The following is a 57417-nucleotide window of genomic DNA, read 5'->3' as shown; positions in this document are numbered from 1 at the left end:
GTGGTTTAGGCGAAGCCCCGACCGTTGAAGGTCTGATTGGCAGTATTAAGGTCATGCTCGAAGCGTACGATGAAGGACGTCTCGACCGGCTTTACGTGGTGCACAACGAGTTTGTTAACACCATGACCCAAAAGCCAGTGGTTCGTCAGCTTCTTCCGCTGTCGCCTGATATGGGCGCAGACGCTGAGCAAGACGACGAAAACGCCCGTCCCGGAAGCTGGGACTACCTGTATGAACCGGATGCCAAGGCGTTGCTCGATAGCCTGCTGGTTCGTTTCATCGAATCGCAGGTGTATCAGGCGGTAGTGGAAAACGGCGCTTGCGAACAAGCCGCCCGAATGATCGCTATGAAAAGTGCCACTGACAACGCAGGCGGCCTTATCGACGATCTGGAGATGGTCTACAACAAGGCCCGTCAGGCCGCCATCACCCAGGAAATTTCTGAGATCGTCGGCGGCGCTGCTGCCGTATAACGCCTAGGGAGTCGACTATTTAAGCGACTCCCGGCAGACAGGTTTCATTTGCAGGTTTTAGAGAGGAACCAAGATGAGCGGACGTATCGTACAAATCATCGGCGCGGTGATTGACGTAGAGTTTCCGCGGGACTCTGTGCCCAAGGTCTACGACGCGCTGAAGGTCTCCGATGTTGAGACCATCCTCGAAGTCCAGCAGCAGCTGGGCGACGGCGTGGTGCGCACCATCGCCATGGGCTCCACTGAGGGCTTGAAGCGTGGTATGGACGTGACCAGCACAGGTGCCGCCATTTCCGTACCGGTAGGTAAGGAAACGCTGGGCCGTATTATGAACGTACTCGGCGAACCGATCGACGAAGCGGGACCGATCGGTGAGCAAGAGCGTATGCCGATCCACCGTAAAGCACCGAGCTATGCCGACCAAGCAGCTTCTAACGAGCTGCTGGAAACCGGTATCAAGGTTATCGACTTGGTCTGCCCGTTCGCTAAGGGTGGTAAAGTTGGCCTATTCGGCGGCGCCGGTGTCGGTAAGACCGTTAACATGATGGAGCTTATCCGCAACATCGCCACCGAGCACAGTGGCTACTCTGTATTCGCCGGTGTTGGTGAGCGTACGCGTGAGGGTAACGACTTCTATCACGAAATGACTGAATCCAACGTTATCGATAAGGTATCGCTGGTTTATGGTCAGATGAACGAGCCTCCGGGTAACCGTCTGCGCGTAGCGTTGACCGGCCTGACCATTGCCGAGAAATTCCGTGATGAAGGCCGCGACGTTCTACTGTTCGTCGATAACATCTACCGTTACACCCTGGCGGGTACCGAAGTATCGGCACTGTTGGGTCGTATGCCATCAGCGGTAGGTTATCAGCCTACGCTGGCTGAAGAGATGGGCGTTCTGCAGGAGCGTATTACCTCGACGAAAACCGGCTCAATCACCTCCGTACAGGCCGTTTACGTACCTGCGGATGACTTGACCGACCCGTCGCCGGCGACCACCTTCTCGCACCTGGATGCTACCGTGGTATTGGCACGTTCTATCGCCGAGCTGGGTATCTATCCGGCGATCGATCCGTTGGACTCCACCTCACGTCAGTTGGATCCGCTGGTCGTCGGTGAAGAGCACTACGCCACCGCTCGTGGTGTGCAGAACGTTCTTCAACGCTACAAAGAGCTTAAGGATATTATCGCCATTCTGGGTATGGACGAGCTGTCTGACGAAGACAAGTTGGCCGTTTCCCGGGCGCGTAAAATCCAGCGCTTCTTGTCGCAGCCGTTCTTCGTGGCCGAAGTATTTACCGGTTCACCAGGTAAGTATGTCTCACTGAAAGACACCATCAGTGGCTTCCAGGGCATTCTTGCTGGCGAATACGACGATATGCCGGAACAGGCCTTCTATATGGTCGGCTCCATCGACGAAGCCGTCGAGAAAGCCAACCAGATGAAGAAGTAATCCCGTCCATTAGGGGGATTCGCTATGGCGAATAGCTTTACTTGCAATATCGTCAGCGCTGAAGCATCGATCTTCTCAGGTACCGTTGAGCAGGTGATTGCTTCCGGGATTATGGGTGACCTGGGTGTTTTGCCGGGTCACGCCCCGCTGCTGACCGAGCTTCAGCCGGGTCCGGTACGCGTGATTCACGATGGCGGCAAGGAAGAGAACTTCTTTGTCTCGGGGGGCTTCATGGAAGTCCAGCCGAATGTCGTGACGATTCTGGCCGACTCTGCATCACGTGCCAGCGACCTCAACGAGGCTGCTGCCGAAGAAGCGCGTCAGCAGGCGCTGAGAGCCTTTAATGAGAAGTCATCGGAGCTCGATTATACTCGTGCTGCCGCTGAACTTGCCGAAGCCGTTGCACAGCTGCGAACGATTCAGCAGCTGCGTAAAAAGGCGGGTAAAGGCTAATACTCACGCACTTGGCGTGTGTCCAACGCCCCTTAAACCCGCTACCAGGGTTTAAGGGGCGTTTTTTTGTTTGGCAGTCAAATAAGTAAGTATGATGAGTTTGGTCAGTAGAATGGGCTGGGTGATGGATTAGCTCGGCAGCACGACGCTTGTAAGCGCAAGAGGGGAGAATCATGGCACTGAATGATGAAAGCCTACAGGAATTAAAAGCCGAGCTGCTCGACGAGTTGGGCAAGGAAGTGCCCAGTAAATCGGTGCTCTCTTTGCGTTTGGCCGAAACCCGCTCCGCGGATATCGGTGAAGTGCTTGAAGAGATGATCGAGGATGACGAAGAGCTGCCTGCGGCGCTCGCCCTTCTGGATATTCTTTCTGCGGAACGGGCAGCCAATGTGCTGGGCTATTTGCCTGGGGAGAGCCAGCTCGAGGTGGTAGGAAAGCTGGATGACAGCCAGGTTCTCAAGCTGCTCGAAGAAATGGGGTCGGACGAACGTGCCGATCTGTTCAATCTTCTCAACGAAGACCGTCGTGAGGCACTGCTGCGTCGCATGGCTCACCGCGAGCGAGAAGACCTGAAGCGGCTTGCCAGCTACGAAGAGGGTACCGCCGGCGCCATCATGACCTCTGACTATGTCTCCATAGCCAGTGGCATGACGGTGTCGCAGGCGATGATGAGGGTACGCCAGACCGCTCCCGACGCGGAAACGGTCTATCAGCTGTATATCCTGGATAGCGACGGACAACTGATCGGTACCATGTCGCTGCGTCAGCTTATGGTGGCACGCCCCGGCGCCATTGTTGATGACATTATGATCAAGGATGTCATCAGTACACGGGTTGATAGTGCCCAGGAAGATGTCGCCCGTATTGTGGCGAAGTATGACTTGTTGGCGCTGCCAGTGATCGATGCCGATGAACGCATGGTCGGTATAGTGACCCACGATGACGCGATGGATGTCGCTGAATCCGAGGCGACAGAGGATTTCCACAAGGGGATGTCGATCGGCCAACTGGAAGATGGCGTAAGCCGTGTGAAGCTCTGGAGCCTCTACCGTAAGCGCGTGTTCTGGCTGGTACTGCTGGTCTTTGCCAATCTGTTTTCGGGGGCCGGGATTGCCTATTTTGAAGAGACCATTGCCGCCCAGGTAGCGCTGGTATTCTTTTTACCGTTATTGATCGGTAGTGGCGGTAACGCCGGGGCTCAGGCAGCCACGTTGATGGTGCGCGGCATGGCGACCGGTGACGTTGGCGTCAAAGATTGGGGCAAACTACTGGGCCGCGAGCTACTTGTCGCCGGGTCACTGGGTATCACCATGGCCATCGCGGTAACGCCTATTGGCATTATGCGCGGGGGAGAAGAGCTGGCAATGGTGGTCGCCTTGAGCATGGTGACCATCGTGCTGTTTGGCAGCCTGTTGGGGATGTGCCTGCCGTTCGTACTCGAGCGCTTTAAGGTCGACCCTGCCACGGCATCGGCACCGCTGGTGACCACGCTTATTGATGCTTCCGGGGTGGTGATCTACTTCAGCATCGCCACACTGCTGTTGACAGGGTTATAAGAGGAAACAACCAGCGGGTAGAGGCTCTAGCGCATCGAGCTACTGGCGGCGCGGGTGATAAACAGCACCTCGACGTGGCCGAGCCACTCGATATCGCTAGCCAGCGCTTTTAGTTGGCTAGCGAGGCACTGGGGCGGCTGATGCACTGCGTCATCAATGATCAATGATACCGACACCTTATCGTCCAAGTAGTGCAACTGGAGCTCGTTCAGGGTGCGCCACACAGGGTGCTTGTACCAGCGTGCATCCAGGGCAGCCTCTACTTCAGGGCGGAGTGGAAGGCCGGGAAGGCGGCTAGGATCACCCGCTCCGGCGTCGTCTTCGGGGTCAACGTGGAATATCACGTCGGTGAGTGCGGGAAACTCATGGCGTAGGCGACGGCTGACTTCATTACCTATTTCGTGGGCTTCCGACACGGTAATTTTCGGCCCGACCACCACGTGTAGGTCGACCATTACCCAGCCGGCGGATTGCCTGGTACGCAGATCGTGAACACTATCCACACCCGGAACGCTGCAGGCAACATCGTGCATCTGATCCTGTACGTCCTCTGGTAGCGCGGTATCCACCAATTCCCGCGCCGACTCCCACAGCAAGTCCAAACCTACCTTGCCGACTAATAAACCCACAATGATGGCGGCCACGGCATCCAGCCAACCCAAACCAAACTGGGCGCCCACCAAGGCTACTAACACCACGGCAGTGGATAATGCATCACTGCGCGAGTGCCAGGCGTTGGCTTCGAGTAACTTTGACTTTACCCGCTTGGCAACCCGCATGGTGTAGCGAAAAATCCACTCTTTGCTAAACAGCGCGATGACAGTAATCACGATTGCCAGCGCGCCAGGGGCGTTAACGTCGGCGCCGCTAAACAGGCGATCCAGGCTCGACCAGGCAATCGCGCCAGCCACGAAAATCAGTACGCTTCCCAGCAGCAGGGTCGTCAGGGTTTCGATACGGCCGTGGCCGTAGTGGTGGTCTTTATCGGGCTCCTGACGCCCATAGTGAATGGCCGCCAGGACAAAGCCGTCGGTGACTAAGTCTGATAGGGAGTGAATGCCGTCGGCAATCAACGCCGCTGAGCCGACCATAAAACCGATCGCGACTTTGACGATGCTCAACAGGGCATCCAGCCATGCTCCGATGTAGGTAACGCGCTTGGCCTCTTGGCTAAGTCGCGCTTGGTCGTGAACCACTGGCGTATCGATGGTCTGAGTCATGGGTACCTTGCAAGGACGCACGCATTCAATAGACGCCTATTGTAGCGCACTCCTTATATCCTCTATAGCCTCCACTGCTTTCAGGCTGTGAAACGATACCTTTGTGTGTCAGTGGTGGCTAGTCTCAGCAAAGGCAATGGCGGACAACGAATAGGTGGATGTGTATCCTTAAGCGCCATTGCAACCATTAAATTGTTTCTATGCACAGGATTTTTTTATGGATTGGCTCCAGGTGGTGGTGTTAGCGGTTGTTCAGGGAGTGTCAGAATTTTTACCCGTTTCAAGCTCTGCCCACCTAATCTTGGTGCCTGTGCTGACAGAGTGGCAAGATCAAGGCCTAGCCTTTGATGTTGCCCTACATTTAGGCAGCCTCTCCGCGGTGATTATCTATTTCCGGCAGGAAATTTGGCAGATGGTCATTAGCAGCTTGGCTGCGCTCAGCGGCAAAGGAGTGAACGAAGACGCACGACTGGCTTTATGGGTGACGTTAGCGACCATCCCGGTGGGGCTTATTGGTTTACTACTGCACGATGTTATTTCTCATTTTATGCGCTCTACGCTGATTATCGGCTTCAGTTTAATTGGTTTCGGGCTATTGTTGGGGTATGCCGATTGGCGTAAAGAGGGTACGCGCAGCGAGTACCAACTGCGTTTGAAGGATGTGCTGATTATTGGTGGTGCCCAGGCGCTAGCACTCATCCCAGGAACCTCGCGCTCGGGGATTACCATTACCGCGGCGCTGATGGTGGGCATGAACCGAGAAGGCGCCTCGCGCTTCTCTTTCTTATTATCAATCCCGGTGATTGTGCTGGCAGGTGGCCTAGAAGCAGTAGGGCTGTTTAGCGTTCCACAGTCGATTGATTGGATCGCGATGTTGGCGGGCACCCTGTTATCGGGAATAAGCGCGTATTTGTGTATTCACTACTTTCTGGTGGTTATAAAAAAATTGGGAATGCAGCCCTTTGTGATTTATCGCGTGCTGTTCGGCGTCTGGCTGCTGTGGTTCTTTTATTTTTAGGATAAAGCAACGATGAAAAAGGCTGTTGAACGCACAGCAAGGTGGGGACGTGCACTGATCGTAACGGGCTCACTGCTGGGCTTGGGGTTAGGCGTGGCAGGCTGCTCAGAGAGTGATCGACCGCTGGAACCACCGGTACGCTTTGATGGCAATATTTTCGGCACCTTCTACCAGGTGACCATTATGGATCCGCTTACTCAGGGCGAGTCTCTTGAATTGGAAGAGGGCTTTAAAGCAGAGTTGGAGAGCGTTGATCAGGCGATGTCGACCTACCGGGATGACTCGGAGCTGATCGCCTTCAACGAAGCGCCTTTAGATGAGTGGCAGCCGCTCTCCAATGAGCTTATTGACGTGCTTGCGATTAGCCAATCCGTCGCTGAAGCCAGCCACGGCGCTTTTGATATTACTGTAGGCGACCTGGTCAATTTATGGAGCTTTGGCCCCGGTGCACGGCCTGAAACCGTCCCTTCCGACGATGCCCTGTCCGAGGAGCTTGCCCAGGTAGGCATTGATGCGCTAGAAATCGACACCCAAAATATGCAGGCGCGGCGTACCCGCGATGTGTTTGTCGACCTTTCCGGCGTGGCCAAAGGCCATGGAACTGACCGCGTAGCTGCTTACCTGGAACAGCAGGGGCTGGAGCACTACTTAGTCAATATTGGCGGAGAACTGATCGCCCGCGGCCTGCGCGATGAGGAAGAACAAACGCCCTGGCAGATTGGCATTGAGGTGCCTGAAGATGTTCAGCAGCGTGCTCAGCATATTATCCCGCTAGAGAGTATGTCGGTGGCCACCTCGGGTGATTACCGCAACTATTTTGAAGTGAATGGCCAGCGCTTTTCCCACACCATTGATCCGCGCACGGGGCGGCCGGTGACCCACCAGCTTGCCTCGGTGTCTGTTTTCCATCCCTCCAATGCCTGGGCAGATGCCTGGGCGACGGCGCTACTGGTGGTTGGCGAGCAGGAGGCGATGCAACTGGCCATTGAGAATAACCTTAAAGTGCTTTTGCTCGTGCGTGATGGCGAGCAGTGGCGCAGCATTGCTAGCCCGGAATTTGTTAATTATTTTGGGGAAACGCTGGTTAATGAGTTGGGCATTGAACAACGACGAACCCCAGCGACCAACAGTCCCGCCACAGACAGCCCGGCGCCCGCTGACCCATCAGTAATAGGTGAATAGTATGCAAGAACTGGATATTGTCATTCTCGCCGCGGGTAAAGGCACGCGGATGCGTTCACAAATTCCTAAAGTGTTGCATCCCTTGGCCGGCAAGCCAATGGTGCAGCACGTGCTGGATACCGCTTCAGGGTTGCAGCCGGATCGCACCCATGTCGTTATTGGTCATGGCGCTGACCAACTGCGCGAAGTGCTGGCAGAAAAGCCTGTAAAGTTTGCCGTTCAGGCCGAGCAGAAGGGCACCGGACACGCGGTGGCGCAAGCGCTCGAGCAGTTAGGGAGCGGTAAGGTGTTAATCCTTTACGGCGATGTACCGCTGCTGCAGCGGGAATCCCTGAGCGAGCTGTTGGCCCATGTGGATGAGCAGCACATGGGGCTGTTGACGGTAACGCTAGCTGACCCCACGGGCTATGGGCGAATTGTGCGTGACGACGCAGGCGAAGCAGTGGCGATTGTTGAGCAAAAAGATGCCAGCAGCGCCGAGCTTGCGATTACCGAATGCAATACCGGTATTATGGCCATGACGAGTGCCCAGCTTAAACGCTGGTTACCGCAGCTCTCCGCAGAAAATGCCCAGGGTGAGTACTATCTGACCGATGTAATTGCCATGGCCGCAGCGGAAGGCATCAAGGTATGTACTGCCCAACCGGCCTCCGCCGTTGAAGTGGAAGGGGTTAATAATCGAGCGCAAATGGCCCGCTTGGAGCGCGTTTATCAACGCCAGTTTGCCGATAAGTTAATGGCACAAGGAGTGGCACTTGCCGACCCCGAACGGCTCGATGTGCGCGGACGTTTGACCTGCGGTCACGATGTGTTTATCGATGTGGGTTGTGTATTTGAAGGCGAAGTTGAACTAGGCGAGGGCGTGCGCATAGGCCCCTACTGCGTGATCAAAAACAGCACCATTGGTGCAGAGAGCGTGATAGAGCCCCACAGCGTGATAGACGGCACCGTGGCAGCTGGCCTGAACCAGGTTGGCCCCTTTGCGCGACTTCGCCCAGGGACGCGGCTAGCAGTAAAAGCCAAGGTGGGAAATTTCGTTGAAACCAAAAACGCCGATGTGGGTGAGGGCAGTAAGATCAATCACTTAAGCTATGTCGGTGATGCCCGATTGGGGCGTGACGTGAACGTGGGGGCAGGCACGATCACCTGTAACTATGACGGCGCTAACAAGCACCACACCGATATTGGTGATAACGCCTTCATCGGTTCGAACACCGCCTTGGTCGCACCTGTTTCGGTAGGCAAAGGCGCTACCATAGGGGCTGGATCTACGATTGCTAAAGATGTCACCGACTACGCGTTGGCCGTTACGCGAGGCCGTCAGCTAGAAAAAATTGATTGGCTGCGTCCTAGTAAAGTGACAAAGCCATAGGGCGAGAAGGAAGCAATTAAAGAGGGCTCTTGAGTCAGTCTTTAAAACAGCACTTAAAATCGTTTTTAAAATGGTGCTAAGAATCATTAAAAAGACGTATTCATAATCAATGGCCGTCGTTCTACCGTTCAGCGGGTTGGTCGAGTAGCGTTTGTGAAGAACTCTGGTTAATAAACTAGGAGAGTGATTATGTGTGGCATTGTGGCCGCCGTTGCCCAGCGCAACGTCCAAGAAATTCTATTAGAAGGACTAAAACGCCTGGAATATCGCGGCTACGATTCAGCCGGTATGACGGTGTTCAACGACGGCGTATTAACCCGCCATCGTGCGCTTGGAAAAGTGGCGGCGCTTACCGCTCAATTGGATAAGGCCGCGCTACCGGGTTTTTCGGGTATCGCGCATACCCGCTGGGCAACCCACGGTAAACCCTCTGAGGCCAATGCGCACCCGCACCACAGTAGCGATCAGGTTGCCGTTGTGCATAACGGTATCATTGAGAACTACGAGGCTATAAAAGAGAGCCTCCAGCGCAGTGGCTATGCGTTTAGCTCAGAAACCGATACCGAAGTAATTGCTCACTTACTCTTCGAAAAGCTGGCTGATGGGCTCAGCCTGTTTGATGCTACCCAGCAGATCGTTAACGGCTTAGGCGGCGCCTACGCACTGGGCGTAATGTGTGCTCAAGAACCTGGCGTGGTGGTTGGCGCGCGCCAGGGTAGTCCGCTGGTGGTCGGTGTGGGGATTAATGAGGCCTTTTTAGCCTCTGACCCGCTGGCGCTGCTGCCGGTCACAGATCGTTTTATTTACCTTGAAGAGGGCGATTTGGTCGAGCTGCGCGAGCAGGGTGCCATTCGCATTGTGGATCGCCACGGTAACGACGTCGAGCGCCCTATCCATACCTTTGAGCACGGCGATGGCGCGGCCAGTAAGGGCAATTATCGCCACTATATGCTCAAAGAGATTTTCGAGCAGCCAACGGTGATTGAGGCGGCACTAGAGGGGCGGCTGAGCGCTCAAAGCGTGTTAATAGAGAGCTTTGGCCCCGATGCGCTGGCGCTTTTCCAGCGCACTCGCCACGTGCATATCATTGCCTGCGGCACCAGCTACCATGCGGGGCTGGTGGCGCGCTATTGGCTGGAGCGCTATGCGGGGGTGCCGGTGCAGGTCGAGGTGGCCTCTGAATATCGCTACCGCCACCCGGTCGTGCCCGAAGGCACGCTGTTTGTCACCCTCTCCCAGTCCGGCGAAACCGCCGATACCCTGGCCGCGTTACGCTTTGCTAAAACCCTCAACTATGTGGGTTCGCTGGCGATTTGTAACGTGCCCGGTAGTTCGCTGGTGCGGGAGTCGGATATGTCTCTCATGACCCGCGCGGGCCCTGAAATTGGCGTGGCCTCTACCAAAGCCTTTACTACCCAGTTAGTGGCGTTAATGCTGCTGACGCTTTCGGTCAGTAAAGCCAAAAATCAGGTTGAGTATCCGGGTATTATCGCTGCGCTGCGCACGTTGCCGGAGGTGTGTCAGCGGGTGTTGGCGTTGGATAGCCAGATCGAAATACTTTCCCAAGCGTTTGCAGAGAAACATCATGCGCTCTTCTTGGGGCGCGGAGCTCACTATCCGATTGCCCTTGAAGGGGCGTTAAAGCTCAAAGAGATTTCCTATATTCATGCCGAGGCGTATCCCGCAGGGGAGTTAAAGCATGGCCCGCTGGCGCTAGTGGATAGCGAAATGCCAGTGATATCGGTCGCCCCCAACGATGATCTGCTTGAAAAGCTAAAATCCAACCTTCAGGAAGTCCGTGCCCGCGGCGGCAAACTGTTTGTGTTCGCCGATGAAAGCGTGGGTATCGACGTCCAGGAAGATATTCGTGTGCTGACCCTGCCACACGTGCACGAAGCGCTGGCGCCGCTGCTGTATACCCTGCCGCTACAGCTATTGAGTTACCACGTGGCCGTGCTCAAAGGTACCGATGTTGACCAGCCGCGTAATCTGGCCAAGAGTGTGACGGTGGAGTGACGACGACGCCAAACCTTGTGAGTAGTTGAACTAATAAAAATGCTTTACGAGATGCGGCAATAAGTCGCATCTTATGCGCAACCGTTGCGTTGCAGCATGTCATTAGGGTGCTTATGATCGTGGCGGTCTTTTTCCCTTCTGATTGGATAACATCGCCATGAAACCACCAAACGTCCACGTAACCCGGCATTATGCTAGCCGGGTCGCTTGGTTGTTGCTCGCCTGCACGCTTTTTGTCTTTCCTTCCCTCTCTTATGCCGCCGCTGGGCCCCTTGATCTTACTCTTTCACTTGCCGGTATCTCTTCTGTCGTGATCTTCGTGCTCGCCTATGCGTTGGTGATGAGTGAAGAGCTACTGCATATGCGTAAGTCTAAGCCGGTGCTGGTTGCGGCAGGGCTTATCTGGGCGCTAGTGGCCTGGGTCTATGTACAAGCGGGGATGCCGGAAGAGGCGGAAACCGCCTTCCGTGAAACACTGCTTGAATACGCTGAGCTACTGCTGTTTTTGCTGGTGGCAATGACCTATATCAACGCCATGGAAGAGCGTCGGGTATTTGATGCGCTACGTTCTTGGCTAGTGCGTAAAGGCTTCAGCTATCGCTCCTTGTTCTGGATTACCGGTGTCATGGCATTCGGTATTTCGGCGATTGCCAACAATATGACCACCGCCATGCTGATGTGCGCCGTGGTACTCAAAGTGGCCGAGGGTGATAATAAGTTTATCGGCCTTTGCTGTGTCAATGTGGTGGTAGCTTCTAACGCGGGTGGTGCTTTTAGCCCATTTGGCGATATCACCACGCTGATGGTGTGGCAGGCGGGCCAAGTACCATTTGAAGGCTTCTTCGCGCTGCTGCTTCCGGCGGTGGTTAATTTCATGGTGCCTGCGGTTATCATGAATTTCTTTATCGTCAATCGTCAGCCTGCTTCGCTTAAAGAGAATGTCTGGCTCAAGCGCGGCGCACGGCGAATTATCGTACTGTTTTTGATTACCGTGGCCATCTCGGTACTGTGCCATTCTATCCTCTACTTACCGCCTGCCATGGGCATGATGTTTGGTTTAGGCCTGCTGCAGTTCTTTGGTTACTACCTACGCCGCAGCCTGCCGCGTTCGCTTGAACGCAAGCGTGAGCGCTACTCCCGCCGGGGCGATTGGAAGAAGCTGGAGCAGCTAGGTAGCGTGGTTCCCTTCGATATTTTCAGCCGTATCGCTCGTTCCGAGTGGGATACGCTGCTGTTCTTCTACGGGGTTGTAATGTGTGTGGGTGGCCTTGGCTTTATGGGCTACCTCAGCCTGCTTTCCGAAACGCTCTACGGCAGTTGGAACCCGGTGTGGGCGAACGTGGTGCTGGGGCTTATCTCGGCAGTCGTGGACAACATCCCGGTGATGTTCGCAGTACTTTCCATGGCCCCGGATATGACGGAGGGTAACTGGCTGTTGATTACCTTAACCGCAGGCGTGGGGGGTAGTTTGCTCTCTATGGGCTCAGCCGCGGGGGTTGCCCTTATGGGGCAGGCGCGAGGTATTTATACCTTTGCCGTACACCTTCGCTGGGTACCGGCAATATTGCTGGGCTATGCCGCCAGCATTGCGACGCATCTTTGGATTAACGGCGCGTTGTTTTAAACGCTGTATAGCAAACTGAAAACGCCCCTCACTGAGTAACCAGTGAGGGGCGTTTCTAGATGTAAATTAAATGGGTTAACGATCAGTCGTTATAGATCGTGGCCAGTTATGACTTGGCAAATATCAGCGAAGCTTTTCGCCATAGGCACCGGGTTGATTTCTTTACCTACCGCGCTCTGTATATCACTGGCTGAGATAATGCCGCGAATTCTAAGTTCGTGGTTATCGTTTTGCTCTGTGATTAACAGGTGTTGATCGGTCACGGCTTCCATCGACAGCACCAGATCCTCAATGGTCAGCGATGCCAGCTGGGTGATGGTCATGGCGCTAAGCTTGTGCCACGGGGTCATGATCATTTCAGCGGTCACTTCTTCGCGGCTGAGGTTACGCTGCTGCATGGCGATGTTGATACGCCGCGTACCAATCACTTCTTTTGAGTTAATAATTCCGATGCAGTGCGCTTGGTGATCCATCACGAACAGCAGTCTTACACCGCTATAACGCATCTTGAGATGCGCCTCGTCGATAGGCGTGTCGGCATCAACGGATTGAGGCATGACTTGGGAAAAGTCGGTCAGTACCGTCATCGCTGGGCTAGTAGGCAGTAGCCGCCGCGCAGTTGGCTTGGCTAGCAGTGGTGCTGAGCCTAGTTGAATTAAGGGTTTAGGTGAAAAAGTCACTTGGTTCATCAGGGTACCTCCATGTGGAGAAAAGAGGGAGCCGTGGGTGTCTGGCTCGCCTTGTACCTCCACAGTTGCACGCAATTCTTATCGCAACCTTAAGAGACTCATAAAACTCAGTTTAGCAAGAAAAGAGGGTGCTACTCCTCTTTTAGGCGCTGTAAAACAATACGCACACGCAATCCCCCACTGGGGGCATCATCAAGCTGAAGGGTTCCGCCATGGCGTGTGACCAGCCGCTCAACGATGGAAAGTCCTAATCCTGAACCAGCACTGGGGCCCGAGCGTTGAAAGCGCTCAACCACTTTTTTGCGTTCATTGATTGGTATCCCCGGGCCTTGGTCATCCACCGTTAATTGAAAGCTTTGTGGCGTCGTCGCTAGGGTGATGCTGATGACACTATGGTTAGGCGAGTGTTGGATAGCATTACCGACTAGATTCTGTACCAGGGTTTCAATGGCACCGGGCTCTTCTAATATCGACCAATCTGCCTGCTCATCTGCATTTAACAGCAGTTGCTGTTCGCGCTCAGCGGCCAGCGGCGAAAGCTTAGCAAGGGTCTCACGCACTTCACTAAGCAACTGGCTAGTGCGGTATTCAGGCTGCGACTCCTCTTCAGGCTCCAGGCGAGCCAGCGTTAAGAGTTGGGTAACCAAGCGCGTGGCCCGTGCAACGCCGCCGCGAAGGTGACTGAGTGCCTCCTGACGATCTTCAAGATTGTCGGCAGTCAGGGCATTCTGGGCGTGTAGATCAAGCACTGCTAACGGGGTACGTAATTCATGGGCGGCATCGGCAATAAAGCGCTTTTCACGCACGCGCATTATGCGGATTCGCTCTAACAGCCGGTTGAGCGCACCGGCGATAGTATCTAGTTCCTGGGGCAGTGGGCTGAGGGTGAGGGGCTGTAAATTATGCGGATCACGATTGCGAATTTGCTCGGCCATGCGCAACAGTGGTACCAAGCCCCAGCCAATCGACCACCACAGCAGGGCGGTGAGTAGCGGCAGGCCAATCAGGTCGGGCAGTAACGTGCGCAATGCTACCGCCCTGATCAGCTCCCCGCGAACGTCTTCGCGCTCGCTAACCACAATCCGCTGTATGGAGTTGGGGATGTCGAGTACATAAATGCGCCATTGGATCTCATCAATAGACTGACTAGTGAAACCCAAAGGGAGATCGGCCAACGGCGACTCAGGGGCATTAGCTGAGCGCAACAGGAGGCGGTTCCGTTCCCATAGCTGAAAGCCCAGCTGGCTATCCGCCCGGTAACCTGCAAAGCGTCGATCAGATCTCGCCGTTTTGCCTAGAGCGCTTTCTAGGCTGTTGAGCAGTACTCCCCGGGCCTCATCTGGCAGCGGTGCTTGCAACAAGCCTTCTAATAAGCGCGCATTTTGCTCAAGACTGGCGTCGTACAATGCTTCAATTTCATGGGCAGCGTAGCGATAGCTGATAAAGCCAATCACCAGCATGCTAATGCCAAACACCAGCAGCGCTAGCCCCAGAGTGCGTTGGCGGATAGAGGTCATGAGTGCTGATCCTGGTCCGTTTTATCCATTACGTAACCAATGCCGCGTAGTGTGCGAATCAGGTGAGGAAAGAATTTTCGCCGAAGGTGGTGCACATGTACTTCAATGGCATTGCTTTCTACATCTTCATCCCAGCCATAGACCAAGCGCGTTAGGGTATCGCGGGTGAACACTCGCCCAGGGTGACTCATAAACTCTTGCAGCAGGGTTAATTCCCGTCGTGATAACACCACGGGTTTCCCCTGGTAGCTAACCTGCATGGTTAACGGATCAAGGCGAATACCTCGGCACTCCAGGGCGCTGTTTACCTGGTCACTGCTACGTCTCAACAAGGCTCTCAGGCGGGCTTTTAATTCAGCGACCTCAAACGGCTTGGTTAAATAATCATCGGCACCTGCATCCAACCCGGCGATACGTTCATCGACGGCATCGCGAGCGGTTAATACCAAAATGGGCACGCGATTGCCCAGCCGCCGCACGGCTTCCAGTACCTGCATACCATCCATACGCGGTAGCCCCAGATCGAGAATGACCGCATCAAAAGGTTCACCTTCCTTTAACGCGGCCAAGGCGCTAACGCCATCACTCAGGTGATCCACCGTGAAATTCTCGGGCTTTAATGCCAAGCGAATGCCCGAGGCTAAGCTCGGATCGTCTTCTACCAACAATATACGCATGGCGGGATGGTTACTCCTTTAAATCATTCGCTGCCATTAACCTTTGAAATAAGCACGGATAAGGGTGGCGTGCAAAGGCTTAGGCCGTCAGGATGAGGTTATAAATTGTAGGCTAATAACGTAGCACGCTTTATTACTTCTTCGGAGCTCGGCATTTGATTGATCAGCCATGACGTCTAGTGACCCCTCAAATAGCCCAGAGGTAGTACTTTGCCCGCCAGCACGGCGTCGCGAGGCACTGCTGCAGCTGTCTGCTGCTCATGACCCTGAACAGCAAGCGGCACTGAGCGCTGCCGTAAAGGCAATGTACAATCAACCAGATGTCCAGTGGGATGGGCTATGGATAACTATTGAGGCAGGCCAGTTAGTGAGCGCCATCTGGGTACAACCTCTGCCCATGAATATGGCGCAGCTATGGTTACCCAAGCCGTTGCCCAGCGAGCAGGGTGTGCATACTAGCGCACTATTGCGTGCGGCCAATGCATGGGTAGAAGCCCACAATATTCGCTTGTGCCACTTGGAGCTGTCATCCCAGGCGCCCGTATCAGAAGCGCTGCTACGTGAGCATGGCATGCAGCGTTTGGCTTGCTTGGATCATTTAACCGGCAGTAGCCGCTACCGCTTAGCGATGAATGAAGCGCTGCCGCTTTCACTGCAGCCGCTTTGCGAGTTTTCTTGGGCGGAGCAGCTGAATCTGCTGGCCGCAGTGGGTCAGGGTTCGCTGGATAGCCGACCCCTGCGCGACGTACTCTCAGTGGAAGAGTTATTGAATGGGTTTTATCAGCAGGATCCCCAAGCGCCACAGCACTGGTACGCAGTGGGCTATCACGAGGCTGTGGTGGGTGTGCTACTGCTTGCGCCGCGCCCTGCGCTAGGCCGTTGGGAGCTAATGTTAATGGGACTAACACCGAATTGGCGTGGCAAAGGCTTGGGGCGCTCGTTGTTAAATAAAGGCCTCGCGCTTGCCCAGCAGGCTGGCGTGCAGGAGGTCACGCTGGCGGTAGATGACATAAATTTACCGGCTAAACGGCTTTACCAGCAGGCGGGTTTCATACGCTATGCGCAGCAACGTTTATTCGCCTGGAAAGGCAGTGGTGAGAGGAGGAGTTTGCCAAATTAAGCTGCCAATAGTAGTCAACGGTTGAATAGGCGCGCTTAGTAGCATTTTCTTGCGCTTTGCGTTGCCGTTATACTAGTCCTATATGCACGTCTTGGCGTCTCAGCTGCGCACCGTCGATATTGGCGCTGCCACGCACAGGGGTTGAGGATAAAAGTTTGATGACAATACTCAAGAGGTGGTGAGAGTGAAAGCTAAGCTGATCATGAGCGGGCTGGCGGCCCTCGGCTTCATGGCGGGCACATCCAGTGTTTATGCCCAAGATGACGCCGCACGTGATGCGATTGCCGAGCGTTTGGCGCCGGTGGGTCAACTCTGTTTACAAGGCCAAGACTGTGGCACCGCAGCGGCACCTCCTAGCGATAGTAGCAGTGGCGGTGATATCGACGGTGAGGGCATCTACGGTAATGTATGTAGCGCCTGTCATGAATCGGGCGCTGCGGGCGCACCTATTCGTGGTGATGAAGAGGCCTGGGCTGAACGTGCTGAACAAGGCTTCGCCACGCTGCTAGATCACGCTATTAACGGTATTGGCGCCATGCCGGCGAAAGGCGGTAACCCCAACCTTTCCGATGAAGAAGTGGAAGCGGCGGTCGCCTATATGGTTGAGCCGGTTATGGAAGTGCCCGAGTTGAGTGGCGGTGATGAAGCTGCTGCAGAGGCCGAAGCTTCTAGCGACGAAGGTGCCGCCGATGAGGCCGCTACCGAAGAGACCGCCGCTGCTGAAGGTGAAGCGGCAACTGAAGAAATGGCTTCTAACGACGATGCAGCAGTTGAAGAAGCCAGCGGTGGCAGCGACTTAGACGGTGAAGCTCTCTACGCAAGTTCTGGCTGTGTGGCATGTCACGATAACGGCGTTGCTGGCGCACCGACAATTGGCGATTCAGAAGCTTGGGCGGCGCGTTTAGAGAAGGGGGCTGATGAGCTCTACGCCAGCGCCATTAACGGTATCGGTGCTATGCCAGCCAAAGGCGGTAATCCCAATCTTTCCGATGAAGAAGTGATGGCTGTTGTCGATTATTTAATGGCTGAAGCCCAGTAAAGTAAGCAGCAATGATTTAGCTTGGTAAATTTATCCACAGGGTGTTTTAGTCGCCGCCCTGTGGATATTCTTTTTTTAAAAGCCTAATTTTATAACTCCCGCTTTATCACCCCAGCAGCGAACGCAGCCCGGCAATGGCGTCTTTACCGCGGGCCTGCTTCTTATCCGGATCCTCTTTATCGGCACGACCTTCCCACTCCAAATCCTCCCCGGGAAGCTCGTCTAAAAAGCGGCTGGGCGTACAGTCCATCAGTTCACCGTAGGCTTTGCGCTGGCGGGCAAGCGTCAGCGTTAGCGTGCGCCGCGCCCGGGTAATGCCCACATAGGCCAGCCGCCGCTCCTCCTCCACAGTGCCTACTTCGATGGCGTTGCGGTGAGGCAGTAGATCCTCTTCCAAGCCCATTAAATAGACGTGGGGGAACTCCAGGCCTTTTGAGGCGTGCATGGTGAGTAGCTGTACTCTATCCGAGTCATCCTCTTCCGCCTGCTGCTCCAGAATATCGCGCAGTACCAAGCGTGAAATAGCCGCTTCTACGCCGTCGGTTTCGGTCTCGGTGGAATCGGTATCGTCCTCTGGGTCGCGGTTGAGGGATTTTTCTAGCTGGTCGATTAGAATCCACACGTTGGCCATGCGACGTTCGGCGACGGTGGGCGCGCTGGCGTTTTGATACAGCCAGGCTTCGTAATCCATATCCCGCAGCATGTCGCGAATGGCGGCAATGGCATCGCCTTGATCCATGCGCTTGCGCACGCCGTCGATAAAGTGGGTAAAGCGCGACAATCGCTCCACGGCTCGGGTCGGTAATACTTGCTCCAACCCAAGCTCATGGCAGGCGGCAAACAGCGAAATTGAGCGTTCTGTAGCATAGTTGGCGAGCTTCTCTACCGTTCCAGGGCCCACTTCGCGGCGTGGCACGTTCACAATGCGCAAAAAAGCGTTGTCGTCGGCGGGATTAATCAGCAGGCGCAGGTAAGCCATGGTGTCTTTAATCTCGTTGCGCGAGAAAAACGACGTACCACCGGAGAGCTTGTAAGGAATTTGGTAGTGCTGCAGCTTAAGCTCTAACAAGCGGGCCTGGAAATTGCCCCGATAAAGCACCGCAAAGTCCCGCCACTCGGCCTTTTCCTTGATACGCCGGGTGAGCATTTCGCTGGCGACCCGCTCAGACTCCGCCTCTTCATGACGATTCACGATTACTCGAATAGGCGCGCCGTCGCCCATATCAGACCATAGTGTCTTCTCGTAAACGTGGGGGTTATTGGCGATCAGTGTGTTGGCTGCGCGCAGTATCGTGGCGGTAGAGCGGTAGTTTTGCTCCAGCTTGATGACTTTCAGGCGTGGGAAATCCTCACCCAGGGTAATCAGGTTTTCAGGGCGTGCACCGCGCCAGGCGTAGATCGACTGGTCATCGTCGCCTACCACGGTAAAGGTGGAGCGCTCCGCCATCAGCAGTTTCACCAGCAGGTACTGGGAGACGTTGGTGTCTTGATACTCATCGACGAGCATATAGTGGATTTTGCGCCGCCAGCGCTCTAGTGCTTCCGTATCGTTCTTGAGCAGTACCACCGGCAGCAGAATCAGATCATCGAAATCCACCGCGTTGTAGGCTTTTAAATGGCGTACGTAGGCTTCATACACCCGAGCGGCAAAGTGCTCATCGTCATCAGCCGCAAACGAGAGCGCATCGCTGGGTAGCACCAAGTCGTTCTTCCAGGTGGAAATTTTGCTCTGCACGGCGTTGATCTGCTCGGCGTCCACCTGAGCGTCTTTATTCATCAAATCGCGCAGCAGTGCTTTGGCGTCTTCCGGGTCAAATAGCGAAAAGCCCGGTTTATAGCCCAAGGTTTTAAGCTCGCCACGGATAATATTCAGCCCCAGGGTGTGAAATGTAGAGACCGTCAGCCCGTGGCCCTCTTTGCCGTGGAGCATCTGGCCCACGCGCTCTTTCATCTCTCGGGCGGCTTTATTGGTAAAGGTCACCGCGGCGATTCTGCGCGCGCTCATCCCACACTCTTGCACCAAATAGGCAATTTTAGTGGTGATAACGCTGGTTTTACCGGAACCTGCACCCGCCAACACCAGGCAAGGGCCATCAATGTAGCGCACGGCTTCCTGTTGGCGCGGGTTTAGCCCTTTGATGCGGCTAAGAATGCTCTTGGGCGTTGCGGGCGTCATGGCGTCGGTCGTCCTCTACGAGAGTTGCAGGCGGTTTCAATTACGATTTCAAGTACGGTTTCAAGTACAATCGTCCGCTTGGCGAATGCATAATAAACAGGCAGGTGGAGATGTTTGAAGTAGCGCTTTTTGAACCGCGTATGGCGCCCAATACGGGCAATATCATGCGCTTGGTGGCCAATAATGGCTGCCGGTTACACCTGATTGAGCCGCTTGGCTTCGACCTGGAAGAGAAGAAGCTGCGTCGCGCCGGGCTGGATTACCGCGACCTCGACAACGTCACTCGCCACGCCGATTTTAGCGCCTTTCAGCAAACCATGCAGGGGCGGCGCATCTGGGCGATCACTACCAAAGGCACGCGCACCTACAGCGATGCGGACTTTGCCCCAGGCGATGTACTGCTGTTTGGCTCTGAAACCGCTGGGCTCTCACCCCAGGTGCATGAAGCGCTAACTTCGGAGCATAAATTGCGCCTGCCCATGCAGCCGAACAACCGTAGCCTAAACCTGTCCAACGCCGTGGCTATTGTGAGCTACGAGGCGTGGCGCCAGCAAGGTTTTGCTGGCGCGTTGCAGGTCTAATCAGCCAGCAATCCCATAGCGGTCACGATAAGCCCTGATCGCTTCAGCGTAGGCGAGCATTTCGCCACCGGCATGCTCTTCCAGATAAGTGAGCACTTGCTCCAGGGTAACGATACTGACCACCGGCATGGCATACTGAGCCTGCACTTCCTGAATCGCGCTCTGCTCGCCCTGGCCGCGCTCTTGACGGTCGAGTGCGATAATTACCCCGGCGGCCTGAGCACCGCTCTGCTCAATCAGCGTCATCACTTCGCGAATCGCGGTGCCCGCGGTAATCACGTCATCAATGATCAAAATATCGCCAGCAAGCGGTGCGCCCACAATATTGCCGCCTTCTCCGTGGGTTTTAGCCTCTTTGCGGTTGAAGGCGTAGGGCATATCCCGGTCGTGATGATCGGCCAGTGCCGCCGCGGTGACTGCCGCCAGTGGGATACCTTTGTACGCCGGGCCAAACAACACATCGGCGTTTAAGCCGCTATCGACAATCGCCTGGGCGTAAAAACGCCCCAGTTTGGCCAGTGCACGACCGGTTTGAAACAGCCCTGCGTTGAAAAAGTAGGGGCTAACGCGGCCAGATTTAAGCGTAAACTCGCCAAACTTAAGCACGCCTTGCTCAATGGCAAAGGCAATGAAATCGCGCTGGTAGGGTTGTAGAGTGGTGGCCACGGCATTCCTCACTAGGCGGTAGGTTTAAATCAGTACGAAAGCAACAATAAAAGTGGGGTAAATGGCAAGTTTTACTAGCTGCCTTTACCCAAACGTCTAAACGTCGGGTATCATACAGCAGCGACGCAAAAGGGACGATTTATGAAAATTGCCAGCATCAATGTCAATGGTATTCGTGATGCCGTCGATCGTGGCTTCCTGGACTGGCTGGCTCAGCAGGATGTCGACGTGGTCTGCGTGCAGAACATCAAGGCAAAAAGTTTTGAACTGGGTGACCACATTCTGTATCCGGAAGGCTATGAAGGCTATTTCCTGGATGCCGAAGAGGACGGTTTCTCCGGTGTGGCACTCTATTGCCGCAAAATTCCCAAGGCGATTATGTATGGCCTTGGGTTTCCACAGTGTGATCATGAAGGACGTTTTCTGCAGGCGGATTATGAACGCTTCAGTATCGTCTCCTTCCTGATGCCTGACGGAAGTGACCAAAAAGCCAAACAGGCGTTTATGGAGCAATATCAGGAGTACCTGACGAAGATGTCGCGCAAACGCCGCGAATACATCCTCTGCGGTACCTGGCATATTGCCCATAAAACCGTCGATTTGGCCAACTGGTCGGATAATCAACTGACCTCAGGCTTTCGCCCGGAAGAGCGTGCCTGGATGGATCAGGTGCTTGGTCCCACCGGGTTTATCGACACCTTCCGCGAAATTAACCGCGATGCAGGTGAGTACACCTGGTGGCCGAAGCTTGACCAAGACGTGCCTCGTGAGCGCCAGGAAGGCTGGCGGATCGACTATCAGTTAGTCGGCCCCAACTTCCGCCGCCACGTGGTCGACGCGTGGATCGATTACGATGCGACCTTCTCAGAGTTCGCACCGCTAATCGTTGAGTACGACCTAGCGCTTTAGGCGCTAGGCAACGAACTTTTCCCGCGTCGCCTGTCACCCTTGCTGATTAGCCGGGGTGACAAACAACAGGCCAGCATTTAGCTGGCCTGTTGTTTTTATACGCCTTACTCTTCACACCTCACCTTCATTACCCTCGAATACCCAGCGCTTCACGCTGATGATCACGTAACGCATCGCCTGCCTTCTCGGCCAAGTCGAGCATGTCATTTAGCTCGGCACGGGTGAAGGCGCCGGCCTCGGCGGTTCCCTGTACTTCGATCAGCTCGCCGCTTTCGGTCATTACCACGTTCAGGTCGGTATCGGCCTTGCTGTCTTCCGGGTAGTCCAGATCCAGCACCGGCACGCCTTTATAAATACCCACGGAAATGGCGCTCACCAACTGCTTGAAGGGATCGCCCTTGATCTTCTTCTCGCGTTGCAGATAACGGATCGCATCGATCAGTGCTACGCAGCCCCCGGTAATCGCCGCGGTACGGGTACCGCCATCGGCCTGAATCACATCGCAATCCACAGTAATGGTGAACTCACCCAGCTTCTTCAAATTCACCGCGGCGCGCAGGCTACGGCCAATCAAACGCTGGATTTCCAGCGTGCGACCGCCTTGCTTGCCGCGGGTCGCTTCACGGCCACTACGGGTGTGAGTGGCGCGGGGCAGCATGCCGTACTCAGCGGTGACCCAGCCCTGATTCTTGCCGCGCAGCCAGCGCGGCACACCGGCTTCTACGCTGGCATTACACAGCACTTTGGTATCGCCAAACTCCACCAGTACGGAGCCTTCCGCATGACGGGTGTAATCGCGGGTCAGGCGAATCTCACGGAGCTGGTCGGCTTCGCGACCACTGGGGCGCACAACATCAGGACGCTTAGCACTGCTCACAAATATTACCTCTCGATAAACGCGTAACTGGGAAAAGCCGTCCATTGTACACGTCTGGGAGTGCGCTGATGGGCTTAACATCCAGCTAGCGTCTTGAAAGGGGCGTTTCAAGAGTAGTACGTAGGCGTCCGAAATACGTTAGCGAAATAGGAACTTATGGACGGATGGTACTTCCGTCTCACGCAACAAGGAATAGAAGCTGCTGTGCGGCTCAAAATTGGCAACAAAGCACCATATCTGCGATGTGTTCGGTGAGCAGGAAATCGGTGGCTATAAGATTTATGGGCCTCTGGTGGTATTTGCTTGGAGCCAAGGGAAAGGAAATCGCCAAGCCACTACGCCCTAGAAAATGCGGGAAACGTCGCCTATCCAACATTGCATAAGCAACCAGCCTTGCGCAAAATCAGCTTTGGTATGGTCATTATCGATTTCGCAGCAGAGGCAACAGATCATGTCATTCGATCCAAACTACGTCGCCACAATTGAAGAAATCGCGGATGCAATCACAAATGATAACGTGACATGGGCTAACCACCTATCCTACGACCCGGATGGCAACGGAGAGATGACTGCTATCTGGTTTGCAACTTTGACAAATTCGTCGTCGCTGAGCGCAGACGACATCTTTGTCATCTGAATCCTCGTGACCGTTGACGACAACAGTAGGGAATAACGGAATTGGCTAATCACGCTCCGTATGATGAACGCAAATCAATAGGCCCTACGCCCGATCTCGCCGCGAAAAGTGCGATCTGTTTGCAGTTGCCTCGCAACTCCACTGGCTCTGATGTCATCATCTATGAGAAGGATGCCGACAAGGCAATGACGCCTGCGTCAATCGTCAAACTGATGACGGCCGTCGTTGCCATCGAGATGGCAAGTAATTTCCAGTTGCCGAAAAGCTTCAAGCTAGAGATAGTTTCTGAAGATGATGTCGAAGGATCAGGTCGTAACCTTCATGCAGGAGACCGCCTTTCACTCGGCGACAGCATTGCTAACCTTTTGGTGCCGTCATCAAATGTAGCAGCCAATCTGATTGCGCGGACATTTGGTCAAATGATGCTGGGATCGAAGACAGGCACAAGTCACGACGCCGTGCAGCGCTTCGTTGCGGAAATGAACACGACCGCTCGAAATATTGGGATGACGAAATCGCAATTCCTGAACCCACACGGGTTGGCGGTACGCGGACAACGATCTACTGCCCGTGATTTATCATTGCTGGTTAAGAAATGTCTGATATATGGCCCGATTACGAGGGTTTGGGGGACCAAGGCTTTTTCTATTGGGATAACGGGACCGGTGCCGCGCAGGCTGGTTTTAAAGTCTGCTTTTCACTCCTCAACGCGACGGGCTGTACCGGAATTCTCGCTTCCGCAATATCTTGGTGGGAAAACGGGCACGCTATGGCCAGCTATATTCAACCTGGCATCTGTTTCGGCAACTAAGAGCGGAGGGATCTGCGTCTCAGTATCGCTTGGGTCACCAACAGTAGAGGAGCGATACCACGACTATTTGAAATTGGTTGACCTCAGTAATGAATTAGCACGCGGCACCGTTTGAATCTGTACCTTGCACCGCTAATGATCATCGCTCCGGGTGGGAACGATGTTTATGTTTTGTTCACGGATTTCGGACACCTACGCACTACTCATGTAATGACCCCATGAAGTAGGTTGGTTGCGTCAATCGAGACGCCCTTCGTAAAGTTTCTTGAAAGCGGCATAACGCGCAGTGTGCAGCGCTTGCATTGCCTGGTCGGGCTCTAATGTTTGTTCGCCTGGGGTGAGGCCATTGGCAACGCTGAGCACCTCACCATTGGCCTGAGCAGCGAGCGCCGCCACGGCTACTCCAAGTAGTACGGGTTCCGGCGCATCCGCCAGCACAACCCGGCAACCGGTACCGTCGGCATAGAGCTTGCGCAGCAGTGCTGAACGTCCATGCCCTCCGCTGAGGTGCAGGGTATCGATGGCATAACCATGGGCGTTCATACGCTCTATGATGGCACGGGTGCCGTAAATCAGCGAGGTGGCTGCCGCCCAATAGACCTTGATGAAGCTCTCGCGAGGAGTATCAAGGGTCAATCCCGTGATGGTGCCGCGAATTTCCGGATCCGCCAATGGCGAGCGATTGCCAATGAAGTCTGGACAAACATGGGTGTCAGGAGCTGGGTCGCCGGATGCCAAGCGTTCGAGTAGAAGGTCTGATAACGCGCCGTGAAGATCGTCGCCGAATTCACTGCTGGCTGAAAATAGTGCCGCCAGATGATCTAGAAGGGCACCGGTAATGCTTTGCCCCCCTTCGTTGGCAACAAAACCGTCGCATAGCGCCCCCGGATAAGGGCCCCACACGCCGGGTACCTCTCGCCGCACCGGCTGGGCGCCGATATGGCAGGTGGAAGTGCCGCCAATCACGGCAAGGCGGCGCTCGGGAGCATCAGCGAGGCTTCTGCCTAGCGTGCCAAGCGCACCGGCATAGGCATCAATCATGCCCACTGCGAAGGTACACCGAGTCGTCAGTCCCAAGTCATCGGCGGCTTCTTCGGTCAACTGCCCAAGTGCTACACCCACGGGAAGGGCTTGTTCGGGCAGGCGGGCGCACTCGAGTACATCCTGCATATCGATCTGGTTTAGAAAGTCGCGATCCCAGCCATGACCAGGGCGTGGGTCAAACGTCCACTTGCAGGAGAGCATGCAGACCGAGCGTTCAAGAGAGCCGGTGCATTTAAAGCCCAGCCAATCGCCTAGATCACCAGCGTAGCCGATCTTTGCATAGAGCTTGGGCTGGTGCCTCTTCAACCACATGAGCTTAGGCATCTGCATCTCAGGAGACATGACACCACCCAGATTGCGCAGCGGCGCGGCCTGGGTAGCCGTGCACTCAGCGGCTTCTGCGGTTGCCCGATGATCCATCCACACAATGATATTCCACGCCTCATCGCCCGGTGAGAGCGCTAGAGGCTTATCCTGTTTATCAAGGAGCACCAACGAGCAGGTGGCGCTCACCGACATACTGGTGATGGAATCGGACGTTACACCGGCAGCCTCGCGGGCGCGCTGGGTTGCGCTGCATACCGCGCGCCAGATATCCGCTGAGCTTTGCTCCACGTGATGCTCGGCAGGGCGATGCATTGCAATGGGTGTTTTCGCTTCGGCAAGCATCACGCCATCCGGCGTGAAAATGCCTGCTCGGGCGCTGCCCGTACCGATATCAATGCCTAGAACATGTTCTTGATGACTCATGGGAAAACCTTACTCACGACTGTTTAATAAATGGCATACGTAGTGCCATTACAATAATTAGAAAAGCCCCCCATACCGCGGTGGCTAGATGCTGGCTGGCGCCCATCAGATTCATGCCGGAAGCGATTACCTGCAGGCTCATCAAGCCCAGCACCAGTGGCAGTACGCGGCCAAAGCCACCAAAGGGGTTTGCCCCGGCCAGAAAACAGGCCAAAACCGTAATCAGTAGGTAGCTCTCGCCGTGGCCTACACGTACAGAGTTAAAGCGGGCGAGCATCACCATGCCCGCTAACCCTGCCAAAATGCCGGAAATCGTGTAGACGGTGATCAACACGCGCTTGACGTTAATGCCCGAGTACTCCGTCGCCCGAGAGTTGGAGCCCAGCATATAAATCGAAAAGCCAGTGCGGGTGAAATGCATGATGTAGATCAACCCTGCGGCAGCGGCGAGAAAGATCAGCATGGGGATTGGTATGCCCAGAAAACTGCCGCTGCCGATGGTTTGAAATACCTCCGGCATGCCTGAAATACCGCCACCGCGGGTTAAAAACTCACCCACACCCTGCAGAAAGATCATTGCCCCAAGGGAAACCAAAATGGGGTGGGCGCCCACATAGGCAACGATAACGCCAATCAAAAAGCCTGCGGCAGCGCCGACGGCAAGCCCGGCGATAATCGCCATGGGAACGCTTAGTATGCCCATGCCCGCCAGTAACCCCTGTACCAGCCAGGCGGTCATCAGCCCTGCGATATTGGCGGTAAAGGTAACCGAGAGGTTCAGGCCGCCGGAAATAATGGGTAGCAGCATCGCCAGTGAGAGTAACCCCAGCTCCGGCAGCTGCATCGACATCGAGCCAAAATTAGTGGCGGTCAGAAAGCCCGGTGCCAATAGCGAGAAGAGGCCAATACTGCCGATGAGCAGAGCCGTCATGGCGGCCACTTCAATGCTATCGCCCCCCAGGCGGAGTCCGGCCGTGGAGGGCTGTTTATTCAGGCGCTTATTCATACGTTCCTCGCCTTGGTGGTGCGGGGCAACAGGTTGCCTAGGTTGCTGGTGGTGATCGCAATCAAGATAATCAGCCCGACAATCATGCGGAAGGCGTAAGGAGTGACACCCAGCAGATTCAGGCCGTTTTGGACGACGGCGAGAAGCAGCACACCCAGTACGGCGCCGAGCACTGAGCCGCGCCCACCACCCAGGGTGGCGCCGCCTAGCACGACAGCCGCCAGAATTGGCAACTCCTGGCCTATCAAGGCGTTGGGCACGACCTCTTGTACGATATGTGCCTGCATCAGGCCCGCCACCCCCGCGCATAGACCCAGCCAGCCGTAGGCAAAGGCATGGATCTTCCAGACACTAACGCCAGAGCGGCGGGCTGACTCGGGATTTGATCCGAAACCGTAGATCGCGCGACCAAAACCGGTGCGGGCCAGAATGAACCAAGTGAGTATGACCATCACCACCATAACTGCCGCGGGTAAGTAGAGCGTGGCTGATCCGCGTTCGGCGGGTAGGTCAAGCAGCGGAACGGAGTAGTAGAGCCAATCGGGGATATCGTAGATGGACACCCCGCTGGTGAAATACATCAAGAGGCCGAAAAACAGGTTAAATGTGCCGATGGTGACGATGATCGAAACTATTCGGAAGCGATGGATCAGCAGCGCATTGAAGAGCCCCAGTAGCATGCCAACCAGCATCGAAAGCAGGATGCCAAGCAACCAGTTGCCCCCACCCAGGTAATTCATCAGCAGTGACAGCACCACGTACTGCACCACGGATGCCGCCACTGCGAAGGAAATATCTATCCCACCCGCAATCAGAACGACGACCAGGCCCACTGCAAAGATGATATTGACCGACTGATTGTTAAGCAGGTCGAACAGATTCTGAAAGGTGAGAAAGCTGTCGGTCGCTAGTGCCAACACTACGCACAGCAGCATGAGGATACTCAATAGAGTACCTTCAGTGCCGATTCTTCTGTTTAGCAGTCGTTTATGCATTGATGATCGCCTCCAGCGCTTCTTCCGTGGCCTCCGCAGGTATGACCTCGGAGTAGATGCGCCCCTCGCGCAATACGAGCGCACGGTCTGCGTTCATCCAGATTTCTCCTGCTTCATCCGAAATCAGAATGATGGCCATGCCCTGGTCGGCAAGATTTCTGATGATGTCGAAAATACCGGCTTTGGCGCCTACATCGACGCCAATCGTCGGGCAGTCAAGAATGAGAACCTCGGGTTCAGTGGCTAGCCATTTGGCGAGTGCAATGCGTTGCTGGTTACCACCGGATAATGAGGAGACCGCAAGCTCGGCATCACTCACCTTGGTTTTAAGCTGCTCAATCCAGTGGGCAGTCAGTGCCTTGATGCGCTGAGGGGAGAGAAAGAAGCGCGGTTTTTCCAGTTTTGGTAGTACTGTCACTGCGGTATTCATATTGATGGACTGGTTTTGCACCAGACCAAGATTGAGTCGGTCTTCAGAGAGGTAGGCAATGCGATGGCGCACGGCATCGCGGTTGGAGTTTAGCGTCAGCGGTTGACCCTCTTTTAGCAGCTGCCCTGAAGTGGGCTGGGTCATCCCAAAAATCGTGTGGGCTATTTCGGTACGCCCTGCGCCCAGCAAACCCGTCAGGCCAAGAATTTCACCGCGATGCAGGGTGAAAGAGACATTTTCAAATTCCCCTTCACGGCTTAAGTTTTTAAGCTCCAGTACCGGGGCTCCTTGGTGTGTTTCAGCACGAGGGGTAAACTCAAGTTCAAGCCCGGTCATCAGTGTTGAAAGTCGTGCCTGGGTCATCCCCTCGGTGGGGTAGGTGCCGACCAACTTCCCGTTGCGGAGCACGGTGACCCGTTGACACACCTCCAACACTTCCACCAGCCGGTGGCTGACCAAGACAATGGAAATGCCTTTCGCCGCCAGTGAGCGGGTAATGCCCAGCAGTGTCTGCACCTCTTTATAGGTAAGCGAGGCGGTGGGCTCATCCATAAAAATGATACTGGCCCCTGCACGCAGCACGCGGCAAATCGCAACGAGTTGACGATGGGCAATCGAAAGGTCTTCAACACGGGCCATCGGATCCAGGTCGAGGCCAAACTGCTGAATGATCTCGCGGGATTGCGTCAGCGCATCTTTGTAGGAAATAGGCCGCCAAGGCTTGGCAACGTAGTCATCGAAGACGATATTTTCCGCGACGGTCAGGTGCGGGAACAGCGCGAGATCTTGCCAGATCACATGGATGCCCCGGTTGCGCGCCTCTATCGGGCTAATGGCAGAGAGCGTTTCATCGCCAAACGAAAGCTCTACCCCCTCTTCAGGCGTGTATACGCCGTTAATAATTTTAATGAGCGTGCTTTTGCCACAACCGTTTTCACCTGCAAGGCAAAGCACCTCACCCCGGCGAAGTTCGAATTCGACATCATCGAGCACCCGGCTTTGACCGAAAATCTTGCTAACGTGACGCGCTCGAATCGCGATATCGCCCATTGGAGGCTCCTCTCTCAACATCACTGCCGCGCTCATCAGGAGCGCGGCAGCCTTTACACGATCAATAAGCGCACTCTTACAGGCCGAGCTCTGCCAGCTCATCCACGGTATCTTTGCTCAGCTTGAGTGGCTGTGAGGCAAAGATCGTTTTGCCGTCCAGGGTAATTTCACCCAGTACCGGCAATTCGGCGCCATCGGTAATCTCTTCGCCGTTATAGAGCATCTCACCCAGGGCAACGAACGCTTTGCCCGCGTCCAGAGGGCTCCACTGGAAACCACCGGTAATCACACCTTCGTGCACCAGACGGCGCCCCTGGCCAGGAGAGAACAGGCCCATAACGGCCACATCCCCTTCCAGCCCCCGCTCTTTCACGGCCCGAGCAGCGCCGATGGTTCCCTGGCTACCAAATGACATGATGCCGGCCAAATCTTCGTGGGCACGCAGTAAGTCCAGGGTGGTATTGCGGCTGTCATCGACGCTTTCGGCCACGCCGAAACGATCAGCGGCTTGGGTCAAGCCCGAGCAGTTATCATCGAGCCAGTTCACGGCAGCATCTGCCCAGGCGTTGTGAGCGGGCACGCTGAGGCCACCAACGTAAACGGCATAAGAGCCTTCGCAGCCGGTGGTGTCAGCCAATAGCTTGGCGTGCTCTTCACCTAACTGCTGCGCTGAAATCATTTCAAAGTCGTAGTCGATGTTGACCGATTCGGGGCTTTCATGGGTCAGTACGATAATTCCCTGATCACGTGCCCGCTCCAATACCGGCTCAAGAACCTCGCGATCATTCGGGACAACACCAATGACATCAACGCCACGGCTGATCAGATCCTCTATCGCACGTACCTGCAGGGCAGGGTCAGCGCTGGTGGGGCCTACCATATAGGCTTCTACTCTAAGCTCTTCACCCATTTGTTCGATGCCCATTTCCATGGCATTGAACCAGGGGATGCCACCCACCTTGGCGACCACGGCAATAGTAGGAGACTCCTGAGCCATTGCGCCGGTGCTGCCGATAATGCCTGTTAGCGTAGCTGCGGTAAGAAGTGCTTTGTATTTCATTGTGATTTCCTGCTTGCTGTTGGCTGACCCAGTCAGTGGAATAGAGTGCATTGAAGCGCTTTAATAGTGCTGCTGTACGTTGCGTCATGATCAAATAAAATGGCGCAGACGCTTCCGAGCCTCACAATGCATAGGAGCTTTACACAGTGCTGGATACGTTGAGTGGTACCTAAGCGATGCGTCATCGCTATCGTTATTGTCATTTAGTCGAGAATGCACAATCGGTTGTGCATAGCGTAGGATTGATCTATTGCATCATCACGTCAATGCTACTTTTATCTAATCGCAAGGAGCTGCCACGTGGTTAGCGACTCTTCATCCAAGCGGCTGACTATTTACGACCTGGCGAGGTTGGCAGAAACATCGCCCAGTACCGTCAGTGCCGTGCTCAACGGCACTTGGCAGCGCCGTCGCATCAGCAAGAAACTTGCCAGCAAAATTCTTTCGCTCGCCCAGTCGGAAGGCTACTCGGCCAACATGCAGGCCCGTGCCTTGCGGCGCGAACGCTCAGGTATCATCGGCATGATCCTGCCGCTGTACGACAACCGCTATTTCAGTTCGATAGCCCAACATTTCGAATCAGAAGCACGTCGACGGGGGCTGTTTGCGATTGTTTCGTGTACGAATCGAGATCCCAAGCAAGAGTGTGAAGCAGCCCGTATGATGCTGGCTTACCGTGTCGAGTGCCTGGTATGCACCGGCGCAACGGATCCGGATACGATTGCACAGATGTGTGCAGAGAGCGGCGTGCAAAGCATTAATCTCGATCTTCCTGGCAGTAAGGCACCGTCGGTGATTTCCAATAACCGTGATGGCGCGCGACAGCTTACCCATGCCATCCTCAACCGCCTTGCTGAAGAGAAGCGCAGTGATGACCCTGTGCTATTTATTGGCGGCCGTGATGAGGATCACAATACCCGCGAGCGTATTGCCGGCTTCAAGCAAGCGAGAGAGGAGGTGGGGCTGGCGACGGCGGAAGAGAATATCCTCCCCTGCGATTATGCTGCCGATAAGGCCCAGGCTGCGTTGGCAACATACATGCGTAACCGGTCTACTCTGCCCAGCGCTATGTTCGTCAACTCCACGATTTCTCTTGAGGGCATCGTTCGTGGGTTACAGCTAAATGGCTATTATCTAGATGACATTATTTTTGGTTGTTTTGACTGGGATCCTCTTGCCGCTGCCTTTCATCCGCGTTTGATGATGGTTCGGCAAAATGTGATCGAGATGATCGACCGCGTCTTCGAGCTGATTGATACGCCACCGCGGGATTCCCGTCTGCTCATAGAGGTTCAGCCAGAAATAATGGGTGTTTGATACGCTCTTTCGCACAGCATTTACTGAATCGAATGAATAGGCTAGCCATTTAGACACGACTGTTGGCAATGCTTTATACACCGTTATTCACTACCAGGATGAAACATGGCCACTTCCAGCCGCGTACACAGCATGACCACCTTTGCCCGCACCGAGCAGGCTGCCCCGTTTGGCACGCTGCAGGTGGAAATTCGCTCGGTGAACCAGCGCTATCTAGATCCTCACTTCCGCCTGCATGAAAGCCTGCGTGACCTAGAGCCAGTGCTGCGTGAAGCGCTGCGCACCCGTTTAGCCCGTGGCAAAGTCGAGTGCAGTGTTCGCTTTGAGAGCGCCGAAACCGCCCAAGCCCCCGCTGTTAACAGCGCCCGCTTAGCCGCCATTGCTGATGCGCTAACCGCCATTCAGCAGCAAGTGCCCAGCGCCGTGCCGCCCACCACACTTGCGCTACTCAACCAGCCCGGCGTGATGGAAACCCAGCACCTTGACCAAGACGCCATCAAGGCCGCCGCCAAAGCGCTGTTTGACCAAGCGCTGGATGAGCTGATTGACGCCCGTGCCCGTGAAGGGGAAAAGCTTGCCGAGATGATCACCACCCGCCTGACAGCGGTAAGTGAGCAGGTCGCCACCGTGCGCAGCCTGCTACCGCAGATTCTGGAGCGCCAACGCACCCAACTGCTGGAACGCCTGGAAGTCGCCAAAACCGAACTCGACCCCCAGCGCCTGGAAGCCGAATTGGTGCTGGTGGCGCAAAAAGCTGATGTGGATGAAGAGCTAGACCGCCTGACCGCGCATATCGAAGAAGTGAGCCACCAGCTCGCCCAAAAAGGCCCCAAAGGCCGCCGTTTGGACTTCCTAATGCAAGAACTCAACCGCGAAGCCAACACGCTCTCGTCAAAATCCGTGGTGGCTGAGACCACACGCTGCGCGGTGGAGTTGAAGGTGCTGATCGAACAGATGCGGGAGCAGATTCAGAATATTGAGTGAAGTTATCTAGCACCTGAGGAGCATGATTAGCGACTAGGTAGGGGAATCAGCTAGGCGAAAATCAGCATGTAGGTGTTGTCAATGCTCGCGCTGGGCCTGTTTGTGGGGGTCGTGCATGGGCAACTCCACCAGAGCCTGCGGCCATAGGGTGCGGGCTTTATCAAGGGTGTTATCCAAATTAGGTTTGATTGAGCGCCAGGGAGTATCGGCTTTTTTGGCCTGCTAAATTGAACGCGGTGGTGCGCTCGTTTTCCATACACACTGGTAGCCACAATGTCGTAAGCTGGTGATTGCCGCAGAATGCTCAATCGATCCATTTACCCCGCCTTTCCATTGTTAGTCTTCATCCCCTAGCAAGCCCTTCCACGGGTCATCAATGACGCTATCGCTGCCACTCAAGCCGCTCAAGAGCAAATCGCTGCATGGCACAGGAACCGGGGGATTTGCGGCTGGTTACCCACCAGGTAAATATCACCGCACTGATTGGTGGCAGCGTTGGCTCGGGTGAGATGATCGTGGTGCGTCCAATGGATGAATCGTTGCAGGTCGTGGGGCGGTTAAGCGTTAGCGGCCAATAATTTGCTTCTTATCCACATGAGACTTTATAAAGTAAAAACCGATATAGATTAGGAACTCTTTATGAAAGCCGTTGTTTTTGAGCAATTTTCCGCCCCTCCTCGCGTCCAGCAATTACCTGATCCCACCCCTGAGCCGCATGGCGTTGTGGTGAAAGTGATAGCGACAGGAGTTTGCCGCAGCGACTGGCATGGCTGGGTAGGGCATGATACCGATATCCAGCTTCCCCATGTGCCGGGCCATGAGCTGGCAGGCGTAGTCGAAGCCGTTGGTAAAGATGTAACGCAATGGCGCATTGGCGACCGCGTCACGGTGCCGTTCGTGGGTGGCTGTGGCACTTGCCCAGAGTGTCACTCGGGCAACCATCAGGTGTGCGATAGTCAGTTTCAGCCCGGCTTCACTCACTGGGGCTCATTTGCTGAGTATGTGAGTATTCACTATGCCGATGTGAACTTGGTTGCGCTGCCAGAGACACTCGACTTCGCGACGGCGGCCAGCCTGGGGTGTCGGTTTGTCACTTCCTTTCGGGCGGTCGTCGATCAGGGCCAAACATCGGCTGGGCAGTGGGTGGCCATTCACGGCTGCGGAGGTGTTGGTCTATCCGCCGTAATGATTGCCAACGCCATCGGTGCCAACGTTGTGGCCATCGATATTTCGGAGGAGGCGCTTACTCTGGCCCGTCAACTGGGCGCCGTTGCCACTGTGAATGCCGCCAAGGCGGCCAATGTGGTTGAAGCAGTTGCGGAAATAACCCGAGGTGGTGCTCACGTGTCGTTGGATGCGCTAGGGCACCCGACGACCTGCTTTAACTCGATCAGCAATCTGCGTAAACGCGGCAAGCATATTCAGGTCGGGTTGATGTTGGCTGAGAACAGCACGCCCGCCATTCCCATGAGCAAGGTCATTGCCCATGAGCTTGAAATACTGGGTAGTCACGGCATGCAGGCCCACCGTTACGACGCCATGCTGGCGATGATAGAGTCTGGGAAGCTGGCGCCTGAAAAGCTTATCGGCAAACGAATCAATCTTGAGCAGTCGATTGATGCGCTAATGAACATGGATAAGTTCGAAGGGGCGGGCGTGACGGTGGTGACCGAGTTTTGAGGAAACCGCTGAGACGTTTAATAACAATTTCCTTCAATGAAACGAGGCAAATTATTCGCTCCTCATCGGCGGGTTGAGGTTTTACGCTGGGCGTATTGATAAGGAGTAAGTTATGCCATCAGATACTATTCAATCAGCACGTCGCGTGATCGCCCAGCACCCGGCCAAGCGCGATGATATCGGCGATTTAATTACCCGGCGCCCGCTGCCGGGGCCGCAGCTTGAACAGCTCGATCCGTTTCTGTTTCTTAACCATCACGGCCCGCAGACGTATCCGGCCAATAATCGTGGCCTGCCGTTCGGCCCGCATCCGCACCGGGGCTTTGAAACGGTCACCTTTATACTGGAAGGCTCTCTGGCCCATGCCGATAGCGCCAAGCATCAAAGCGTGATCAATGCGGGCGGCGTGCAGTGGATGACCGCGGGTAGCGGCATTGTGCATGCGGAAATTTCGCCAGAGGAGTTTCTACGCGATGGTGGCCCGTTGGAGATTCTGCAGCTGTGGGTCAACCTACCGTCGCACTTGAAAATGAGCGAGCCGCGCTACGTAGGGCTGCAACAAGAATCTATTCCCGCTATCGCGTTGCCGGGTGGCGGTGAGCTGAATCTGATCGCTGGTGAGTGGCAGGGTAGCGTTGGCCCTATCAACTCACTGACTGGCGTGTTTATGTCAACGCTACGGTTGCCTGCCGGTAGCCACGAACAGTTGCCCGTGGCGTCAGGACGGCAGGTGTTTCTCTACGTGGTGGATGGCGATGTCACGGTGGGAGGCGAGCCAGTCAAGCCGCATCACCTAATTGAAGTAGATCGCACAGGTGACAGCCTCGATATCGAAGCCAGTAGCGATGCGCGGCTGCTGTTTGGTCATGGCGATGTGATCGATGAGCCGGTCTACTCCCACGGCCCTTTTGTAATGAATACCCGTGAAGAGATCGTTCAGGCGGTCGAGGACTACCAGAACGGTAAGTTCGGCGGTCTGGATGCTTAGTATTTAAAGCGGCTCGCCGCGATAGTAGTGCCACAGAAACAGCGAACCCACGCTGCGCCAGGGCGCCCAGTGTTCCACCAACTGGCGGGCCTGTTTAGGCGTGGGTTTATCGTCCATGCCTTTTAAGCGGCCCAGCGCAACCCGCAGGGCAAGGTCATCAGCGGGGAAAATATCTGGGCGTTGCAGCGAGAACATCAGGTAGATCTCAGCACTCCAACGGCCAAAACCGCGTAGCTCGGTAATCGCGGCAATCGCCTCGTAGTCGCTTAGTTGTTCCAGCCCCTCGGCGCTAAAAGTGCCTGCCAACTCTGCTTCTGCCAGCCCTTTAGCGTAATCGATCTTGCGCCAGGAAAGCCCCGCATCGCGCAGCGCTTGGCCCTCTATCTCTATTACCGCTTTAGCGTGAAGCTCGGGCAGCAGTGTATTTACACGACCCATAATCGCGCGAGCCGCTTCGGTAGATAGTTGCTGGCTAACGATAGTCGAGAAGAACGTCGCAAAGCCTTTATCACGCTCGCGAGGCGAGGGCGCTCCGACTAGCGGTAGGGCGCGGGCGATATCGGGGTCAGCCTTGGCGAGTTCAGCCATGGCGTGTTCGATCGTGTTAAAAGATGGGGTATCAGCTGGCATTATTACTCCTGGTTAAAATGAGTATTATATTGCTCACTAATTGAGTTTTTATATATTTATGAGTATTAAAATGCACATTCCGGAGCCTTAGGCTACACTATTGAGCATTAAACTGCTCAGTTATTAACTGCTCAATTAAGGTGTCCCACGTTGCTAACCATCCAGACATTTCATCATGGCCAGTGGCACGATGCCGCTGAGCTGGTGATTGAGCATCCAGCGCAAGGTCGCCGAGGGCCTGCGCGCTTGGGCTATATCACCGACTATGCCCTTGAATGGTTGGATCGCGATGATGAGCATGCTTGCAGCCTGCTTTTGCCGATTGAGCTAATGAATACCCATCAATCGCCACGCTGGTTCGCTTTTTTAGACGATATCATGCCTTCTGGGGCCAGCCGCCGTTACTGGGTCACGCAGTTGGGGATATCGGCGCTTACTGAGGCTGAACAAGATTACGCCCTATTGGCTAAAGGGACGATTGCTCCGGTGGGTAATTTACGTATTAAAGAGGCCCTTCCCGAGCGTCCAGTAGGTAGCACGCTAGAGCAGCAGCGCTTTGCCTTACGCGATGTTGTGGATCGAGATAGCGATTTTCTTGCTTATGCGCAGCAAATGGGAGCCGCTGGGGGTGGTGCGACCGGAGCTGGCGGTGAAGCGCCTAAGCTACTGCTACGCTGTTCGCCAAACGATCAGGTCTGGATCGATACCTATCAGGATGACCCGGCGAATACCGACCAGCACTATCTGGTGAAATTTCCTCGCGGCCAGCGCACCGAGCTTGATAACAATATCCTTCGCGCCGAATACCATTTCTATCATGAGCTGGCGTCACTCGGCATAGCGACGATCGACACTCAAAGGATGCGGCTACTGGAAGGCGAGCGCTATCCATCGCTGTGGTTGCCCCGCTTTGATGTTGATTACCCCGCTGGGAAGCGAACGCTGTATGGGCTGGAGTCGGTTTATTCCGCGATGAAGCGTCAGCCAGGAAGCTTCTTAAACCATTTTGACGTGATTGAGACACTGGTTGGCCTGTTGAGCCAGCAATACCGCGTTCGCGAGTTAGGAGGTCATTTTGATACGGCGAGTTTCGTGAGCGAGTGGGTGAAACGTGATCTGCTTAATGTCGCTTTTGCTAATAGCGATAACCATGGCCGCAATACGGCGCTGTTGAAAACGCCTCAGGGAATCTGGCTGGCGCCAGTCTACGATTTTGCGCCCATGAAGGCTGACCCAGAAGGTATTATTCGCACCACCACTTGGGGCGCGCCGTTTGAAGAGGGTCCTGAATTCAGCTGGGTAGCCATTACGGAGAATTTAAATGCCTATGTGCCAGCCGAGCAGTTGATGGCAGAGCTAAAAGCGCTGGGGAGTCAGTTAGCCGGGCTAAAAGAACGACTTGCTGCGCGGGGAGTGCCGGAAGCGTTGCTAGCATCGAATGCGGTGGGGTTAAATTATCTGGATGCTAAGCTGCCCCGCTGGGGACTGGTATGAAACGCAAAGAACTCTCTAGCATTGAGCGCGAGGCACTACTTATGGCGCTATTGTCCCAGCTGCTGCGGGAAGAGATCAGCTCAGGGCAGGTGCTGCGTCAACTACGCCGCGAAGTATTGGGAATGTCGCAGACACAATATGCCGAGCTGGTGGGTATCAGTCGCCGCACCTTGTCTGATCTGGAAGCCGATAAAGCAAGCCCTACACTGGCGCTGCTAAACCAAGTATTCCGCCCCTTGGGCCTGCAAACCGGCTTGGTGCCGCGTAACCGTCATCTGCGTGAGCGGTTGCTTTCAGTGGAATCCCCTAGCGCCTGACCGCCAAACACCTTATCCAAACATTTCCTATTCAACCCAACTTAACGATTGTGTTCGCCCGCTAACTTTTTAAACGCAGCATGTTTCTACTTTCGTCTAATCCTGCGATCATTTGCGCCATCGTGATACCAACCGGGCGGTATCCCAAGGAGTTAAGCATGCAGGATTCGACAGCATCGTCGTCTCAAGGGCTGGCGCGCAACCCGCGTTTGGCCGAATTTGTGTTGGCGCTGGGCGGCTTTGGAATCGGCACCAGCGAGTTCGTCATTATGGGCCTGATGAACCGTGTGGCGGGTGATTTAGCGGTAACGGTGCCGCAAGTGGGTTACGCAATAAGCAGCTACGCCTTGGGCGTGGTAGTCGGTGCGCCGCTGATTTCGGCGCTGGCCGCGCGAGTACCTAGGCGGTCGCTGTTGATTATGCTGATGCTGGTATTTGCGGTGGGCAATATTGCTAGTGCCATGGCACCAGGGTTCTGGTCATTCGTAGGGCTGCGTTTTCTGGCTGGCTTACCTCACGGCGCTTATTTTGGCATCGCCGCACTGGTGGCCGCGGGAGCCGTGCCGATAAACCAACGGGCGCGGGCTGTTTCCCGGGTGATGATGGGTTTAACCGTGGCGATTCTGATCGGTGCGCCGCTGGGTACCTGGGCGGGTAACCTGTTGGGCTGGCAGATCGCCTTTGCGGGTGTCGGTGGTATTGCGTTGCTCACCGCCCTGTTGATCCGCTTCTATGTACCGGTGCAGCCCGTCGATACTCTAGCAAGCCCGGTGCGTGAGCTTTCAGCGCTGCTTAAGCAGCGGGTGTTGGTTACCCTGGCGCTTGCCTGCATCGGCTGCGGCGGCATGTTCGCCATTTTTAGCTATGTGATGCCGACATTAACCCAGCAGGCGGGTATGAGCGAAGCGCTGGGGCCGTTGGTGCTGGTCATTTTCGGCCTGGGCTCTATTGCCGGTAACTTAATCGGCGGGCGCATGGCGGATAAAAACCTGATGCGTGCCATACCTACCATTCTGCTCTGGTGTGGCGTGGTACAAGGGTTGTTTTACTTTGCGGCGAATAACGTTTGGACGGGGCTGCTGTTTGTTGGCCTGGTGGGCACCAGTATGGCACTAGCGCCTTCATTACAAACCCGCTTGATGGATGTGGCGGAAGATGCCCAAACCATGGCGGCCTCACTCAACCACGCGGCCTTTAACGGTGCCAATGCCCTAGGGGCGTGGCTTGCTGGCTTGGCAATCAGCGCTGGCTTTAGCTGGTCGAGCACGGGCTTGGTCGGTGCGGGATTGGCACTCTGTGGCTTGGTGATTTTTGCCGCTGGGCGATGGTTGGAAAAGCGCACCTACGGCGCCGTGGCCCAGCGAGCCTAGCGTTGGCTAACGTTGCATTGTGATTGGCCAGCTGCCTAGTTATCGAACAGTGATAATTAACATGGCTAAAAAGTCGAATTCTCTCTACTGTGTAAGAGTAGTAACCCATAAGGAGATGACCATGCACATTCAGGTATTGAATTTGACACGCATATTGACCCTCGGCGCGGTGGTGGCGTTAACCATTGGCTTGGTGGGTTGTGGTACCACTACCGGAGAGCGCGCTACTAGCGGCGCGGGTGTCGGTGCTGCCATTGGCGCGGGTGCCGCAGCCGTAACCGGTGGTAGCGTCGTTCAAGGCGCCGTTATCGGCGGTGGCGTTGGTGCTGCCACCGGTGCCGCCACCGATGCAGATGACATCAATCTCGAATAAGTAATGGTTGATCTCTTAGCGACACAGCCTAAATCCGCGCATGCCCATATGAAAGTGATCCGCATGCGCGGCGTTGTAATCGGGCCCCAATACATTACCGAAGGTATGGCAGGCGCCATCCCGCGCAGCGCGTAAAAACTCACCTACCTCGCCTTCATCATCCCAGTCATTGATCAGCGTAATACGCTGGCCGTTCTCAAACTGAAATCCCACTACATCCAGCGCTTCGGCGGTGGCGTGTTCGCTGCGCCTGCCGGCTTCGCGGCCATACACGTTACGGCAGGCAAAGCTACCTACGTGGTTAACCTGGCTCACTCGGCTACCCATAATCTCCTTGGCGGCAGGCTGTAACGCGTGGCGTTCATACATGACCCACGCCAGTGCCATGGGGCAGGAAGCCACGAAACTCTGATTGAACGCGACGCCGCTAGAGTGCATGCGCACGATATTGGCAAGCGGGCAGCTCGCCGTGGGGGCGTAATCGGCCAATGGTGTATAGCGCAGCTCGCCCTCGGGGACGGTATCTAATGCAGCTAAACAGCCTGCGCGGTCGTCTGCCAAGCGGCTTAACTTAAGCTGTGTGACCGGCGTAATGGGGTCGTCAATATGCAGCGGAGCCCATGGCGCCCAGTGGCGGGGAATCTCAATGATGCCTTTTTGCAGGGCTACACCCAGCGCAATCAGGGCTAAAATAAATAGCGTACTGCGCATGCCTACCTCCCTGTATGTCACCACCAACGCTACAGTCGCCGCGCTGGGTGTGCGATACTGCGCAGCCTTGCTGCTCTGCTGCAGTCGCTCTACTTGCGTTTACTACGTTTTCCGCTACTTATTTTGCTAACTGAAGGGAAAGTACTTCATGTCCCAAGGTACGCTGTTTATCGTTTCTGCCCCCTCAGGTGCTGGCAAGACTAGCTTGGTGCGCGAGCTAATCGAAAGCCTGGATGGGATTCAAGTGTCGGTGTCGCACACTACGCGTGCCAAGCGCGAGGGTGAGGTGAATGGCGTCAATTATCATTTCACCGATGTAGCCGAGTTTGAAGCGATGATCGCGCAGGGTGAGTTCTTCGAGTATGCCAAAGTATTTGATAATTACTACGGCACCTCGCGCCAGGCAGTAGAGGTATTGCTAGCGGCAGGTCAGGACGTCATTCTGGAAATCGACTGGCAGGGCGCTCAGCAGGTACGCACACAAATGCCTGATGCAGTGTCGATTTTTATTCTACCGCCCTCCCGCGAGGAGCTGGAGCGACGTCTTGCTAGCCGTGGCACCGATGAGCATGCGGTGATTGCCCGGCGGATGCGCGATGCGGTGAGTGAAATGTCCCATTACCACGAATATGATTACCTCGTCGTTAATGATGACTTCACCACGGCGCTGCAGGAGTTACAGTCACTGGTGATCAGCCGTCGCTTAAGTCGCCCGGTAATGACCGAGCGCCACGCGCCGCTGTTGGCTGCGCTCTTGTCACAGACGCCTACGGTCGAGTAATCTATACGGTTCTACTACTTTCTATTGCGTTGCACTATTTTTGTCGCACCATTTTTTCACTGGGTCGGCGCCGTTCTCTACGGTGTCGGCCCGGTTCCGTCATAACAGGAAGGCTCCCATGGCTCGCGTAACCGTTGAAGATTGTCTTGAAAATGTTGAAAACCGTTTCAAGCTGGTGATGATTTCCACTCAGCGCGCTCGCCAGCTGGCGCGCGGCTCCCGCGATGCTCTGCTACCTTGGGAAAATGATAAACCTACGGTGATGGCGCTGCGTGAAATTGCCGCAGGCCTGGTCGATCACACTGTACTGGACGAGCCCGTTGAAGCCGCTGTTCGTCCGCGCCCGGCTATGGCGCCTACTCATATCGACGACTAACGTTTTCAACGAAACCGATAGAGGCGCGGTAGATGTTCACCATTGATGACCTGGCCGATAGACTCGGCGGCTATTTACCCTCGGATGAGATCCAGCAGGTCAAACGCGCCTTTTACTACGCTGAGCAGGCCCACGACGGCCAGCGGCGGCGTTCCGGCGAGCCTTACGTCACCCACCCGCTTGCGGTAGCGAATATTCTTGCCAATATGCACATGGATCATCAAAGCCTGATGGCCGCCATGCTGCACGACGTTATCGAAGACACCGGGGTATCCAAAAAAGCCCTGGAGGCTCAGTTTGGCAAGCCGGTAGCAGAGCTGGTAGATGGGGTATCCAAACTTACCCAAATCACCTTTGAAGACAAAGCCGTCGCCCAGGCGGAAAATTTTCAGAAGATGGTGCTGGCGATGTCGCGGGATATTCGCGTTATCATCGTCAAGCTGGCTGACCGGTTGCATAACATGCGCACCCTGGGCGCCCTACGCCCAGATAAAAAGCGTCGCATCGCCCGTGAAACGTTGGAAATTTACGCGCGAATTGCCGGGCGGCTGGGTATCAATACGATTCGTATCGAGCTTGAGGATCTCTCCTTTCAGGCGATTCACCCCATGCGCTCGGAGCGCATCAAGCGTGCGGTTGCCAAAGCGCGGGGGCACCGGCGTAGTGCCATGCGCGAAATACAGTCCTCCCTGCAAAAAAGCCTGGACGATGACGGGCTTAATGGCACCGTCATTGGACGCCAAAAGCATCTGCTGTCGATCTATAAAAAAATGCGCGACCAGCGTAAGCCCTTTGTCGAAATTATGGATGTGTTTGGCTTTCGCATCATTACCGAAGATGTGGCCAGCTGCTACCGTATTCTAGGCGTGGTGCATAACCTCTATAAGCCGGTACCGGGGCGCTTTAAAGACTACATTGCGATTCCCAAAGCTAACGGTTACCAGAGCCTGCATACCACCTTGTTTGGTTCCCGCGGTATGCCCATTGAGGTGCAGATACGCACCCGTGAAATGGAGGCCATGGCCAATAACGGTATCGCTGCCCACTGGCTTTATAAAGCGGGGCAGACTTCCCATCCGATTGCCGAGGGCAGCCATGCACGTGCTCGCGCCTGGGTTAAGGGCCTGCTGGAAATGCAGCGCCACGCCGGCGACTCGCTGGAGTTTATCGAGCACGTTAAAAACGACCTGTTCCCCGACGACATCTACGTTTTCACGCCTAAAGGCGATATTATGGAGCTGCCCCAGGGCGCTACCGTAATCGACTTCGCCTACACCGTGCACACGGATATCGGCAATAACTGTATCGCTTGCCGCATTGATCGCCATTTGGCGCCGCTCTCGACGCGCTTAGAAAGTGGTCAGACGTTGGAAATTATCACCGCCCCCGGTGCGAAGCCCAATATTACCTGGCTCAATTTTGTGACCACCGCAAAGGCGCGTTCGGCAATCCGTCACGCGCTTAAATATCAGCAGCAGACCGAAGCGGTCATGCTGGGACGACGGTTGCTCAATAAAGCCCTGGCGCCGTTCGATACCAGCCTGGAAGAACTGGATGAGAGCGCGCTTAAGCGCGCCTTCAAAGAGTTGGATGTCTCTTCTGAAGATGCTCTGTTGGAGTCGCTCGGAATGGGCAACCGCATGACCCACGTGGTGGCACGCCGCCTAGTGGCTGCGGCGCATGGCGAAAGCTATGAGCACCCTGTAGGCGGGGAGGGCAGCAAAGCCGTCATGATCAGCGGCAGCGAAGGCATGGTGATTAATTTTGCGCGCTGCTGTCATCCGCTACCAGGCGACCCCGTGGTGGGCCACCTTTCCACAGGCAAAGGGTTGGTGGTGCATCGCGCTGAGTGTAAAAACGTAGTGGATAAGAACTTCGCCGATAAAAACGACCCTGATAAGCTCTTCGCGCTGGAGTGGTCGGACACCATTGATGAAGATTTCCCGGTCGCGCTGCGTATCGAAATTGAGAGCCGTCGTGGGCTAGTCGCAGAGCTTGCCGGGCTGGTCACCGATGCCGATGCCAATATTGAGCGGATTGGTATTGAAGAGCGCGATGCCCACCTTTCCACCGTCAATCTGACGCTGTCGGTGAAAGGTCGTGTGCATTTGGCACGCATCATTAAACGCATCCGTAACCTTCCCAACGTTGGCAAAATTACCCGACTCGCTAATTAATACTATATATAACAACATGCTGATATAAGTCGGCAGCGATCGTTATTTTTCAGTATCAAATAATTAAGTGTTACCCATTACAGGAGAGAAACAACGTATGAGCAATAAGGCCGTTATCAACACCAGCAAAGCCCCCGCGGCTATTGGCCCTTACTCCCAGGCTATTAAAGCGGGCAACACGGTTTATCTCTCTGGTCAGATCCCGTTGGATCCTGCGACCATGGCGATTGTGTCAGAGGATTTTGAAGCTCAGGCACGCCAAGTTTTCACCAACCTTCAGGCAGTGTGCGAAGAAGCAGCGGGTTCGCTAAGCGATATCGTGAAGCTGAATCTGTACCTGGTGGACTTGGATAACTTTGCGATTGTTAACCAAGTCATGGAGGAGTTCTTCACCGCTCCTTTCCCCGCCCGCGCCGCCGTTGGCGTCAAAGCACTACCCAAAGGCAGCCAGGTGGAAGCGGAAGCGGTGATGGTGATTGGCGACTAGGCTTTGTTTAGCGCTAGCAGCCTGTCGGGCTTGACCGATCGTCGCGAGAAGCACGGATTTTGAGCCAAATTTATCGATCGATTGAGGCGAATAGCGCGCTATTTAACGAAATCGATCGAATAAAGTTGGCCAAAATACCGGGATTCGCAGTAGATCAGTGTTAAGTCCGACAGGCTGCTAGAAAGCCGCCCTCTTTGAGTACCTGTGCATAGCCTTCGCGGTAGCTGGGAAAGCGGAACTGATAACCAGTGCTCAATATGCGCTGGTTATCGCAGCGTTTGCTCGTTCGCCGACGTAAAGGGGACTGCATGGTCTCTGTGGCCTCTACTTTTAACTGCTCGGCCAGCCACATCATTACGTTATGCATGGTGACCGGTTCGCAGTCGCTGCCCAGGTAGATATCATCCAGCGTCTCACCGCGCTCCTGATAGCGAATCAGGTGGGCAATAATACCTGTGCAGTCGTCGCGGTGGATGCGATTGGAGTAGACCACAGGAGTGATCGCAGCCACGCGGCCTTCAGCAACCTGATGAATCAGTCGATCGCGGCCAGGGCCGTAAATGCCGGAAAAGCGAATCACCGTGCCCGGCAGGGGGTGATTGATCAGCGCCTGCTCAGCCTCGCACATTAGGGTGCCAGAGAAGCTAGTGGGGTCGGTGGGGCTCTCTTCGTTAACGACCTCACCCTCCTGCTGGCCATGCACGCTAGTTGAAGAGACGAAAAACACCCTACGTGGAGGCGTTTTGTGCTGCTCCATCACGCTCAGCACGCGCTTTAAACCTTCCGGATAGGCGCTTTGATACGCGCTCTCTTCGAAACGGTCAGCGCTGACGGTATAAACCACATAGTCAGCCTGGGGCAGGCTTTTGGCATCGGCCTCTTCAAGGCTATCCAGATCTAACGCCAGCGGTGTAATGCCGGTGTCTTTTAAGGCTTCCACGTTGCGGCGTAGGCCAATCACTTGGTGCCCTTCTTCAAGCAGCTCGCGCCCAAGGTTGATCCCTAAATCGCCACAGCCGATAATCAGTACGGTTAGCTTCACCGTGCTCACTCCTCTTGATTAATATTCCCTATTAGATGCAAAGTCTCTACCAACGATGACATTGAACCGAGATATTGTCGGTTGAGAAGACCGACGGCAGAGCTTGCTTGTCCTTTTCCGTCTCGCTGACTGTCATGATGCAAGGCCTTGCATACATCACTTTACTTTTTTCATACAAGCCCTAGTCACGAGTTGCTACGAGAGGATGCCACTGGCACCGCTATGACTTTAACAGAACTTCGCTACATCGTAACCCTTGCCCAGGAGCGTCACTTTGGCCGTGCGGCGGAACGCTGCCACGTTTCACAGCCCACGCTCTCGGTGGCGGTGAAAAAGCTGGAAGAAGAGCTCGAAACGCCGCTCTTTGAGCGTTCCAAATCCACCGTCCAGGTTACCCCGCTGGGTGAAAAAATCGTCGCCCAGGCCCAGCGTGTGCTGGAGCAGAGCAGCCTGATTTTTGAGCTCGCCAGTGCGGGTAAAGATCAGTTGGCCAACCCGCTGCGCATTGGGGCGATTTACACCATTGGGCCCTACTTGTTTCCCCATCTAGTGCCTGCCCTGGCGAACGCGGCCCCGCAAATGCCGCTGTATATTGAAGAGGGCATGACCGGTACGCTGCGCGCCAAGCTAAGAAGCGGTGAGCTGGATGTGATTATTGTGGCATTGCCGTTTACTGAAACCGATGTGGTCACCAAGCCAATCTACGACGAAGCCTTTGAAGTTCTCATTCCCGCTAACCACCCATGGGTCGAGCGGGAGGCGATCAATAAAGAGGACTTACTCGAAGAGCGCCTGCTGCTGCTCGGCGAAGGGCACTGTTTTCGGGATCAAATTCTGGAAGCCTGCCCGGCGATTACCCAAAAACTCAACAGCCCCAACAATACGCTGATCGCCGAAGGCGGGTCGCTGGAAACCATTCGCCATATGGTGGCCTCTCGATTAGGTATTACGGTGCTGCCGCAGTCGGCGTTGGGCACCGACCAGTATGAAAATGCCATGCTGGCCAGTCGACCATTTGTGGAACCTGCGCCGTCGCGCACCGTGGCGATCGCCTGGCGGGCGAGCTTTCCCCGTCCCAAGGCTATTGAGGCGCTGATTCAGGCGATCAGCCACTGCCGCCAACCTACTAAAGCCGTGAAAAGCGCCCTATGAGTGATCTTTCCGCGCCCATCACCGCGCTGAAGGGCGTGGGCGAAGCGCTGGCGCTGAAACTGGGTCGATTGGGTATCGAGCAGGTAAGCGACCTGTTGTTCCACCTGCCGCTGCGCTATCAGGATCGCACGCGGCTTACGCCTATTGGCCTGCTGCGTGCAGGTCAGGAGGCGGTGATAGAGGGCGAAGTGACCGCTTGCGACGTAGTCAAAGGGCGCCGCCGCAGCCTGCTGGTGCGCCTGCGTGATGCTAGCGGTATTTTGAGCCTGCGGTTTTTTCACTTCTCACCGGCCCAGCAGCAACAGATGCGCCCAGGTGCGACCGTGCGCGCCTTTGGCGAAGCGCGGGCTGGGGCGACCGGTTTAGAGATCTACCACCCGGAATACCGGCTCAGTGGCGGTAGTGAGACCCCGGTGGAGGAGTATTTCACGCCTATTTATCCCACCACCGAAGGGTTGAACCAGCCGCGGCTGCGTGCTCTGGCTCAGCAGGCGCTCGGTTTACTGGACAGCGCCCCCGAGGCCTTGCCCGATGTAATACCCGATGCCCTGCTTCAACGCTTTCAGTTGCCAGGCCTACACGCCAGTCTGCACTTGCTGCACCAGCCGCCTCCCGATGTGAATATAGAGCAGTTGACCAGTGGCCAGCACCCGGCCACTCGGCGGCTGGCGCTGGAAGAGCTGCTCACCCACCAACTAAGCTTGCGCGAAGTTCGCCTGCGTATTCAGGCGGATGGCGCACCGACGCTACCCTCTGGGCGCAGTCTGCAGGCGCGCTTTTTGGCCCAATTACCGTTTGCCTTAACCGGTGCCCAGCGCCGCGTTCTGGAGGAGATCAGCCACGATTTAAGTCGCCCGGCACCGATGCTGCGGCTGATCCAGGGCGATGTCGGCTCGGGAAAAACCGTGGTCGCCGCCATGGCCGCGCTGAGCGCCCTGGCGGGCAACTGCCAGGCGGCGATCATGGCGCCGACTGAAATCCTCGCGGAGCAGCACTACCGCTCGTTTAAAGCCTGGTTTGAGCCGCTGGGGATCGAAGTGGCATGGCTGGCGGGCAAGCTCAAAGGCAAGGCACGGCTGGATGCCAAGGCGGCGATTGCCGATGGGCGTGCGCGTATGGTGGTGGGCACTCACGCACTGTTTCAGGACGACGTGCACTTCCAGTGCCTGGGATTGGCGATCATTGACGAGCAGCACCGCTTTGGCGTGCATCAGCGCCTGGCGTTACGCGAGAAGGGTGAGGCGGGCGGGCTAACCCCACACCAGTTGATCATGACTGCCACGCCGATTCCGCGCACTTTGGCCATGAGCGCCTACGCGGATCTGGATGTCTCGGTGATCGACGAGCTACCCCCCGGCCGTACACCGGTAAAAACCGTGGTGGTGCCCGACGAACGCCGCCCTGAAGTGGTTGAGCGTATTCGGCTGGCCTGCAGCGAAGGCCGTCAGGCGTATTGGGTGTGCACGCTGATCGATGAATCCGAGGTGTTGCAGTGCCAGGCCGCCGAGGTTACCCGCGATGAGCTAACCATAGCGTTGCCTGAGTTGGCGGTGGGCTTGGTTCACGGGCGCATGAAGTCGAGCGAGAAAGCCGAGGTGATGACCGCCTTCAAAGCGGGGGAGCTGGATTTGCTGGTGGCCACCACGGTGATAGAGGTGGGGGTAGATGTACCCAACGCCAGCCTGATGATTATCGAAAACCCCGAGCGTCTGGGGCTTTCCCAACTGCACCAGCTACGCGGCCGGGTAGGGCGTGGCAGCACGGAAAGCTTCTGTGTGCTGCTCTACCACCCGCCGTTGTCGAAAAGCTCCCGCCAGCGCTTGGCGGTCATGCGCGAAACCACCGATGGCTTCCGCATCGCCGAGAAAGACCTGGAAATCCGCGGCCCCGGCGAAGTGCTCGGCACCCGCCAAACCGGCCTTGCGCAGATGAAAATTGCCGACCTGGAACGCGATGCCGACCTGCTAGAGCGGGTAACGGCCATGGCCCAAACGCTGCAGGGCAGCCCAGACGTTACCGCTGTCCTGGTGCGCCGCTGGCTTGGCGAGGCGGCAGGGCGCTATGGGCAGGTGTAGTTAGCTTGGTTAGACGCTAGCGGTGCTTGGCGTATGCTCTTCACTTCCCACCAGACGATTCGCAGCTTCACCCAGCGGGGCGAGCTGCTCGGTAATAAGGCGTAGCTGGCTTTGGATAGGGCGGTAGAGCGTGACGGCTTTTTCATCTGCTGATAGCGCACTTTTCTCTTCTAGCTGGGCTAATAACTCGGCAGCTTGATCCGCTAGTGGCTCAACCGGCTGGCGCTGGTTTAATCGCTCGGCGATTTGTCCCAGCAGCTCACCAATACGTTTTGCTACCGGCACTAGCGTGGCATCGTCTTCATCGTCTGCCAACTGGTGGCGATGGGCGCCCAGTGCAGAGAGGTGGCTGAGTAGGGTATTGGAGAGCACCAGAAAGCGCAGTCCGTTGTCCGCGTCCAGTTTCCGGTAATGCCCCGGCTCATGGAGCATATTGGTGAGCAGGGTGGAGAGCGCTGCATCGGCGTTATGGGCATTGCGCCGCGCCAGGCGATAGGCCAAGTCATCCTGCTTGCCCTCCTCGTACTGGTGGATAATCTCCTCCAAGTAGCGGCGGTGGTTATTGAGCGCGTTGGCGGCTTCGCGATAAAGCCTGCGACCCTGCCAGTCGGGCAGAATAAAAAACACCGCTAAGCCGGCGATGAGTGAGCCAAGCAGGGTATCGAGCAGCCGCGGTAGGATCAGGTTATAGCCGTCGCCTACCTGGTTGAAGCTGCACAGCACGAGCAGGGTGATAGAGGCAGTAGCGATTACATAGTGTTTTTCGCGGTTAGCGAAGAACGAGACCCCGGCGGCCACGGCTATCATGCTCTGCACCAGCGGGTGCGGAAAGAGGCTGATCGACGCCCAGCCCACTACCAAGCCAAGTACCGTGCCCATTATCCGTTGGGACAAAAACCGCCGTGTGGTGGCAAAGTTGGGTCGGCAAACAAACAACGTGGTCAGCAGAATCCAAAAGCCCTGCTCGGGGTCGATCCACTGCATCAGCCCATAGCCGGTCGTGAGGGCAATGGAGAGCCGAACTGCATGGCGAAAAGTGGGGGAGCCGAGAGTAAAGTTTAGGCGCACCCGCTTCCACGCTTCCTGCACACTCGACGGCGAGCGGTCATACAGTGAACTGTCGCGCCGCTCATCGCTGACGCCGGGGTTGTGGGCGCTGGCGAGCTGGTTTTCCAGGGTGGCCAGGTTCTCTGCCAGCGCGCTCAATGGGTAAAGCAGTGGGAGCCACTCGGGCTTGCCACGGCCGCGCAGGTTCTCAATCGAGGCGTGAAGGTCAGCCAGCGCCTCTTCACTCTGCTGATGATCAAACGGTCTATTGAGTAGCAGCGATTTGGCTAGCTGACGGCAGGAGCGCCCTTGTTGATCCAGCAGCCGCTGGCAGCGAAACAGCACATCATGGTGGAAAAAGGCTTTGCTGAGCGCGCTGTAGGGGTAATGGGTGGAGCTGGCGCGTTCGTGAATATCCTGGGCGATAAAGTAGATACGCAGGTAGCGGTTGAGTTTTTGGTCGCCGCGCTGGCCTTCAAGCCGCCTAAAAATCATCTCTTTGGCTTGATTGAGCGCAGCGACGACTTTGCCGTTCTGGCGCGCCAAGGCCACCCGGCGGGCTTCCACATCCACACCGCGCACCGGTTCAAACAGCGCCGATTTCAGTATCAGAAACTCACCCAGCGCTTTGTACACCCGTGCCATGCTCTGCTTGACCGGTTGGCGCGAAAACAGTGCGCACCACACCACCGAAATTAGCCCATACCACACCGCTCCAGCCAACAGCAGCAGTTGGCGCGCCGCCACGTCTTCATCCACCCCGCCGTGCTGCTCGATGTTGATCATCGAGTAGATCGAGAGTATTAGCGTGCCGGAAGCGATGGTGGCATAACGCTGTCCGATTGCTCCGAGCATAATCAGGCAAAAGGTCGAAAGCCCCAGGCCCACTACAAATAGCCAGGGCCAGGGAAATAGCCACTGCACGATAAAGGAAGCTGACGTAAAACACACCAGCGTTACCAGCAGCGCCTGAAGACGGCCTTGCCAGCTGTCGTCAGTTTCAGACAGCGCGCAGGCGATAATGCCGAGAAAAAGCGGAATGACCAGCGCTACATCGCCCATTAAGCCGCTAAATAGCAACGCACCGCTGAACGCTATAAAGACGCGCAGGCTGTAGGCGAATTTATCGAGAGTCCAAAGGCGCCGTAGCGGCAAAGATATGGGCATAAAGGCTCTTATAGGTGGTTGTTAGACTTTAGTATAAATGCGTAGGCGTTGGATGTCGCTACTCAGCACTCAACGTTTGGGTGTTCTAAAAATTAGCGCACTAAAGCCCTATGATTGAAACAGTAACCTTTCGATACTCGGAGTGACTCTAAAAAAAACAGGGACACTCCTATGGATATCAAACTGCTGCTGGACTGGCGTCTTCACCTAACGGTGATCGTGACGTCGATGTTTGCCGAGTGGGTCGGCATCGTACGTATCCCCCTCGGGCCTGGAACGCTGCTGTTACTACCGCTGCTCTATGCTTTTATCATTGGCGTTCTGTTCAACCCTCATCTTTTTTCGGCAATGGGCAAAGTCATTCCCAAGCCGGTCAGCAATGCGGCTGGCCCGATTATTCTAATCGCCATCCTGCCGTTTATCGCCAAATTCGGTTCCACCATTGGCCCAGCGATCGAGCAGATCATCGCCGCCGGCCCTGCACTGATTCTCCAGGAATTGGGTAATCTGGGCACCATGCTCATAGCTCTCCCCTTTGCAGTATTAGTCCTCAAAATGGGACGTGAAGCGATCGGTGCCACTTACTCTATCGCCCGTGAGCCCAATATTGCCATTATTTCAGACCGTTACGGGCTGAGAAGCCCTGAAGGTATCGGCATTATGGGCGTTTACGTAGTGGGCACCATGTTCGGTACGCTCTACTTCGCCTTAATGGCGGGCTACATCGCCTCGCTGGATATTCTCGATATTCGTGCTCTGGCCATGGCCTGCGGGGTGGGCAGTGGCAGTATGGTGGCGGCGTGTTCAGCAGCTTTAGCTGAAGCGGTACCCGCATCCAAAGACGAACTACTCGCCTTTGCCGGGGCAAGCAACCTGCTTACCTACGCCACCGGTCTGTATATCTCGCTATTTATCGCGCTACCGATCACCGAGTGGATGTACAAGCGCTTAAAAGGCTCGCGCCAGGAGGTTAGCCATGAAAACTCATGAGAGCCCAATCGATCAGTTCGATGCTGAGGCGTTAAAAGAGCTACGTCCCGAAAATCAGCTAGGCAAAACCGCGTTGGTACTGGCGGCAGTGTGTGTGGCGGCGTGGTTTAGCAATATCGTCAACGGTTCACCTTTATTAGATGCGCTGCCCGGCATGTTGATTCTGTATGCCATGGTCATTATCGGCTTGGTGGTTGGGCGGTTTTGCCCTTTTTACCTGCCCAGCGTGGCCTGGGTGTCGCTGGTGAGTATTATCGCGACGCTGCCGTTCTTCCCCGGTAATGGCTGGATAATCGCACGGCTGGCTGAAGTGGATTTCCTGGCAGTGGTCACGCCGGTACTGGCCTACGCAGGGCTGGCGCTTACCGGTCGTGAGTTTGCCATGTTCAAGCAAACTGGCTGGAAGCTGGTGATTGTGGCCCTGCTGGTCTTTACCGGTACCTTTATTGGCTCTGCCGTTGTCGCCCACTTGATGCTTTAAGGACAAGCCGATGACTGCTTCAGTAGACTTACCGAATTGCGCAGAACTAAAAACGTGGCGCCATGATTTCCACCAGTACCCGGAAACGGCTTTTGAGGAGCATCGCACCAGTGCGCGTATTGCCGAGCTGCTGACTGAGTGGGGATTTGAGGTAACCACCGGGATTGCCGGAACGGGTGTGGTAGCCGCGTTGGATGGTCAAAAAGGTGAAGGTAAAACCATCGGCCTGCGGGCCGATATCGACGCCCTGGATATTCGTGAAGAGACTGCGCTTGCCTACGCGTCGCAAACGCCGGGCAAAATGCACGCTTGCGGCCACGATGGACACACCACCATGCTGTTGGGCGCTGCCTGGGCGTTAAAGCAGCAGCCGGATTTCAAAGGCCGGGTGGTGTTCATCTTTCAACCCGCCGAAGAGAACGCAGGCGGCGGGCGGGTGATGGTTGAAGAGGGCCTGTTTGAGCGCTTCCCCATGGACGCCGTGTACGGCCTGCATAACTGGCCGGGTCTGCCGGTAGGCGTCGCCGCGGTGCACGATACCGACGTCATGGCCGCCTTCGATATCTTTAGCCTGACGCTGACTGGCAAGGGCTGCCATGCGGCGATGCCCCATTTAGGTACTGATACGGTTTTGGCGAGCTGCCAACTGATCAGCCAACTGCAAGGGCTGGTGAGCCGCGAAACGCCACCGGACAAATCTGCCGTGCTGAGTATTACCAGCATTAACGCAGGGGATACCTTCAATGTGATTCCCGAACAGGTGGCGCTTCGCGGCACGCTGCGCTGTTTTGATATGGCGCTTAAAGAGCACTTGGAGGCACGTTTTAAGCAGGCGATTGCCAGCTTGGCAGAGTTTCACGGCTTAACCGTTGAGCTGGATTATCAGCGCTGCTATCCCGCCACTATCAATACCCCTGAACATGCCCAGCACTGCGCCTCGGTGCTGGAAAGCTTACTCGGCAGCGACAATGTGGTGCGCAACCCGCCGCCCAGTATGGCCTCTGAGGATTTCTCGTTCCTGCTGGCCGAGCGCCCAGGTGCCTATATCTGGATGGGCAATGGCGAGGAGTCCGCTTCGCTGCATAACCCCCGCTATGACTTTAACGACGCGTTGCTGCCGCTGGGCACGCGCTACTGGGTGGAGCTGGTAAGGGCGTTACTCGTCTAAATTCCTGACTTAATACACGTTATTCGCTCTCTGATGCCCTCTGGGTAGGGGAGCGTCTACCCGGAACATAGCGTCTTCATGACGTTTAAAGGAGCTTTACTATGTCTTTAGTCACCACCCCTTTATCGATTACCGTCATTGGTTTGGGGCAGATGGGCGGCAATATGGCGCTCACCCTCAAAGCAGCAGGGTTTGAAGTAACGGGTAGCGATGTATTTGAGCAAGCGCGATCGCGTCTTGCTGCTCAAGGACTAACCGTTGTGGCTCCCGAAGAATTACCCGCTAGCGACGTTTACCTGCTGTCGTTGCCCACCTCTGCCCATGTGCGTGAGGTGATCGAGCAATCGCCAGGCCTGCTTGACCTTGCGCCGAAAGGTAGCGTGATTGTCGATACCTCCACCAGTGACCCCGCCGTGACGCGTGAACTGGCCGAAAAAGTAACCGCAGCGGGCCTTCTATGGTTGGATGCCCCGGTCAGCGGCGGCCCGAAAGGCGCTGCCAGCGGCAAGCTAGGGATGCTGTTAGGAGGCGATGAACGCACTATCGAACGGGTATTGCCGATGCTGGAAGCCATGTCGGCCAAGCGTACCCATGTGGGCGGCCCGGGCAGCGGCCATGTGGTCAAGCTTGCCAATAACTACCTGTGTGCCGCGCACTTGTTAACCACCGCCGAAGCCGTTGCTATGGCAGTCAAGGCGGGCGTTGACCCCGCGGCCTGCTTGGCGGGCCTTAACAGTGGCTCGGGGCGCAGCGCGGTCAGCGAGGTGAACTTCCCAGAGTGGGTGTTGAGTGAGCGTTTCGACTCAGGCTTTACCACCGGTTTGATGCGTAAGGATTTACGTTTGGCCCGGGATGCCGCTGAGCAACTGGATATCCCCTCGCCGCTGTTACAAGCCGTGGTCGATGCCTGGCACGCGAACCCCGAACAACCAACCGATAGCGATGACTTTAACCATATCACCACGCCGATATTAGCTCGTGCCAGCCAGGCGGAGGAGCAGTAATGAACGCACTTAGCCAACATGCCCAAGATCACCTTGCCACGCTACTCGAAGGTTTTGGATTAACGGCCACCACGCTGCTGAGCAACTGGGTTGATGGCGGTTTAGTGGCAGGAGAGGGGGACGTGATCACCCTGACCAATCCAGCCACCGGCGAAACGCTGGTGAGCTATCGCGATGCGGGTGCTGGACTGATTGAGCGTGCTACCCAAGCGGCACAGCGAGGCCAACGCGAATGGATGGCGCTAACCGCCAGCGAGCGTGGACGGCGCATGAATGCCGCCATACGCGGCCTGGCGGGCCATGAAGAGGCGCTGGCTCAGCTGGAAAGTGTGGTGGCCGGTAAGCCGATTCGTGACTGCCGGGCTGAAGTAGGCAAAGTACGCGAGATGTTCGAGTACTACGCGGGTTGGTGCGACAAGCAGCATGGCGAAGTGATTCCAGTGCCTACCTCGCATCTTAACTATGTGCGCCATGTACCTTACGGCGTGGTGGGGCAGATTACCCCCTGGAATGCCCCGATGTTCACCTGTGCCTGGCAGTTAGCCCCTGCCATTGCGGCGGGCAATGGTGTGGTGCTAAAGCCTTCCGAACTGACGCCCTTTTCATCGGTGGTGATTGCCAAGCTACTTGAAAGCGGCGGACTTCCTAAAGGGCTGATCAATATCGTCAACGGGCTGGGCAAGTCGACCGGCGCAGCGCTGACCGACCACCCTGCCATCAGCAAACTGGTGTTAGTGGGCTCTCCCCAGAGTGGTCGCATGATTGCTGAAGCGGGCGCGAGGAGGTTGGTGCCCAGCGTGTTAGAGCTGGGGGGCAAATCCGCCAATATTGTGTTTGCCGATGCCAAGCTGGATGAAGCTGTCGCGGGTGCCCAGGCGGCCATTTTTGCCGCCGCCGGCCAGAGCTGTGTGGCGGGCTCGCGGCTGTTGATCGAGCGCCCGGTGTTTGAGCAAGTCACCAGCCGTTTGGCGCGGGCGGCGGAACAGATTTCGGTGGGCCTGCCTAACGATGAAGCGACCCGCATGGGGCCTTTGCAGAATCACCGCCAATTTGAGCAGGTCACACGCATGATCGACGCGGCGGTAGCCGCTGGCGCAACGTTGTTAACGGGCGGTAAACGGCCAGAGGGATTACCTACCGAGGCTCAGGGCTACTTTATCGCCCCTACCGTGCTGGTCGATGTCACGCCGGATATGGAGATTGCTCAACAAGAAGTGTTCGGTCCGGTGCTGGTGGCCATGGCCTTTGACAATGAAAATCAGGCCATTCAGCTCGCCAACGAGACCCGCTTTGGCTTGGCTGGCGCCGTTTGGAGCCAGGACGTAGCGCGAGCGCATCGCGTAGCTGGGCAACTGCGTGCTGGTACGGTATGGATCAATAGCTACAAGGCGATCAGCGTGATGTCACCGTTTGGTGGCTTTGGCGATAGCGGCTTCGGTCGCTCCAGCGGCTTGGATGGCCTGCGCGAATATACGGTGCCGCAAAGCGTCTGGGTGGAAACAGCCCCTGAAGCCAGCGTGGCGTTTGGTTACGGTAGTGGTGTTGGTTGATCGCTTACCGAGCCTGGGGCGCGAAACGCCTGCATCCAGCGCTGCAGGTGGCGTAGCAGCAGAATGCTGGCCTTGGGCTGTTGGCGGCCTACCCGCGTGACCATGTGGGCCTGGGAGCGCTGAAAAAGCGGATTATCTACCGGGCGCGCCACTAACGTGCCGAGCTCTAAATCGTGGGCGACGGCAAAGGCGGGTAGCAGTGTAATCCCCATACCGCTGCGCACATATTGGGCCAGAATCACCATTGAGTTGGTATTCATCGCCATGCGCGGGGCTATACGCGACTGCTGAAAGGCTTGGTCAACCATTTGACGCACCCCATGGGTAGTGTCCCACATGGCCATGGGCTGGTCGCTAAGCTGGGTAAGCGTGAGCGGCGCCGTTTGGCTGGTTAACGGGTGGTCGGGCGGCAGAATGACCATGAGTGGCTGAGGAGTAGATGACCAGAAACGCAGCTGGGGATGGGTACGCTCATGGAACATCAAGCCGATATGACTGTGATCGCCGACAACAGCGTCAATAATGCCCGAGGTGCCTGCGGTATGGATATCGAGCTGAATGCCCGCATAGCGTTGGGTAAATTCATGCAGTGGGGAGGCTACTAGGTCACTGACAAACCCTTCTCCGACGGTAAGCGATATCTTGCCGGTTTCCATGCGTTGGTAGGATTCAAGTGACGCAATAAACCCTTCATCAAGGGCGCCGCGGCGCTCGCAGTACTCAAGCAGCATTTCGCCTACCGGAGTAGGCGAAATGCCGTCGCGCTGACGCTCCATAAGCGTCGCTCCCAAGGCTTCTTCCAGCAAAGCAATTTGCCGGCTTACCGCCGAGGGAGCAATATCCAAGCGCGCCGCTGCGCGGCGCACGGAGCCAGACTCAAGGGTAACGCGAAAGTAAACGAGGCGTTGATGAGGTATGTCCATCGATAGCTTTTATACCTCTACCTTGTTCAGCCTAAATTTATTTAATCTAAGCCGTTACCCTATGCCAATCGTAAACCGCTACAAATACTTGAGTAGTTTTTGCAGCTTATTCATATCGGCGGAATCACCCACTAAGCGCACGTCGCCGTTTATCATGCCGTCGAGAAAGGCCTGCTGTGTTGGCTTTTTGAGCACTTTCAAGGCGGTATTCTGATCACGGAAGCGTAGCTCAAGATCTAAGTCCACAGGCAGCCCTTTGCCGGTACTGATACTTTTCGGTGTCATCCGGTAGTGGCGGGCAATACTTAGATCTTCCGTGGCAATCCCCCAGTCCAGGCCGCGCATGCGTTCTAACTGTTCACGAAAGCGCGGCTTGCGGCGCAGGGCACGTTTGAGCAGTACGCCCAGTAGCCACAGCGTCAGCTTGAGCTTCATTAAGAAACGGCGTCCTTAAGTCCTTTGCCTGGCTTAAAGGCAACGTTTTTGCTGGCCGGAATCTGCAGCGGGGCACCGGTTTGCGGATTTTTGCCGGTACGTGCTGCGCGCTCACGTACCGTGAAGGTACCAAAACCAATCAAAGCGACATCTTCGCCCTTAGCAACGCTGTTGGTGATCTCATCCAGAATAACGTTCAGCACTTGGCCAGCTTTATCTTTGGATAGGTCGGCACTTTCAGCGATGGCTGCAGCGAGTTCAGGTTTGCGCATAAGGAATCTCCCCTTTTTAAAAGAA

At 55.8% G+C, this 57417-nt stretch carries 53 protein-coding genes (1 of these 53 cut by a window edge); 34 read left to right on the top strand and 19 right to left on the bottom strand.

Translation table 11 applies throughout. The annotated features are described in order from the left end of the window. From atpG to mgtE, 4 genes are all read left to right on the top strand, one after another. A protein-coding gene (gene atpG / locus LMS44_RS23795; RefSeq protein ID WP_009286339.1) for a F0F1 ATP synthase subunit gamma crosses the window boundary here: on the top strand, nucleotides 1-473 show its 3' portion. Its footprint begins 415 nt before the window's first position; 473 of the gene's 888 nt are visible here — the last part of the coding sequence; the start codon falls outside the window, past its left edge; it ends in the stop codon at nucleotides 471-473. A 73-nt stretch (nucleotides 474-546) separates the two neighbouring features. Further along, nucleotides 547-1926 (top strand): F0F1 ATP synthase subunit beta, encoded by a 1380-nt coding sequence (atpD, locus tag LMS44_RS23790; RefSeq protein WP_009286338.1) that lies wholly within the window; start codon nucleotides 547-549, stop codon nucleotides 1924-1926. 24 nt (nucleotides 1927-1950) lie between these two features. Further along, the gene (locus tag LMS44_RS23785) at nucleotides 1951-2379 is read left to right on the top strand and encodes a F0F1 ATP synthase subunit epsilon (RefSeq protein ID WP_027958509.1); all 429 of its coding nucleotides are present in this window, start codon (nucleotides 1951-1953) and stop codon (nucleotides 2377-2379) included. A gap of 173 nt (nucleotides 2380-2552) precedes the next feature. Further along, nucleotides 2553-3935: a magnesium transporter gene (gene mgtE, locus LMS44_RS23780; RefSeq protein WP_009286337.1), complete on the top strand. Its 1383-nt coding sequence runs from the start codon at nucleotides 2553-2555 to the stop codon at nucleotides 3933-3935. Between the two features lie 26 nt (nucleotides 3936-3961). Here mgtE and LMS44_RS23775 read toward each other — a convergent pair whose 3' ends face one another. Then, nucleotides 3962-5155, bottom strand: a complete 1194-nt coding sequence (locus tag LMS44_RS23775; protein ID WP_022521056.1) for a cation diffusion facilitator family transporter — start codon at nucleotides 5153-5155, stop codon at nucleotides 3962-3964. Between the two features lie 217 nt (nucleotides 5156-5372). Here LMS44_RS23775 and LMS44_RS23770 point away from each other — a divergent pair, with 217 nt between their 5' ends. From LMS44_RS23770 to nhaD, 5 genes are all read left to right on the top strand, one after another. Next, entirely contained in the window at nucleotides 5373-6173 is an 801-nt protein-coding gene (locus LMS44_RS23770) for an undecaprenyl-diphosphate phosphatase (RefSeq protein ID WP_041157449.1), read from the top strand. Nucleotides 6174-6185: 12 nt separating this feature from the next. Beyond that, nucleotides 6186-7355: an FAD:protein FMN transferase gene (locus tag LMS44_RS23765; RefSeq protein WP_041157448.1), complete on the top strand. Its 1170-nt coding sequence runs from the start codon at nucleotides 6186-6188 to the stop codon at nucleotides 7353-7355. Nucleotide 7356: 1 nt separating this feature from the next. Continuing rightward, a complete protein-coding gene (gene glmU, locus LMS44_RS23760; RefSeq protein WP_041157447.1) occupies nucleotides 7357-8727 on the top strand; it encodes a bifunctional UDP-N-acetylglucosamine diphosphorylase/glucosamine-1-phosphate N-acetyltransferase GlmU in 1371 nt (456 codons plus the stop codon). A gap of 189 nt (nucleotides 8728-8916) precedes the next feature. Beyond that, on the top strand, nucleotides 8917-10743 hold the full coding sequence (glmS, locus tag LMS44_RS23755; protein WP_041157446.1) for a glutamine--fructose-6-phosphate transaminase (isomerizing): 1827 nt from the start codon (nucleotides 8917-8919) through the stop codon (nucleotides 10741-10743). Between the two features lie 157 nt (nucleotides 10744-10900). Beyond that, nucleotides 10901-12367: a sodium:proton antiporter NhaD gene (gene nhaD / locus LMS44_RS23750; protein ID WP_022521061.1), complete on the top strand. Its 1467-nt coding sequence runs from the start codon at nucleotides 10901-10903 to the stop codon at nucleotides 12365-12367. 89 nt (nucleotides 12368-12456) lie between these two features. Here the strand turns inward: nhaD and LMS44_RS23745 are convergent, their stop codons facing one another. The 3 genes from LMS44_RS23745 to LMS44_RS23735 form a co-directional block, all read right to left on the bottom strand. Further along, nucleotides 12457-13056, bottom strand: coding sequence for a CBS domain-containing protein (locus tag LMS44_RS23745; protein WP_022521062.1), 600 nt, complete (start codon nucleotides 13054-13056; stop codon nucleotides 12457-12459). A gap of 131 nt (nucleotides 13057-13187) precedes the next feature. Continuing rightward, nucleotides 13188-14573, bottom strand: a complete 1386-nt coding sequence (locus tag LMS44_RS23740; RefSeq protein ID WP_022521063.1) for an ATP-binding protein — start codon at nucleotides 14571-14573, stop codon at nucleotides 13188-13190. Beyond that, on the bottom strand, nucleotides 14570-15250 hold the full coding sequence (locus LMS44_RS23735) for a response regulator transcription factor (protein ID WP_022521064.1): 681 nt from the start codon (nucleotides 15248-15250) through the stop codon (nucleotides 14570-14572). The genes LMS44_RS23740 and LMS44_RS23735 overlap by 4 nt, the downstream gene beginning before the upstream one ends. Nucleotides 15251-15419: 169 nt before the next feature. Between LMS44_RS23735 and LMS44_RS23730 the strand changes: the two genes are divergently transcribed. Then, complete coding sequence (locus LMS44_RS23730; protein WP_138800885.1) at nucleotides 15420-16370, top strand: GNAT family N-acetyltransferase; 951 nt, start codon at nucleotides 15420-15422, stop codon at nucleotides 16368-16370. A 184-nt stretch (nucleotides 16371-16554) separates the two neighbouring features. After that, nucleotides 16555-17409 (top strand): c-type cytochrome, encoded by an 855-nt coding sequence (locus LMS44_RS23725; RefSeq protein WP_498946570.1) that lies wholly within the window; start codon nucleotides 16555-16557, stop codon nucleotides 17407-17409. Between the two features lie 106 nt (nucleotides 17410-17515). Here the strand turns inward: LMS44_RS23725 and rep are convergent, their stop codons facing one another. Continuing rightward, on the bottom strand, nucleotides 17516-19585 hold the full coding sequence (gene rep, locus LMS44_RS23720) for a DNA helicase Rep (RefSeq protein ID WP_009286326.1): 2070 nt from the start codon (nucleotides 19583-19585) through the stop codon (nucleotides 17516-17518). A 110-nt stretch (nucleotides 19586-19695) separates the two neighbouring features. On the opposite strand from rep, the gene LMS44_RS23715 reads away from it, so the two are divergent. After that, entirely contained in the window at nucleotides 19696-20166 is a 471-nt protein-coding gene (locus tag LMS44_RS23715) for a tRNA (cytidine(34)-2'-O)-methyltransferase (RefSeq protein ID WP_022521067.1), read from the top strand. Here LMS44_RS23715 and pyrE read toward each other — a convergent pair whose 3' ends face one another. Next, nucleotides 20167-20832, bottom strand: a complete 666-nt coding sequence (gene pyrE, locus LMS44_RS23710) for an orotate phosphoribosyltransferase (RefSeq protein ID WP_039857831.1) — start codon at nucleotides 20830-20832, stop codon at nucleotides 20167-20169. A gap of 141 nt (nucleotides 20833-20973) precedes the next feature. Between pyrE and LMS44_RS23705 the strand changes: the two genes are divergently transcribed. After that, nucleotides 20974-21741 (top strand): exodeoxyribonuclease III, encoded by a 768-nt coding sequence (locus LMS44_RS23705; protein WP_009286323.1) that lies wholly within the window; start codon nucleotides 20974-20976, stop codon nucleotides 21739-21741. 127 nt (nucleotides 21742-21868) lie between these two features. Here LMS44_RS23705 and rph read toward each other — a convergent pair whose 3' ends face one another. Beyond that, nucleotides 21869-22591 (bottom strand): ribonuclease PH, encoded by a 723-nt coding sequence (gene rph, locus LMS44_RS23700; protein WP_170834128.1) that lies wholly within the window; start codon nucleotides 22589-22591, stop codon nucleotides 21869-21871. 705 nt (nucleotides 22592-23296) lie between these two features. Here rph and LMS44_RS23695 point away from each other — a divergent pair. Further along, complete coding sequence (locus LMS44_RS23695; RefSeq protein WP_498946567.1) at nucleotides 23297-24181, top strand: D-alanyl-D-alanine carboxypeptidase family protein; 885 nt, start codon at nucleotides 23297-23299, stop codon at nucleotides 24179-24181. A gap of 122 nt (nucleotides 24182-24303) precedes the next feature. Here LMS44_RS23695 and LMS44_RS23690 read toward each other — a convergent pair whose 3' ends face one another. The 5 genes from LMS44_RS23690 to LMS44_RS23670 all read right to left on the bottom strand — a co-directional run bounded on the left by LMS44_RS23690 (nucleotide 24304) and on the right by LMS44_RS23670 (nucleotide 30401). After that, on the bottom strand, nucleotides 24304-25860 hold the full coding sequence (locus LMS44_RS23690; protein WP_089691127.1) for an FGGY family pentulose kinase: 1557 nt from the start codon (nucleotides 25858-25860) through the stop codon (nucleotides 24304-24306). Between the two features lie 13 nt (nucleotides 25861-25873). Continuing rightward, complete coding sequence (locus LMS44_RS23685; protein ID WP_041157439.1) at nucleotides 25874-26866, bottom strand: ABC transporter permease; 993 nt, start codon at nucleotides 26864-26866, stop codon at nucleotides 25874-25876. Then, entirely contained in the window at nucleotides 26863-27861 is a 999-nt protein-coding gene (locus LMS44_RS23680) for an ABC transporter permease (protein WP_022521073.1), read from the bottom strand. The genes LMS44_RS23685 and LMS44_RS23680 overlap by 4 nt, the downstream gene beginning before the upstream one ends. After that, the gene (locus tag LMS44_RS23675; RefSeq protein WP_220388302.1) at nucleotides 27854-29341 is read right to left on the bottom strand and encodes a sugar ABC transporter ATP-binding protein; all 1488 of its coding nucleotides are present in this window, start codon (nucleotides 29339-29341) and stop codon (nucleotides 27854-27856) included. The genes LMS44_RS23680 and LMS44_RS23675 overlap by 8 nt, the downstream gene beginning before the upstream one ends. 76 nt (nucleotides 29342-29417) lie before the next feature. Continuing rightward, nucleotides 29418-30401 carry a type 1 periplasmic-binding domain-containing protein gene (locus LMS44_RS23670; RefSeq protein ID WP_498946564.1) on the bottom strand — a complete coding sequence of 328 codons (984 nt, stop codon included), beginning with the start codon at nucleotides 30399-30401 and terminating at the stop codon, nucleotides 29418-29420. A 300-nt stretch (nucleotides 30402-30701) separates the two neighbouring features. On the opposite strand from LMS44_RS23670, the gene LMS44_RS23665 reads away from it, so the two are divergent. The 5 genes from LMS44_RS23665 to LMS44_RS23645 all read left to right on the top strand — a co-directional run bounded on the left by LMS44_RS23665 (nucleotide 30702) and on the right by LMS44_RS23645 (nucleotide 35370). Then, entirely contained in the window at nucleotides 30702-31718 is a 1017-nt protein-coding gene (locus LMS44_RS23665; protein WP_009286319.1) for a substrate-binding domain-containing protein, read from the top strand. Nucleotides 31719-31823: 105 nt separating this feature from the next. Further along, the gene (locus LMS44_RS23660; RefSeq protein WP_089691123.1) at nucleotides 31824-32702 is read left to right on the top strand and encodes a YicC/YloC family endoribonuclease; all 879 of its coding nucleotides are present in this window, start codon (nucleotides 31824-31826) and stop codon (nucleotides 32700-32702) included. Between the two features lie 422 nt (nucleotides 32703-33124). After that, complete coding sequence (locus tag LMS44_RS23655; RefSeq protein WP_258955963.1) at nucleotides 33125-33280, top strand: hypothetical protein; 156 nt, start codon at nucleotides 33125-33127, stop codon at nucleotides 33278-33280. A 61-nt stretch (nucleotides 33281-33341) separates the two neighbouring features. After that, a complete protein-coding gene (locus tag LMS44_RS23650; protein ID WP_041157435.1) occupies nucleotides 33342-34382 on the top strand; it encodes a zinc-dependent alcohol dehydrogenase family protein in 1041 nt (346 codons plus the stop codon). A 112-nt stretch (nucleotides 34383-34494) separates the two neighbouring features. Then, nucleotides 34495-35370, top strand: coding sequence for a pirin family protein (locus LMS44_RS23645; protein ID WP_089691120.1), 876 nt, complete (start codon nucleotides 34495-34497; stop codon nucleotides 35368-35370). A 3-nt stretch (nucleotides 35371-35373) separates the two neighbouring features. Here the strand turns inward: LMS44_RS23645 and LMS44_RS23640 are convergent, their stop codons facing one another. Then, nucleotides 35374-36000, bottom strand: coding sequence for a DNA-3-methyladenine glycosylase family protein (locus LMS44_RS23640; RefSeq protein WP_089691117.1), 627 nt, complete (start codon nucleotides 35998-36000; stop codon nucleotides 35374-35376). 150 nt (nucleotides 36001-36150) lie between these two features. Here LMS44_RS23640 and LMS44_RS23635 point away from each other — a divergent pair, with 150 nt between their 5' ends. The 4 genes from LMS44_RS23635 (at nucleotide 36151) to LMS44_RS23620 (ending at nucleotide 39554) form a co-directional block, all read left to right on the top strand. After that, nucleotides 36151-37494: a type II toxin-antitoxin system HipA family toxin gene (locus LMS44_RS23635; RefSeq protein WP_089691115.1), complete on the top strand. Its 1344-nt coding sequence runs from the start codon at nucleotides 36151-36153 to the stop codon at nucleotides 37492-37494. Then, complete coding sequence (locus tag LMS44_RS23630) at nucleotides 37491-37811, top strand: helix-turn-helix transcriptional regulator (RefSeq protein ID WP_022521088.1); 321 nt, start codon at nucleotides 37491-37493, stop codon at nucleotides 37809-37811. Before LMS44_RS23635 ends, LMS44_RS23630 begins: the two co-directional genes overlap by 4 nt. A 158-nt stretch (nucleotides 37812-37969) precedes the next feature. After that, nucleotides 37970-39181 carry an MFS transporter gene (locus LMS44_RS23625; protein WP_089691113.1) on the top strand — a complete coding sequence of 404 codons (1212 nt, stop codon included), beginning with the start codon at nucleotides 37970-37972 and terminating at the stop codon, nucleotides 39179-39181. Between the two features lie 121 nt (nucleotides 39182-39302). Further along, entirely contained in the window at nucleotides 39303-39554 is a 252-nt protein-coding gene (locus LMS44_RS23620) for a YMGG-like glycine zipper-containing protein (RefSeq protein ID WP_022521090.1), read from the top strand. 15 nt (nucleotides 39555-39569) lie between these two features. On the opposite strand, the gene LMS44_RS23615 is transcribed toward LMS44_RS23620, so the two are convergent. Then, a complete protein-coding gene (locus LMS44_RS23615) occupies nucleotides 39570-40265 on the bottom strand; it encodes an extensin-like domain-containing protein (RefSeq protein ID WP_039857803.1) in 696 nt (231 codons plus the stop codon). Nucleotides 40266-40413: 148 nt separating this feature from the next. Here LMS44_RS23615 and gmk point away from each other — a divergent pair, with 148 nt between their 5' ends. The 4 genes from gmk (at nucleotide 40414) to LMS44_RS23595 (ending at nucleotide 44086) form a co-directional block, all read left to right on the top strand. Then, nucleotides 40414-41046: a guanylate kinase gene (gene gmk / locus LMS44_RS23610; protein WP_022521092.1), complete on the top strand. Its 633-nt coding sequence runs from the start codon at nucleotides 40414-40416 to the stop codon at nucleotides 41044-41046. Nucleotides 41047-41164: 118 nt separating this feature from the next. Then, complete coding sequence (gene rpoZ / locus LMS44_RS23605) at nucleotides 41165-41422, top strand: DNA-directed RNA polymerase subunit omega (protein ID WP_007112267.1); 258 nt, start codon at nucleotides 41165-41167, stop codon at nucleotides 41420-41422. A gap of 32 nt (nucleotides 41423-41454) precedes the next feature. Further along, nucleotides 41455-43599, top strand: a complete 2145-nt coding sequence (locus tag LMS44_RS23600) for a RelA/SpoT family protein (protein ID WP_041157433.1) — start codon at nucleotides 41455-41457, stop codon at nucleotides 43597-43599. A 97-nt stretch (nucleotides 43600-43696) separates the two neighbouring features. Beyond that, complete coding sequence (locus LMS44_RS23595; protein ID WP_022521094.1) at nucleotides 43697-44086, top strand: RidA family protein; 390 nt, start codon at nucleotides 43697-43699, stop codon at nucleotides 44084-44086. Between the two features lie 160 nt (nucleotides 44087-44246). Here the strand turns inward: LMS44_RS23595 and LMS44_RS23590 are convergent, their stop codons facing one another. Next, nucleotides 44247-45128, bottom strand: coding sequence for an SDR family oxidoreductase (locus LMS44_RS23590; RefSeq protein ID WP_089691112.1), 882 nt, complete (start codon nucleotides 45126-45128; stop codon nucleotides 44247-44249). A gap of 222 nt (nucleotides 45129-45350) precedes the next feature. On the opposite strand from LMS44_RS23590, the gene LMS44_RS23585 reads away from it, so the two are divergent. Beyond that, on the top strand, nucleotides 45351-46280 hold the full coding sequence (locus LMS44_RS23585) for a hydrogen peroxide-inducible genes activator (protein WP_022521096.1): 930 nt from the start codon (nucleotides 45351-45353) through the stop codon (nucleotides 46278-46280). Further along, nucleotides 46277-48355, top strand: a complete 2079-nt coding sequence (gene recG, locus LMS44_RS23580) for an ATP-dependent DNA helicase RecG (RefSeq protein ID WP_089691110.1) — start codon at nucleotides 46277-46279, stop codon at nucleotides 48353-48355. The genes LMS44_RS23585 and recG overlap by 4 nt, the downstream gene beginning before the upstream one ends. A gap of 9 nt (nucleotides 48356-48364) precedes the next feature. Here the strand turns inward: recG and yccS are convergent, their stop codons facing one another. Then, nucleotides 48365-50569, bottom strand: a complete 2205-nt coding sequence (gene yccS / locus LMS44_RS23575) for a YccS family putative transporter (RefSeq protein WP_498946557.1) — start codon at nucleotides 50567-50569, stop codon at nucleotides 48365-48367. Between the two features lie 171 nt (nucleotides 50570-50740). Between yccS and LMS44_RS23570 the strand changes: the two genes are divergently transcribed. The 5 genes from LMS44_RS23570 to LMS44_RS23550 all read left to right on the top strand — a co-directional run bounded on the left by LMS44_RS23570 (nucleotide 50741) and on the right by LMS44_RS23550 (nucleotide 55762). Continuing rightward, nucleotides 50741-51559 (top strand): DUF3100 domain-containing protein, encoded by an 819-nt coding sequence (locus LMS44_RS23570; RefSeq protein WP_141440239.1) that lies wholly within the window; start codon nucleotides 50741-50743, stop codon nucleotides 51557-51559. Further along, entirely contained in the window at nucleotides 51546-52040 is a 495-nt protein-coding gene (locus LMS44_RS23565; protein WP_027958723.1) for an ABC transporter ATP-binding protein, read from the top strand. Before LMS44_RS23570 ends, LMS44_RS23565 begins: the two co-directional genes overlap by 14 nt. Before the next feature lie 10 nt (nucleotides 52041-52050). Next, on the top strand, nucleotides 52051-53208 hold the full coding sequence (locus LMS44_RS23560) for a M20 aminoacylase family protein (protein WP_498946554.1): 1158 nt from the start codon (nucleotides 52051-52053) through the stop codon (nucleotides 53206-53208). 101 nt (nucleotides 53209-53309) lie between these two features. Continuing rightward, nucleotides 53310-54212 carry an NAD(P)-dependent oxidoreductase gene (locus tag LMS44_RS23555; RefSeq protein ID WP_089691106.1) on the top strand — a complete coding sequence of 301 codons (903 nt, stop codon included), beginning with the start codon at nucleotides 53310-53312 and terminating at the stop codon, nucleotides 54210-54212. Next, nucleotides 54212-55762, top strand: coding sequence for an aldehyde dehydrogenase family protein (locus tag LMS44_RS23550; RefSeq protein ID WP_089691104.1), 1551 nt, complete (start codon nucleotides 54212-54214; stop codon nucleotides 55760-55762). Before LMS44_RS23555 ends, LMS44_RS23550 begins: the two co-directional genes overlap by 1 nt. Here the strand turns inward: LMS44_RS23550 and LMS44_RS23545 are convergent. The 3 genes from LMS44_RS23545 to LMS44_RS23535 all read right to left on the bottom strand — a co-directional run bounded on the left by LMS44_RS23545 (nucleotide 55741) and on the right by LMS44_RS23535 (nucleotide 57392). After that, on the bottom strand, nucleotides 55741-56685 hold the full coding sequence (locus tag LMS44_RS23545; protein ID WP_089691102.1) for a LysR family transcriptional regulator: 945 nt from the start codon (nucleotides 56683-56685) through the stop codon (nucleotides 55741-55743). The two genes, LMS44_RS23550 and LMS44_RS23545, sit on opposite strands and share 22 nt — an antisense overlap. 78 nt (nucleotides 56686-56763) lie before the next feature. Beyond that, on the bottom strand, nucleotides 56764-57120 hold the full coding sequence (locus tag LMS44_RS23540; RefSeq protein ID WP_022521104.1) for a hypothetical protein: 357 nt from the start codon (nucleotides 57118-57120) through the stop codon (nucleotides 56764-56766). After that, nucleotides 57120-57392: an HU family DNA-binding protein gene (locus LMS44_RS23535; RefSeq protein WP_007112276.1), complete on the bottom strand. Its 273-nt coding sequence runs from the start codon at nucleotides 57390-57392 to the stop codon at nucleotides 57120-57122. Before LMS44_RS23535 ends, LMS44_RS23540 begins: the two co-directional genes overlap by 1 nt. Nucleotides 57393-57417: the final 25 nt, after the last annotated feature.

Origin of the sequence: Halomonas profundus, from assembly GCF_020865425.1 — a bacterium.
GTDB lineage: Bacteria > Pseudomonadota > Gammaproteobacteria > Pseudomonadales > Halomonadaceae > Vreelandella > Vreelandella titanicae.
This window is presented reverse-complemented; position numbering and strand designations above follow the sequence as displayed.

Coding starts and splice junctions, on each gene's coding strand:
- atpD (WP_009286338.1), top strand. CDS start 547: ATGAGCGGACGTATCGTACAAATCATCGGCGCGGTGATTGACGTAGAG.
- LMS44_RS23785 (WP_027958509.1), top strand. CDS start 1,951: ATGGCGAATAGCTTTACTTGCAATATCGTCAGCGCTGAAGCATCGATC.
- mgtE (WP_009286337.1), top strand. CDS start 2,553: ATGGCACTGAATGATGAAAGCCTACAGGAATTAAAAGCCGAGCTGCTC.
- LMS44_RS23775 (WP_022521056.1), bottom strand. CDS start 5,155: ATGACTCAGACCATCGATACGCCAGTGGTTCACGACCAAGCGCGACTT.
- LMS44_RS23770 (WP_041157449.1), top strand. CDS start 5,373: ATGGATTGGCTCCAGGTGGTGGTGTTAGCGGTTGTTCAGGGAGTGTCA.
- LMS44_RS23765 (WP_041157448.1), top strand. CDS start 6,186: ATGAAAAAGGCTGTTGAACGCACAGCAAGGTGGGGACGTGCACTGATC.
- glmU (WP_041157447.1), top strand. CDS start 7,357: ATGCAAGAACTGGATATTGTCATTCTCGCCGCGGGTAAAGGCACGCGG.
- glmS (WP_041157446.1), top strand. CDS start 8,917: ATGTGTGGCATTGTGGCCGCCGTTGCCCAGCGCAACGTCCAAGAAATT.
- nhaD (WP_022521061.1), top strand. CDS start 10,901: ATGAAACCACCAAACGTCCACGTAACCCGGCATTATGCTAGCCGGGTC.
- LMS44_RS23745 (WP_022521062.1), bottom strand. CDS start 13,056: ATGAACCAAGTGACTTTTTCACCTAAACCCTTAATTCAACTAGGCTCA.
- LMS44_RS23740 (WP_022521063.1), bottom strand. CDS start 14,573: ATGACCTCTATCCGCCAACGCACTCTGGGGCTAGCGCTGCTGGTGTTT.
- LMS44_RS23735 (WP_022521064.1), bottom strand. CDS start 15,250: ATGCGTATATTGTTGGTAGAAGACGATCCGAGCTTAGCCTCGGGCATT.
- LMS44_RS23730 (WP_138800885.1), top strand. CDS start 15,420: ATGACGTCTAGTGACCCCTCAAATAGCCCAGAGGTAGTACTTTGCCCG.
- rep (WP_009286326.1), bottom strand. CDS start 19,585: ATGACGCCCGCAACGCCCAAGAGCATTCTTAGCCGCATCAAAGGGCTA.
- LMS44_RS23715 (WP_022521067.1), top strand. CDS start 19,696: ATGTTTGAAGTAGCGCTTTTTGAACCGCGTATGGCGCCCAATACGGGC.
- LMS44_RS23705 (WP_009286323.1), top strand. CDS start 20,974: ATGAAAATTGCCAGCATCAATGTCAATGGTATTCGTGATGCCGTCGAT.
- LMS44_RS23690 (WP_089691127.1), bottom strand. CDS start 25,860: ATGAGTCATCAAGAACATGTTCTAGGCATTGATATCGGTACGGGCAGC.
- LMS44_RS23685 (WP_041157439.1), bottom strand. CDS start 26,866: ATGAATAAGCGCCTGAATAAACAGCCCTCCACGGCCGGACTCCGCCTG.
- LMS44_RS23680 (WP_022521073.1), bottom strand. CDS start 27,861: ATGCATAAACGACTGCTAAACAGAAGAATCGGCACTGAAGGTACTCTA.
- LMS44_RS23675 (WP_220388302.1), bottom strand. CDS start 29,341: ATGGGCGATATCGCGATTCGAGCGCGTCACGTTAGCAAGATTTTCGGT.
- LMS44_RS23670 (WP_498946564.1), bottom strand. CDS start 30,401: ATGAAATACAAAGCACTTCTTACCGCAGCTACGCTAACAGGCATTATC.
- LMS44_RS23660 (WP_089691123.1), top strand. CDS start 31,824: ATGGCCACTTCCAGCCGCGTACACAGCATGACCACCTTTGCCCGCACC.
- LMS44_RS23655 (WP_258955963.1), top strand. CDS start 33,125: ATGGCACAGGAACCGGGGGATTTGCGGCTGGTTACCCACCAGGTAAAT.
- LMS44_RS23650 (WP_041157435.1), top strand. CDS start 33,342: ATGAAAGCCGTTGTTTTTGAGCAATTTTCCGCCCCTCCTCGCGTCCAG.
- LMS44_RS23645 (WP_089691120.1), top strand. CDS start 34,495: ATGCCATCAGATACTATTCAATCAGCACGTCGCGTGATCGCCCAGCAC.
- LMS44_RS23640 (WP_089691117.1), bottom strand. CDS start 36,000: ATGCCAGCTGATACCCCATCTTTTAACACGATCGAACACGCCATGGCT.
- LMS44_RS23630 (WP_022521088.1), top strand. CDS start 37,491: ATGAAACGCAAAGAACTCTCTAGCATTGAGCGCGAGGCACTACTTATG.
- LMS44_RS23625 (WP_089691113.1), top strand. CDS start 37,970: ATGCAGGATTCGACAGCATCGTCGTCTCAAGGGCTGGCGCGCAACCCG.
- LMS44_RS23620 (WP_022521090.1), top strand. CDS start 39,303: ATGCACATTCAGGTATTGAATTTGACACGCATATTGACCCTCGGCGCG.
- LMS44_RS23615 (WP_039857803.1), bottom strand. CDS start 40,265: ATGCGCAGTACGCTATTTATTTTAGCCCTGATTGCGCTGGGTGTAGCC.
- gmk (WP_022521092.1), top strand. CDS start 40,414: ATGTCCCAAGGTACGCTGTTTATCGTTTCTGCCCCCTCAGGTGCTGGC.
- rpoZ (WP_007112267.1), top strand. CDS start 41,165: ATGGCTCGCGTAACCGTTGAAGATTGTCTTGAAAATGTTGAAAACCGT.
- LMS44_RS23600 (WP_041157433.1), top strand. CDS start 41,455: ATGTTCACCATTGATGACCTGGCCGATAGACTCGGCGGCTATTTACCC.
- LMS44_RS23595 (WP_022521094.1), top strand. CDS start 43,697: ATGAGCAATAAGGCCGTTATCAACACCAGCAAAGCCCCCGCGGCTATT.
- LMS44_RS23585 (WP_022521096.1), top strand. CDS start 45,351: ATGACTTTAACAGAACTTCGCTACATCGTAACCCTTGCCCAGGAGCGT.
- recG (WP_089691110.1), top strand. CDS start 46,277: ATGAGTGATCTTTCCGCGCCCATCACCGCGCTGAAGGGCGTGGGCGAA.
- yccS (WP_498946557.1), bottom strand. CDS start 50,569: ATGCCCATATCTTTGCCGCTACGGCGCCTTTGGACTCTCGATAAATTC.
- LMS44_RS23570 (WP_141440239.1), top strand. CDS start 50,741: ATGGATATCAAACTGCTGCTGGACTGGCGTCTTCACCTAACGGTGATC.
- LMS44_RS23565 (WP_027958723.1), top strand. CDS start 51,546: ATGAAAACTCATGAGAGCCCAATCGATCAGTTCGATGCTGAGGCGTTA.
- LMS44_RS23560 (WP_498946554.1), top strand. CDS start 52,051: ATGACTGCTTCAGTAGACTTACCGAATTGCGCAGAACTAAAAACGTGG.
- LMS44_RS23555 (WP_089691106.1), top strand. CDS start 53,310: ATGTCTTTAGTCACCACCCCTTTATCGATTACCGTCATTGGTTTGGGG.
- LMS44_RS23550 (WP_089691104.1), top strand. CDS start 54,212: ATGAACGCACTTAGCCAACATGCCCAAGATCACCTTGCCACGCTACTC.
- LMS44_RS23545 (WP_089691102.1), bottom strand. CDS start 56,685: ATGGACATACCTCATCAACGCCTCGTTTACTTTCGCGTTACCCTTGAG.
- LMS44_RS23540 (WP_022521104.1), bottom strand. CDS start 57,120: ATGAAGCTCAAGCTGACGCTGTGGCTACTGGGCGTACTGCTCAAACGT.
- LMS44_RS23535 (WP_007112276.1), bottom strand. CDS start 57,392: ATGCGCAAACCTGAACTCGCTGCAGCCATCGCTGAAAGTGCCGACCTA.